Source organism: Mesorhizobium sp. M0854 (genome assembly GCF_040319815.1).
GTDB lineage: Bacteria > Pseudomonadota > Alphaproteobacteria > Rhizobiales > Rhizobiaceae > Mesorhizobium.
On record NZ_JAMYOL010000005.1, the window covers coordinates 164547 to 221101 of the forward strand.

Sequence of the window (56555 nt, forward strand, 5' to 3'; positions counted from 1 at the left end):
CGACGCACGCACCGATCGACTTGATCGTCATCATGCTCGGCGCCAACGATATGAAGCCGTGGATTCATGGTAATCCGGTCGCGGCCAAGCAAGGCATGCAACGCCTGATCGATATCGTGCGCGGTCACGATTACCCGTTCGATTGGCCGGCGCCGCAGATCCTGATCGTCGCGCCGCCCGTAGTCAGCCGCACGGAAAACGCCGAGTTCAAGGAAATGTTCGCCGGCGGCGATGACGCGTCAAAGCGGCTGGCGCCGCAATATTCCGCCCTTGCCGACGAGGCCGGCTGCGGCTTCTTCGATGCCGGCACGGTAGCCAAAACCACGCCGCTCGACGGCGTCCACCTGGACGCAGAAAACACGCGGAACGTCGGGCAAGCGCTGGCGCCGCTCGTGCGCCTCATGTTGGAATTGTGAAGGAGAAAGCCGTGGCTGAGAACTACGACGTCATCATCATCGGCTCCGGCCCCGGCGGCTATGTCACTGCAGTGCGTTCGGCCCAGCTTGGCTTCAAGACGGCGATCGTCGAGCGCGAGCACTTGGGCGGCATCTGCCTCAACTGGGGCTGCATTCCGACCAAAGCGCTTCTGCGCTCCGCCGAGATCATGCACTATTCGGATCATCTGAAGGACTACGGCCTGAAGATCGATGGCAAGGTCAGCGTCGACACAGCCGCCGTCGTCGATCGCTCGCGAAAGGTCTCGCTGCGGCTCAACGGCGGCGTCGGCTTCCTGATGAAAAAGAACAAGGTTGACGTCATCTGGGGCGAAGCCAAGCTGACCAAACCTGGCGAGATCGTCGTGTCGAAATCGTCGAAGAAGCCGATGGAGCCGCAGCCGCCGGCGCCCAAGGGCGTCAAGGGCGAGGGCACCTACAGCGCCAAGCACATCATTCTGGCGACCGGAGCGAGGCCGCGCGCATTGCCCGGCATCGAGCCGGACGGCAAGTTGATCTGGACCTATTTCGAGGCCATGGTGCCGAAAGAGATGCCGAAATCGCTGCTGGTGATGGGCTCGGGCGCCATCGGCATCGAGTTCGCCTCGTTCTACCGCACCATGGGCGCCGAGGTGACGGTGGTCGAACTGCTGCCGGCTGTGATGCCGGTCGAGGACGCCGAGGTCTCGAAATTCGCGCAGAAGCAGTTCGAGAAGCAGGGCATGAAGATCATTCTAGAAGCCAAGGTGACCAAGGTCGAGCAGGGCACTAACTCGGTCACGGCGCATGTCGAGATGAAGGACGGCAAGGTCGAGAAGATCACCGCCGATCGTATGATCTCGGCCGTCGGCGTACAGGGTAACATCGAAAACCTCGGCCTCGAGACGCTCGGCGTGAAGACGGACCGCGGTTGCGTCGTCGTCGACGGCTACGGCAAGACAAATGTGCCGGGCGTCTACGCCATCGGCGACGTTGCCGGACCGCCGATGCTCGCCCACAAGGCCGAGCATGAGGGCGTGGTCTGTGTGGAAAAGATCGCCAATTTCCCCGGCGTGCATGCCATCGACAAGCTGAAGATCCCGGGCTGCACCTATTGCAATCCGCAAGTCGCCTCGGTCGGACTGACGGAAGCCAAAGCGAAAGCCGATGGCAAGGACATCCGCGTCGGCCGCTTCCAGTTCGCCGCAAACGGCAAGGCGATTGCGCTGGGCGAAGACCAAGGCTTCGTCAAGACCATTTTCGACAAGAAGACCGGCCAGTTGCTGGGTGCCCACATGGTCGGCGCAGAAGTAACCGAACTGATCCAGGGCTTCGTCGTGGCGATGAATCTGGAGACCACCGAGGAAGAGCTGATGCACACGATCTTCCCGCACCCGACGCTGTCGGAGATGATGAAGGAGAGTGTACTCGACGCCTATGGCCGCGCACTGAATGCATGATAAATTAGTTGGGCGAGTCTCACACGGAAGACACAGAGGAACTCGACGGCAGAGCAATTCGTTTCGCAGGCATCATCCATCATACAAGGAGAGGGCATATGGAAATGAACGGCGTGGGCTGGGTTGCAGCCATCATCATCGGCGGCCTGGCGGGATGGCTCGCCGAGATGGTCATGAAGAGCAATACCGGCATCCTCATGAACATCGTTCTCGGCATTGTCGGCGCAATAGTGTTGAATGCCATCTTGCAGGCCCTGAACATCGGCATCTTCGGCGTCGGCTGGATAGCCTATCTGATCACCGGCTTCATCGGTGCCTGCATTCTGATTGCGGTCGGACGACTGGTGCGCCGCTAACCTCTGTCGGCACTTGCTATGCGAAAAAGGCCACCGCGGCATGCGTGATCGCGGCCTTTTTCTTTTCTCCGAAAAGTCCTAGATGACGTGGGTAGAGCGAGCGCTGGACAAGCGCTTGCCAATGAGCCGGGTTTCACATGGTCACCGTCCTCGACACGATTGCCAATGCGCCGCGCCTGCGGCATCCCGAAAAGGCGCACAAGCCGGACCAGGACGTACTGCGCAAGCCTGACTGGATCCGCGTCAAGGCGCCGATGTCGAAAGGCTATGCCGAGACGCGCGAAATCGTGAAGTCTCACAAACTGGTGACGGTTTGCGAAGAGGCGGGCTGCCCCAATATCGGCGAGTGCTGGGAGAAGAAGCACGCCACCTTCATGATCATGGGCGAGATCTGCACGCGGGCCTGCGCCTTTTGCAATGTCGCCACCGGCATCCCGACCGCACTCGATCCCGACGAGCCGGCGCGTGTCGCGCATGCGGTCAAGCAGATGGGCTTGAGCCATGTCGTCATCACTTCCGTCGATCGCGACGATCTCGCCGACGGCGGGGCCCAGCATTTTGCCGATGTCATCCGCGCGATCAGGGCAGCGACCCCATCGACTACGATCGAAATCCTGACGCCCGACTTCCTGCGCAAGGACGGTGCGCTGGAGATCGTCGTGGCGGCCAAGCCGGACGTTTTCAACCATAATCTCGAGACCGTTCCGTCGAACTATCTGACTGTTCGGCCGGGTGCGCGCTATTTCCACTCGATCAGGCTCTTGCAGCGGGTCAAAGAACTCGACCCCTCGATCTTCACCAAGTCCGGCATCATGGTCGGCCTTGGCGAGGAGCGGAACGAAATCCTGCAGCTGATGGACGATTTGCGTTCGGCCAATGTCGACTTCATGACCATCGGCCAATATCTGCAGCCGTCGAAGAAGCACCATCCGGTGATCCGCTTCGTCACGCCGGAGGAATTCAAGTCCTTTGAGACGATCGGCAGAACCAAGGGCTTCCTGCTGGTAGCGTCGAGCCCGCTGACGCGCTCGTCGCACCATGCCGGGGACGACTTTGCCAGGTTGCGCGCGGCGCGCGAAGCGTTTCTCAAAAAGTCCGCCTAACACTGGTTTTATGCCACAATTCGAAGCCCATCGCCGCGTTGCGCATACGCCGGAGCAGATGTTCGCTCTGGTCGCCGATGTCGAATCCTATCCGCAATTCCTGCCGCTTTGCGAGGCACTGACGGTTCGCTCACGCAAGGAACGCGACGGGCGCACCTTGCTCATCGCCGACATGAGCATCGGCTACAAGGCGATCCGCGAGACCTTTACCACGCAGGTGCTGCTGAAGCCGGACGAGAACGCCATAGATGTCAAATACATCGACGGCCCTTTCAAATATCTGAGCAATGTCTGGCGCTTCGACCCGGCGGACGGCGCTGGTTGCAACGTCTGCTTCTTTATCGACTACGAGTTCAAGAGCCGCATTTTGGGTGCGTTGATGGGAACCATGTTCGACCGCGCCTTCCGCATGTTCTCCGAGGCGTTCGAGAAACGGGCCGAAATCATCTACGGCGCGCCATCGACGGCCTGATCCGCAGCGAGCGCGCGCAGACCCAGTTCAAGCGCATGACGGACCGTCTCCCTGCGGATGTAATCGCGGCCCTTGTCGGCGAACAGCTGGCATTCGCTGACTACCGGCCGGCCAGCCACGGCAACGCCGAACCAGACCAGGCCGACAGGTTTTTCCGCCGAGCCGCCGTCCGGACCGGCGATGCCGGTCACCGCCAGGGCGAGCCCGGCCGGCGAATGCGCCAAGGCTCCGGCCGCCATCTCCACCGCAGTCTCGCGCGAGACCGCGCCGTGCGCCTCGAGCGTAGCGGCCGAGACGCCGAGCATCTCGGTCTTGGCCTGGTTGGAATAGGTGATGAAGCCGCGATCGACCACCGCGGAAGAGCCGGCGATGTCGGTCAGCGCGGCGATGATCATGCCGCCGGTGCAGCTCTCCGCCGTCGCCAGCATCATGCCGCGCTGCTGGCAGGCCTTAAGCAGGGCATCTGCGAGACCGCTATTGCTCATTCAGGGACATCCCCTGGAAACACAACGCTGGCAGTCGCGATGGCCGCTATGCCTTCCTCACGGCCGACGAAGCCGAGCTTCTCATTGGTTGTCGCCTTGATCGAGATGCGATCGCGCGAAATTCGCAGCATTGCCGAAAGCGCTTCGGTCATGGCCTCGCGATGCGGGCCGACGCGCGGCGCCTCGCAGATCAGGGTGATATCGGCGTTGGCGATGCGTCCGCCGCGCGCGCGCACCAGCTTCACCGCGTGTTCGACGAAGATGCGTGAAGCGGCCCCTTTCCACTGCGGGTCGGAGGGCGGGAAATGCGTGCCGATGTCACCGGCGCCGCAGGTGGCGAGCAGGGCGTCGGTCAAGGCGTGGAGACCGACATCGGCATCCGAATGGCCGGACAACTTCCTATCGTGTGGAATGGCGACGCCGCACAGGGTGACATGGTCGCCGGGCACGAACGCATGGACGTCATAGCCATTGCCGGTTCGGATGTCGGGAAAACGCGGGGCGCTGGAAAGCCGCTGATCCGCCATTGCAATATCCCGTGCCCAGGTCAGTTTGACGTTGTCCGGCGAGCCGGGAACGATCTTCACCGGAATATGCGCCCATTCGGCGATTGCCGCATCGTCGGTGAAATCCGCTTTGCCCAGATGATGAGCCTTTTCGTGCGCAGCCAGGATCGGCCAGAACGGAAAGCCTTGCGGTGTCTGTGCGGCATGAAGCCCGGCCCTGGACACGGTTTCGCCGATCATGCCTTCGGCCGTTTCGCGCTTGAGCGTATCGGCAACCGGCAAGGCAGGCAGTGCCCCCTGGCGCTCGCCAATGGCGGCGATCGTGCGGTCTATCAGTTCCGCATCGACAAACGGCCGGGCCGCATCATGGATCAAGACCCGGCCCGGCGCATTGCTTCTCAACGCCAGCAGTCCAAGGCGGACGGACTCCTGCCGTGACGTACCGCCGGTCACCGCGACGACACGGTCGGCGTTCGCACCGGCCGCACGGCGGAAAAGCGCGCCGTCGTCGGCATGGATAGCAACGACGACAGGTCCAATCTTCGGATGCGTCAGAAAGGCGCCGAGCGTGCGTGCGATAACGGCGCCGCCGCCGATTTGCTGGTACTGCTTCGGCCCCTTGGCCTGTCCGGCGCGCGCGCCGCGGCCGGCAGCAACGATGACCACGGCGACCTTGTCGTCCGCAGCTTGCTTTTCGCTCGCATCTCTCATGCCGAGACGCTTAACGCATGATCCCGAAAAGTGGTATCGCTTTTGGAAGACCCAGGATTGATGCGGTGCGGCGATCCCTATTTTTCCCAAATGCGCCTTAATGTCACGACATTGCGCGTTGCACATTGCCGCCGTTCTGGCTAGAGAATGTGCAGCAACCGAAGGTGCTTGGTTTTTGTGCATGCCTGATGTGACCAAATTGGCTTCGCCGCTGGATGTGGGTGGCGTGAGAATCCGCAATCGCGTATTTCTCGCGCCCATGTCGGGCATCACCGACGAACCGTTCCGGCAACGCGCCCATGCGCATGGCGCCGGGCTGGTCGTATCGGAAATGGTGGCGAGCGGCGAGCTTGCAAAGGGCAGGGCTGGTTCCGGCCTGCGCATCCGTCATTCCGGGCTGCCTGTCCACATGGTCCAGCTTGCCGGCCGTGAGGCGGCGCACATGGCCGAGGGCGCGCGAATCGCAGCCGGCGAAGGCGCCGACATCGTCGACATCAACATGGGCTGTCCGGCCAAAAAGGTGACGGGCGGCTATGCCGGTTCGGCACTGATGCGAGATCTCGACCACGCGCTGTCGCTGATCGAAGCGGTAGTCGGCGCGGTCGACGTGCCGGTCACGGTCAAAACGCGGCTCGGCTGGGACGAAGGCGCGCTCAACGCGCCGATGCTGGCGCGACGCGCCGAGCAGGCCGGGGTGATGATGGTGACGGTGCATGGCCGCACACGTTGCCAGTTCTATCAGGGCACGGCCGACTGGCGTGCCATCGCACGCGTCAAGCAGGCCGTCTCGATCCCTGTGGTTGCCAATGGCGATGTCGGCTCGCCGGCAGAGGCTGCGTCGATCCTTGACCAATCCGGCGCCGACGCGGTGATGATCGGCCGTGCGCACTATGGCGCGCCGTGGACCGCCGGCAGCATTGTAGCGGCCGCGCTGGCCGAGCCAGTATCCGGCATGCCGGAAAGCCCGCAAGCGCTGACCGATTACGTCATTGCCCATTACGAAGACATGCTGACGCTCTATGGCGTGGAAAGCGGATTGCGCCAGGCGCGCAAGCATCTCGGCTGGTATCTCGACCGCCACGCCGCCACAAGCGACGACCGGCGCAAGGCCATACTCACGTCTTTCGAGCCTGGGCGCGTCATTTCCTTGCTGCGCGACGTATTTTCAAGCGCTCCCGAAGCAGCGAACCTGCGGAGTGCGGCATGAACGCCACCGTCACACAGAGCACGGATATGGCGGACGCCGCGCATATTGTGCTCAACACCATTCGTCGGCCGGTGATCATGGTCGATCCGCAAGGCTTCATCACCTTCGCCAATGCCGATGCCGAGGATTTTTTCCGTTCGAGCGCCACGATGCTCGCACGCAACACGTTGCACAAGCTCATTCCTTTCGGCAGTCCGCTGTTGACGCTTGTCGACCAGGTGCGCGAGCGCCGGGCGCCAGTCAACGAATACCGGGTGGACGTGTCGTCGCCGCGGCTCGGCATCGAGAAGGTGGTCGATCTCTACGTCGCGCCTGTGACGGAATTTCCAGGCTCCGTCGTGGTAATGTTCCAGGAACGCTCAATGGCCGACAAGATCGACCGGCAGATGACGCATCGCGGTGCGGCGCGCTCGGTCACCGGCCTTGCCGCGATGCTTGCCCATGAGATCAAGAACCCGCTATCCGGCATTCGTGGTGCCGCGCAGCTGCTTGAACTGTCGGCGTCCGACGAGGATCGCGCACTGACCAGGCTGATCACCGACGAGACCGACCGCATTGTCTCGCTGGTCGACCGCATGGAGGTGTTTTCGGACGAGCGGCCGATCGACCGCTACCCTGTCAACATCCATGTCGTGCTCGACCATGTCAAGGCAATCGCCAAGAACGGTTTTGCCAAGAGGATCAAGATATTAGAGGATTATGATCCATCATTGCCTCCGGTCTTTGCCAATCGCGACCAGCTCATCCAGGTGTTTCTCAATCTGGTAAAAAATGCCGCCGAGGCGATCGGCAGCGATCCGCAGGGCGAGATCATGCTGTCGACCGCCTTCCGTCCGGGCATCCGTGTTTCCGTACCCGGGACTCAGGACCGCGTATCGCTGCCGTTGGAATTCTGCGTGCGCGACAACGGTTCGGGTGTTTCCGAGGATATCCTGCCGATCCTGTTCGATCCCTTCATCACCACCAAGCCGAACGGCTCCGGTCTCGGTCTGGCGCTGGTCGCAAAGATCGTCGGCGAGCATGGCGGCATCATTGAATGCGAATCGACGCCGCGCGGGACCACCTTCCGCATCCTGATGCCGGCGTGGAAAGAAACCCAGTTTGGCACCGACGACGACGGTGAAGGAGACCGCAAATGACCGTTCGCGGCAATATTCTCGTCGCTGACGACGATGCGGCCATCCGCACGGTCCTCAACCAGGCGCTTTCGCGCGTCGGCCACGACGTGCGCGTCACCTCCAATGCCTCGACGCTGTGGCGCTGGGTGGCGGCGGGCGAGGGCGATCTGGTCATCACCGACGTTGTCATGCCTGACGAGAACGCCTTCGACATGCTGCCGCGCATCAAGAAGGCGCGACCGGAACTGCCGGTCATCGTCATGAGTGCGCAGAACACGTTCATGACAGCAATTCGTGCCTCCGAAACCGGGGCCTACGAGTATCTGCCGAAACCGTTCGACCTGACCGAGTTGCTCAACATCGTCAACCGCGCTCTTTCCGAGCCGCGGCGGCCGAAGATCGATACGCGGGCCGACGAGCCGCCTGAAACGATGCCGCTGGTCGGCCGCTCGGCGGCCATGCAGGACATCTACCGCATGCTGGCGCGCATGATGCAGACCGACCTGACGGTGATGATCTCGGGCGAATCGGGTACCGGCAAGGAACTGGTGGCGCGCGCGCTGCATGAATATGGCCGTCGTCGTGGTGGCCCCTTCGTCGCCATCAACATGGCGGCGATCCCACGCGACCTGATCGAATCGGAACTATTCGGGCACGAGAAGGGCGCCTTTACTGGCGCACAGAACCGCTCCACTGGCCGTTTCGAGCAGGCCGAAGGCGGCACGCTCTTCCTCGACGAGATCGGCGACATGCCGATGGAAGCGCAGACGCGGCTGCTGCGTGTGCTGCAGCAGGGCGAATACACCACGGTCGGCGGCCGCACGCCGATCAAGACCGACGTGCGCATCGTGGCTGCCACCAACAAGGACCTGCGCACGCTGATCAATCAGGGGCTTTTCCGCGAGGACCTGTTCTACCGCTTGAACGTTGTGCCGCTCAGGCTGCCGGCGCTGCGCGAGCGCTCGGAGGACATTCCGGACCTCGTCCGCCACTTCTTCAAGCTCGGCGTCAGTGAAGGCTTGCAGACCAAGCGCATTTCCACCGGCGGCATCGAGCTGATGAAGCGCTACCCATGGCCCGGTAATGTGCGCGAACTCGAAAATCTCATCCGCAGGCTGGCCGCACTGTATTCGCAGGACGAGATCTCCGCGGAGATCATCGAGGCGGAGTTGAAGACCGGCGAAAGGCCTGTCGTTCCAGGTGGCGGCAACCTCATTCCCGACGACCTTTCCATCGGCCAGGCGGTGGAGCATTTCCTGCAACGCTATTTTGCCTCGTTTGCCGGCGACTTGCCCCCGGCCGGGCTCTATCAGCGAATCCTCTCCGAGGTCGAATATCCGCTGGTCCTCGCCTCGATGACCGCAACGCGCGGTAACCAGATCAAGGCTGCGGAATTGCTGGGGCTCAACCGCAACACGCTGCGCAAGAAGATTCGCGAACTCGGCGTCAACGTCTACAAGTCGTCCAGGCAGGTCTAGACGAATCCCTTTAAGAGCGCTTTCCAGGGGATCGATTGCCGAAAGATTTCCGTCTCGGCCACACTTGTTGCATAATCGCCACAATGCGTTGCATACATCCGACGCAATCACTGGCTCTAGACGGCGACATGGCCCTGCACGCACCGACACTGAGCAAATCGCTTTTCAGCAATACCGGCGCGCGAGACGGTCGCCGGCTGCTTGCGCTGCCGGGCGTGATCGCCGTTGCCGGTGCGCTGGTGACGGCGGCGATCTCCTTCGCCATTCTGGTCGGCGCGACGCCGATCACGCCCGACGCGAGGACGACGCTGGCGCTGATTGCGCTTAATGCGGCGTTCGTCCTGTTTCTGATCTTGCTGGTCGGCCGCGAGGTGCATCGCATCCTGATGGCACGCCGGCACGGCAAGGCTGCGTCGCGCCTGCATGTGCGCATTGTGGCGATGTTTGCGCTGGTCGCCGCCATCCCCGCGATCATGGTGGCGATCATCGCGTCGATCACGCTCGACATCGGCCTCGACCGCTGGTTCGAGATCCGCACCAAGACGATCGTCAATTCGTCGTTGTCGATCGCCGACGCCTATGTGCAGGAAAACGCGCGAAATCTTCAGGGCACGACGTTGTCGATGGCTTACGACCTCGACGCTTCGCGCACGCTCTACGGTCTCGATCGCACCGGGTTCCTCGATCTCATGAACAAGGAGGCGGTGGGACGCTCGCTGGCGCACGCAGCACTCATCAAGCCCGATGGTTCCTTCGTTATGAGCGCCAAGACCGACGCGGACTTTGCCATGCCGGAGCCGCCTGAGGGCGCCGTGGCAAGCGCTGCCGACGGCAAGCCGGTGCTGATAGAGCCGCGCACCCGCAACATCATGGGTGCGATCGTCAAGCTGCGTGAGATCGACGGGCTCTATCTCTACACCATCCGCCTCGTCGATCCCGAGGTGATCAAGGCACGGCAGATCGTCAAATCCAACACCGCCGAATATCGCGGTCTCGAAGACAATCGCCGCACCTCGCAAGTGGCTTTCGCGCTTCCCTATCTGTCGCTGACGCTGATCATCATCCTGTCTGCCATCTGGACCGGCATTGCGGTGGCCGACCGCCTGGTGCGGCCGATTCGTCAGCTCATCGGCGCGGCCGATGAGGTCGCCACCGGCAATCTCGACGTAGCCGTGCCTGTCCGCCCCTCCGACGGTGACGTCGCCTCGCTCGGCGACACCTTCAACAAGATGCTGATGGAGCTGAAATCGCAGCGCAACGAGATCCTGTCGGCCAAGGATTTGATCGACGAGCGGCGGCGCTTTTCGGAGGCGGTGCTTGCCGGCGTCACCGCCGGGGTCATCGGCGTCGATCCATATGGCATCGTCACCATCGTCAACCGTTCGGCCGAAACGATGCTGGCCATATCCGCCACGGCAGCGCTAGGGCAGAACCTTTCCGCCGTGCTGCCGCATGTCGGCCGCGTCTTCGAGATCGGCCGCAAATCGGGCAAGCCGGTCTATCGCGAACAGGTCACCTTCTATCGTGCCGGCACCGAACGGACCTTCAACGTGCAGATCACGATTGAAGCCGGCGACGACGGTTCGGAGGATAAATCCTACGTCGTGACAGTCGACGACATTACCGATTTGGTCCAGGCACAGCGTTCCTCTGCATGGGCCGACGTGGCGCGGCGCATAGCCCACGAGATCAAGAACCCGCTGACGCCGATCCAGCTTTCGGCCGAGCGCATCAAGCGCCGTTACGGCAAGGTCATCACCGAGGACCGTGAGGTTTTCGATCAATGCACCGACACCATCATCCGGCAAGTGGAGGACATCGGCCGCATGGTCGACGAGTTCTCGGCGTTCGCCCGCATGCCGAAACCGGAAATGAAGGCCATCGATCTGCGCGATTCGTTGCGCGAAGCCTCGTTCCTGGTCGAAGTGAGCCGGGCCGACATCACCTTCGAGCGCGTCTTCGGCAATGAGCCGCTCAAAGGCACGTTCGACAGCCGGCTGATGGCGCAGGCTTTCGGCAACGTCATCAAGAATGCTGCCGAAGCCATCGACGGACTTGATGCAGAGGATCGTCCGCACGGCATAATCCGGATTCAAGCCGGGCGTCAGAATGGCGCGATTCGAATCGACGTCATCGACAACGGCAGGGGCTTGCCGCGCGAGAACCGGCAGCGCTTGCTCGAGCCTTACATGACGACACGCGAGAAAGGCACCGGGCTTGGCCTCGCTATCGTCAAGAAGATCGTGGAGGACCATGGCGGGCGACTCGAATTGCACGATGCACCAGCGGACTTCCACGATGGGCGGGGTGCAATGATCAGCATCATCCTGCCGGTTGCCGCCACCGTTCCGGTACGCGGCGAGGGCAAGACGGAACACGAAAAAGAAACTGAAAAGGTCGGTAATGGCGTCTGATATTCTCATCGTCGATGACGAGGAAGACATCCGCGAACTCGTCGCCGGTATCCTGAGCGACGAAGGTCACGAAACACGCACGGCGTTTGATGCCGACAGCGCGCTGGCGGCGGTCGCCGACCGGGCACCCAGGCTGATCTTCCTCGACATCTGGCTGCAGGGCTCGCGGCTCGATGGCCTCGCCTTGCTGGACGAGATCAAGACGATGCACCCGAACCTGCCGGTGGTGATGATCTCGGGCCACGGCAACATCGAAACGGCAGTCTCGGCCATCCGCCGCGGCGCCTATGATTTCATCGAAAAGCCATTCAAGGCCGACAGGCTGATCCTCATTGCCGAACGGGCGCTCGAAACCTCCAAATTGAGACGCGAGGTTTCGGATCTCAAGCTGCGCAGCGGCGAGACTTTCGACCTCATCGGCATGTCGTCGGCAATGAGCCAATTGCGCCAGACCATCGAGCGCGTCGCGCCGACCAACAGCCGCGTCATGATTATCGGCCCCTCCGGCTCGGGCAAGGAACTGGCCGCGCGCGCCATCCACGCACTGTCGGCGCGCAAGAGTGCACCGTTTGTGACGCTGAGCGCCGCCAACATCACGCCTGAGCGTATGGAGATCGAGTTGTTCGGCACCGAATCGAACGGCGTCGAACGCAAGGTCGGCGCGCTGGAGGAAGCCCATCGCGGCATTCTCTACATCGATGAAGTGGCCGACATGCCGCGCGAGACGCAAAACAAGATCCTGCGCGTGCTGGTCGAACAGCAGTTCGAGCGGGTAGGGGGCACCAAGCGGGTCAAGGTCGACGTGCGCATCGTCTCGTCGACCTCGCAGAACCTGGAAGCCATGATCGCCGACGGCCGTTTCCGTGAGGACCTTTATCATCGCCTGGCCGTGGTTCCGGTCATGGTGCCGGGACTGGCCGAGCGTCGCGAGGACATTCCTTATCTGGTCGACAATTTCATGAAGCAGATCGCTCGCCAGGCCGGCATCAAGCCGCGCCGCATCGGCGACGACGCGCTGGCGGTGCTGCAGGCGCATAACTGGCCGGGCAACGTTCGCCAGTTGCGCAACAATGTCGAGCGGCTGATGATCCTGGCGCGCGGCGACGATGTCGATGCGCCGATCACCGCCGATCTCCTGCCTGCCGAGATCGGCGACGTCATGCCGCGCACTCCAAACAAATCCGATCAGCACATAATGGCGCTGCCGCTGCGGGAAGCGCGCGAACAATTCGAGAAGGACTATCTGATCGCCCAGATCAACCGTTTTGGCGGCAATATCTCGAAGACGGCAGAGTTTATCGGCATGGAACGCTCTGCATTGCACCGCAAGCTGAAGTCGCTGGGCGTCTGACAGCCAAACCAGTCGTGGCCCACGCAATTATCGGTTACGGCGATGTTGGAATCGCATAAGAAAGCTGGACTTCTCTCAGGGATTAGCCATGCCGCGCATTGCGTATGTGAACGGGCGCTACGTCGCTCACGCCGAAGCTTCCGTGCATATCGAGGACCGTGGCTATCAATTCGCCGACGGCGTCTACGAGGTCTGCGAGGTGGCACGAGGCTTCATCGTCGACATGCCGCGCCATCTCGCCCGATTGAACCGCTCGCTCACCGAACTCTCGATCGATTGGCCGGTCACGCGCAGCGTGCTGCCGCTCGTCATGCGCGAGGTGGTGCGCCGCAACCGTGTCGTCGACGGCCTGGTCTATGTCCAGGTGACACGCGGTGTCGCCAGCCGCGAGTTTTTCTTCCCGCCGGCGGGCACGAAGCCGTCGCTGGTGGTGACCGCCAGAAAAGCCGATCCTGCAGCTGCCGCGAAGCGGGCCGAGAGCGGGATCCGGATCATCACGGTGCCGGAGAACCGGTGGGATCGGGTCGATATCAAGTCGGTCGGCCTGTTGCCGAACGTGCTGGCCAAGCAGAAAGCCAAGGAAGCCGGCGCTCAGGAGGCCTGGTTCGTCGATGTCGACGGCACCGTCAAGGAAGGTGGATCGTCGAACGCCTGGATCATCACCGGGGACGGCGTGCTGGTGACGCGGCCGGCCGAGCACGGCATCCTGCGCGGCATCACCCGTACGACGCTGTTCGACGTGGCCGCCAAGCTCGGCCTGAAGATCGAGGAGCGCGGTTTTTCGGTGGCCGAAGCCAAGGCCGCGCGCGAGGTTTTCATCAGCTCCGCGACCACGATTGCCATGCCGGTGGTGGCGATCGATGGCGCTCCCGTCGCCAACGGCCACCCGGGCTCGATAACAGTTTCATTACGGCAGGCCTTTTTTGACGTTGCGGAAAAAAGTCCAGCCTGATAACCGCACAGATGGAATGAACATCAATATATCTCGTTCTGCTTGTCGTTACTGACGGCAAGATGGTGTTTGCGTGCTTGACATGTGCCGGCTAATTTGGCGCATTGGCCTGCAAACCGAAGGGGATCGGCGAAAGACAAGAACAATGGCGGAACGATCGCAAAATCTTCAGGACCTGTTCCTGAATTCAGTTCGCAAGAGCAAAAATCCACTCACCATCTTTCTCATCAACGGCGTGAAGCTGACCGGCGTGGTCACTTCGTTCGACAATTTCTGCGTTCTGCTGCGTCGCGACGGCCATTCCCAGCTTGTCTACAAGCACGCTATTTCCACGATCATGCCGAGCCAGCCGGTTCAGATGTTCGATGGTGAGGAAAGCCAGGGCGCCTGATTGGCACGTGAGAAAGACGCGGACCGCCGCGTTCGCGGAAAACCAGCACATCAGACCGGGACAGAGGCCAACGGCCCGACCCGGGCGGTGGTAATCGTGCCGGTGCTTACCCGGCAGCCGCGTGGCGACGACGACACCAACCGCCCCCGCCTGACCCGTTCCGCCGAGGCTCGTCGCGACGAGGCCGTCGGCCTCGCCAGCGCCATCGACCTCGACCTGGTCCACACGGCGGTGGTGACCGTCAACGATCCACGCCCGGCGACCTTGCTCGGCAGCGGCAAGGTGGCGGAGTTCGCTGAGATCGTCAAAGAGGGCCACGCGGAAGTGGTCATTGTCGATCATCCGCTGACCCCGGTACAGCAGCGCAACCTCGAAAAAGAGTTGAACGCCAAGGTGCTCGACCGCACCGGGCTGATCCTGGAGATTTTCGGCGAGCGCGCCCGCACCAAGGAAGGCACGCTGCAGGTCGATCTTGCCCATCTCAACTACCAGAAAGGCCGCCTTGTGCGGAGCTGGACCCACCTCGAGCGCCAGCGTGGCGGCGCCGGCTTTCTCGGCGGCCCTGGCGAGACCCAGATCGAGTCGGATCGGCGTGTGCTGCAGGACAAGATCACCAAGCTGAAGCACGAGCTCGAAACTGTGCGCCGCACCCGCGACCTGCACCGCGCCAAGCGCAAGAAGGTGCCATTTCCGGTAGTGGCAATCGTCGGCTACACCAATGCCGGCAAGTCGACTCTGTTCAACCGGCTGACCGGAGCAGGGGTGCTGGCCGAAGACATGCTGTTTGCCACGCTCGACCCGACGCTGCGCCGCGTGCGTCTGCCGCACGGCACGCCGATCATCCTTTCCGATACGGTCGGCTTCATTTCCGACCTGCCAACGCATCTGGTCGCGGCCTTCAGGGCGACGCTGGAGGAAGTGGTCGAGGCAGACCTCGTCATTCATCTGCGCGACATCTCCGATCCCGATACGGTCGCGCAGGCCGAAGATGTCGAGCGCATCCTTGCCGATCTCGGCGTCGATGCCCGCGATAGCAAGCGCGTCATCGAAGTATGGAACAAGATCGACCGGCTCGACGAGGGCAACCGGGCGCGGCTGCTTGCCGATGGTGCTGACGGCAAGAAGGCACCGCCGATCGCCATATCGGCGGTAACCAGCGAGGGCATCGATGCGCTGAAGGCGATCATCGAGACGATGATGTCGGGCGAACTGGAGACCTTCACCGTCACACTCAAGGCCGACCAACTCGGCGTCGTCGACTGGCTTTACCGCAACGGCGACATCATCTCGCGCGACGACAATGAGGATGGCAGCGTAACCGTCGCGCTTAAAGCTACACACAGCGCTCGGCAGGAGATCGAAAGCCGATTGCGCCGTCAAAACAACGGGTAGAGGCGGTTACTTCGCGCTTTTTGCCTGCTGCCAGAGCGCTTCCATCTCGTCCAGTGTCGCCTCTTCCAGGCTGTTTCCCGACGCTTGCAGCGTCCGCTCGACATAGTGGAAGCGCGACCGGAATTTTTCGTTGGTGCCGCTGAGTGCCGCTTCGGAATCAATTTTGAGGTGCCGGCCGAGATTGACGACCGCAAACAGCATGTCGCCGAACTCGTCCTTGATCGGCGCAGTGTCGCCTTTGGCCAGCGCCTCGCGTAGTTCGCCGATCTCCTCCTCGATCTTGTCGAGGATCGGCGCCGCCTCGCTCCAGTCGAAGCCGACGCGGGCGGCCTTTTCCTGCAGCTTGAGCGCCCGGGTCAGCGCGGGCAGGGCGACCGGCACGCTGTCGAGAAAGCCCTTGCCATGGTCTTCCGGGTCGAGCCCACGGGCGAGGCGCGCACTGCGCTTCTCCGCCTTTTCCTCTGCCTTGATCTTTTCCCACATGCCCTTGGCCATGCCGGCGCTGCGCGCCTTGTCGTCGCCGAAGACATGGGGGTGGCGGCGGATCATTTTTGTGGTGATGGCCAGGACCACATCGCCGAATGAAAATTCGCCGGCCTCCTCGGCCATTTGCGCGTGGTAGACCACTTGCAGCAGGAGATCGCCGAGTTCATCCCGCAGATCGTCCAGATCGCCACGCGCAATGGCGTCCGCCACTTCGTAGGCTTCCTCGATCGTGTACGGCGCGATTGTCGAAAAGTCCTGCTCGATATCCCACGGGCAGCCGGTTTCCGGCGCCCGCAGCGCTGCCATGATCTCGATCAGTCGGGAAATGTCTTTCGAGGGTTTCATCTGGGAAACGCTATCCTGTACACGGCTGTGCGGCCAACGGCTTCAGCCGGTGAGGGCGCCTTGTCCACAGACGGGCCGCCAGACCATGATACGAAAGTGGAAGCCGGTTTCCGGAAGATCCTAGTTAGCAAAAGCATCAGTCGAGCACGGAGACTATCGCCTTGGCGAGCGCATCCATGCCGTCCTCGGGCAGGCCGGCAACGTTGATGCGGCTGTCGCCGACCATATAGATGGCATGCTCGGCGCGCAGCCGCTCGACTTGCGCTTCCGACAGGCCAAGCCGGGAAAACATGCCGCGATGGCTGGCGACGAAATCGAAACGGTCGGAGTTGGACTGCCGCCGCAGCGCCTCGGCGAACTGGACGCGCAGCCGCAGCATGCGCAGCCGCATCTCTTCAAGCTCTGCCTCCCAGTCGGAACGCAATGCGGGGTCTTCAAGCACGATCCGCACCGCCGCCGCGCCGTGGTCCGGCGGCATCGAATACATGGCGCGCGCCGCCGACAGCATCTGGCCCATCGCCAAATCCGCCTGCGCGCCACCTTTCGCCATGATCAGCGCTGCACCGACTCGGTCGCGATAGACGGCAAAGTTCTTCGAGCAGCTGGAGGCAACGACCATTTCCGGAACTTTTGCCGCCAGAAGACGCAAGCCGGCGGCATCCGCATCAAGTCCCTCGCCAAAGCCCTGATAGGCGATGTCGACAAAGGGCAGCAGGCCGCGCTCAACGACAAGATCGGCAATGGCAGCCCATTGCGAGATGTCTAGATTGGCGCCTGTCGGGTTATGGCAGCAGCCATGCAACAATACGACGTCGCCAGGATTCGCGGTTCTCAATGCATTCAGCATGTCGTCGAAGCGAACCGCACCAGAAGCAGCGTCGAAATAGGGATATTCGCGTGTCTGCAGGCCAGCGGCGCGCATCACCGGCATGTGGTTCGGCCAGGTCGGATCCGACAGCCAGACCATCGCGTCGGTGCGGGTCCTTTTCAGCAGCTCTGCTACCAGCCGCAGCGCGCCGGAGCCGCCTGGCGCCTGCGCCGCACGAATGCGCGTCATGTCGGCGGCTGGGCCGAACACCAACCTGGCCATCGCCGCGTTGAAGGCGGTATCGCCGGCAAGGCCGAGATAGGTCTTGGTATCCTGGCCCTGCAGCAGCCGCTTTTCGGCTTCGCGCACCGCGCGCATCACCGGCGTCTTGCCGTCGCGATCCTTATAGACGCCGACCCCAAGATCGACCTTGTCGGGACGCGGGTCGGCGCGATAGAGGCCGATCAAGGCCAGGATCTTGTCGGCAGGCGCGGGCTGGAGATTTTCGAACATCGATAAGGTTCCGTTGGCGGCGGAGTGATACGCAAACCGGCCGTGCTTTGCCAGCAGTTTCATATGCGCCAACTCGGCGCCGGTTTGCCTCGAAGGCGGCCGATACTATCTGGCGGGCGACAGCGGGCCCGATATCTCCCAGGACGAGAACGCGGCGAGCCGTAAGAAAATTTCGGGGAGAGCGGGATTAACATCCCGACCTGCTCCGTAAACAGGACATGAAACGGCCGATGCCACGCTTCGATATTCTGGGACAGCTCGGTTCGCTGCGCCGCTATGCACGCTCGCTGACGCGCGACAGCGCCGATGCAGAGGATCTGGTGCATGATGCGCTGGTGCGTGCCTATGAGCGACGCGGCAGCTTCCGCTCCGGCGGAAATCTTCGCGTATGGCTGCTGTCGATCGTCCATAATGCATTCATCGACGGTCTGCGGTCCCGCAAATCCGAAGCAATGCGCATCGAACAGGCCGGCTATCTCGCCGAGGCGAATGTCCCGGCGCCGCAGGAACATTCGGTCCGTCTGGCGCAGGTGCGCGAAGCGTTTTTCGAATTGCCGGAGGAGCAGCGTTCGGCGTTGCATCTCGTCGCCATCGAGGGGCTTAGCTACAGCCAGGCCGCTGAGGTGAGTGGCGTGCCGCTTGGCACGCTGATGTCGCGCATCGGCAGGGCGCGTGCGGCCCTGCGCGAGATGGAGGACGCGGTGCCGGCACGCGCGAAAGGCCATCTGAAGATCGTCGGAGGTGGATCATGAACCAACTGCGCGATCCCGTCACCGACACTGATCTCGACGCCTATGTCGACGATCAGCTGGACGTGGCTCGTCGCATCGAGGTCGAGGCGTTCCTTTCGGCCCGCCCGGACGCGGCCGCGCGGGTGATGTCCGACTTACGGATGCGTGACGAATTGCGCGTGGCGCTTGCCGGATCGAAAGGCATGGCGCGGCCCGCGACGGCCGATGCTGCACGGCGGCTGGAGCGGGGATTGGCGCGCGGCCGCGTCCTTGGTGCTTTGCAGCGAGCTGCGGCAGTCGCTGTCTTCGTCGCTGCCGGCTGGCTTGCGAACGGGCTCATCGGACCGATATCGGTGACGGAAGTCGTCGCTTCGACCCATCCGCCGGCCTATGTGGAGGACGCGGTCCGGGCGCACCGCACGACGCTCGTGCGTGAGGCGATGTCGTCGCAACCCGAAGCACCCGGCTACAATGCCGACGAAATCCGCGCCGCGACGGCGATCGTGATGCCATCGCTGCCAGCGGACTGGACGGTCCGTGACGTGCAGATCTATCCATCGCAATTCGGACCGAGCATCGAGATGGCTGTCGAGACGAAAGAGATGGGGCTGGTCTCGTTGTTCGCGATCAGGCCCGGAACATTCGACGTCGTCAAGCCGACCGTCGTTCCCTCGGGCGAAGTTTCCTCGGCTTATTTCCAGATCGGCGAGGTCGCCTACGCGGTCGTCGGACGCAGCGATGTCGGCGGTCTCGATCGCACGGCCGAAGCGCTCGCCAAAACGCTTTACTGATCGACCTGCAAGAAGGAGAACCACATGAACAATCTCGGATATATCGGGGCCGGAGCCCGAGCCGGGGCCGTCTACGATGAAGGCCTGCGCCGGCACATGCTGCGCGTCTATAACTATATGGGCCTTGGCCTCGTCGTTACGGGCGTGATCGCGTTCGTGGTGGCTTCCACGCCCGCCCTTTACGTGCCGATCTTCTCCACACCGCTGAAATGGGTGGTGATGCTAGCCCCGCTGGCCTTTGTGCTCTTGTTCTCGTTTCGGATGCAGGGGATGTCGGCAGCCGGCGCCCAGGCGATGTTCTGGGCATTCTGCGCGGTCATGGGCCTGTCGCTGGCTTCCGTGTTCCTGGTCTTTACCGGCACCAGCATCGCACGCACCTTCTTCATCGCCGCCACCATGTTCGGCGCGACCAGCCTTTACGGGTACACGACCAAACGCGACCTGACGCAGTTTTCGTCGTTCCTGATCATGGGCCTGATAGGCGTGGTGATCGCCAGCATCGTCAATATCTTCCTGGGCTCGACCGCGCTCCAATTCGCGATCTCTGTGATCGGCATCGCCGTCTTCATCGGCCTCACCGCCTGGGATACCCAGACGATCAAGGAGCAGTACGCGGAAAACTTCGGCGCGGAATCACAGCAGAAACTCGCTGTCTTCGGTGCATTCTCGCTCTATCTGAACTTCATCAACATCTTCCAACTGCTGTTGAACTTCACCGGCGAGCGCGAATAGCCGGCGTTGAACCAAGACCGGAGTTGGACATCATGGACAGAAATGATCAGCAAGCGATCGGACAGCTCTTCGAGAAGTTGGCAAGCGCCGAGCGCCAGGCGCCGCCGCGCGATGCCGAAGCAGAGCGCTTCATCCAGGACCAGATCACCCAGCAGCCTGGGGCGCCATATTACATGGCCCAGACGATCGTGGTGCAGGAGCAGGCCCTGAACGCAGCTCAGGCGCGCATAGAAGAACTGGAGGAGCAGGCGCGGCAGCCGGCCGGCGGTGGACCGCTCAGCGGCTTCTTCGGCCGCAGCGACGGCAGGCGCTTAGGCTCGGTTCCGCGGGTAGGGCGCACCGCCTCCGTTGCAACTGAAGCGCCGCAGGACAGGCCACAGCGGGCAGGCGGCGGTTTTCTTGCCGGCGCCGCGCAGACCGCGATGGGCGTGGCGGGCGGCGTGCTGCTCGGCAACGCGATCGCCGGCGTGTTTGGCGGCAGCGAAGCGAAGGCAGCTGAACAGCCGTCGCCGCAGCCGGACGAAGCCGATCAGGCAGGCGATTCCAGCTCCGATAATGGCGGTGACTTCGGTGATATGGAGTTCTGACGAGCGACCCAGTCTGCCTGTGCTGGCGCTGGTGACGATTGCGGGTCAGCATAGGCGAGGTGGCGAGGGCAACATCCGGGAAGCGAGCCCTCGCCGGCGGCTAATAGCCCAGGCGCTTCAGTTCAGCCTTGACCGCCGCGATCGTCTTGAAGCGGAAGTGCTTCGTTGTGCCGTCGCGCCAATGACAGTCGCATGTGGCGTCGAACTTCCGGCTCGCTTTCAATTGAGTCAGCGCCTTCTGGCCTGGCTTGGGGTCATCGAAGATGCGAACTTCGTAGAGCGTCCCTTCGACATCGTAGTGCATCTGAGCCCAGGAAAGTACCACGATCAGTTCCTTTGCCGGATCGTGGTCGGCGTTGGCGAGGCCCAGCGCTATGTCCGGTGTGTCGCCCTCTTGTTCACCGAGCGTGACCTGGATTGCACGATACCTGTTGTCAGCTAGCCGTTGCAGCGCGACGAGCGGGCGTTCTGGATAGTCCTCAGCGGTCTGGTAATCGACAAAGAGTGTCTGGAGACCGTTCCAGGTCACGGCTGTGGTGTGCGGATCAGCATTGTCGGCGAACCCGACAACACGTTTGGCGAAAGCCAGGTCGTTCTCGCCTGGCTCACGATCAAAGTCCTGCGCTCGCGCGCCAGTGAGCGCGCAGGCGAGGGTGAGGGCAAGACTTGCAAGCAGCGGGAGTGTGTTCATGATTCCCAACCCTAGCATGCCCGTTGCCCCACAGCGCTGTTGCGAATGTCTAACAGTGACCGGCCTGATCTCGCCGCCAACGGATGCTATAGGCGTAGTCGCATAAGGCGTAGTCGCATAAGATAGATTATGGAACTGGCATGGCCGAGAAGCTAGCACCTCGCGAGATCCAACTCGGGAACCCAGGCCGTAAAAACTTAGTCTTTCACGCTGATTCGTAAGGGATTTCGATCGTCATGCCGTCATAAGCAGGCTCGACGTTGGCCGGCGTCTCGGCCATTACCGTAGCGTAGTCGAGTGGCACATGCATATGCGTCAGCACCGCGTTCTTCGGCGCCAGTCTTTCGATCCAGCCAAGCGCCTGGCCAAGCGACAGATGGCTCGGATGGACGGTGTATTGCAGCGCGTCGATGACCAGCATGTCCAGCCCGCGCAAACGCTTGGCGGTCGCCTCCGGAAAGTCGCTGACATCAGGGCAATAGGCCAGCCCGCCGATGCGGAAACCCAGCGAGGTGATGTCGCCATGGAGCTGCAGCAGCGGTTCGAGGGTGAGGGCGCCGCCCTCGCCTGCGATCACCACCGGCCTGTGGTGGTCGATGATATGGGCGTTGACGATCGGCGGATACGAACTGCCTTTCGGTGTTTCGAAACAGTAGCGGAACGCCTCGCGTAGGCGCAGCATGGTAGCCTGATCCGCATGGATGTCGATCCGGTGGCGCTGCTCGAGCACGAAGCCGCGCAAATCGTCGATGCCGTGGATATGGTCGGCATGCGGATGTGTATAGACCACCGCATCGATGCGCTTGACCGATGCCAGCAGCATCTGCTCGCGGAAATCCGGGCCGGTGTCGACGACGACCGTGGTCCGGGCGCCATTCGCCGCGATCCGCTCGACAAGCGCTGCGGTGCGCGTGCGCCGGTTCCGGGGATTTGCGGGATCGCAATTGCCCCAGTCGCCTGTGATGCGTGGCGTGCCCGGCGATGAGCCGCAGCCGAGGACGGTAAGACGTAACCGGTCGCTCATGCGTCAGGCGCCCGGCGCGCTCGGGCGCGGCATTTTCCTGAACAGCCGGAAGAAATTATCCGTGGTGATATTAGCGATCTCGGCCTCGCTGAAGCCGATCGTCTCGGCCAGCACCTTGGCTGTATGCGCGACATAGGCGGGCTCATTACGCTTGCCGCGAAACGGGATCGGCGCAAGGTATGGCGCGTCGGTTTCGACCAGCAGACGGTCGCGCGGCACATCGGCGGCGACGGCGCGCAGCTCGGCGGAGTTCTTGAAGGTCAGGATACCGGAAAACGAGACGTAGCCGCCGAGCGCCACGCCGATCTCGGCCAGCCGACGCCCCGACGAAAAACAGTGCAGGATGAAGGGGAAGGCGCCCTTCCCCGTTTCTTCTTCGAGGATATCAGCCATGTCGTCGTCGGCGTCGCGCGAATGGATGACCAGCGGCAGACCGGTCACGCGCGCCGCGGCGATGTGGGTGCGAAAGCCCTGCGCCTGTGCGTCGCGCGGCGCATGATCGTAGAAATAGTCGAGCCCGGCCTCGCCGATCGCCACCACTTTGCGATGAGCAGAGAGCCGCACCAGATCATCGACAGTGACATCAAGCTCTTCGGCCGCATTGTGCGGATGGGTGCCGACCGAGCAATAGACCTCATCGAAAGTCTCGGCAATCTCAAGCACTTGGTTAAATCGCCTCACCCTCGTCGAGATCGTCACCATTCGGCCGATGCCGGCCGTAAGGGCGCGGGCGACGATGGCCGCCCGCTCTTCGGCGAAATCCGGAAAGTCGAGATGGCAGTGACTGTCGACCAGCATCAGGCGCTTGTATCCGTTTGCTCGACATAGCGTGGAAATACCGGTTCCGGCGCCGGCAGCGGCTTACCGGATACCAGCGAATGGCCTTCCGCGACATGCTCGAAATTACGGCTGCCGGCCGGCACCGCCAAAAGGTCTAGCAGCTTTGCCGCCGACTGCGGAATGAAGGGCTGGCACAGCAACCCGACACGCCGGATCACCTCAGCGGTCGTCCACAGTACCGTTTCCATGCGCGCCGGATCGGTCTTCTTCAGTGCCCATGGCTCCTGCCCGGCGAAATAGCGGTTGGCTTCGGCCACCACGCCAAAGATCGCCGCCAGAGCAAAGTGGATGCCCTGGTCGGCCATCGTCCTGCGCGCCGTGACAAGGGCGGTATCTGCCTGATCGAGGATCGCTTTGTCGGCATTGCTCAATTCGCCGCGCTTAGGCACCACGCCGCCGCAGTTCTTGGCGATCATGGACAGCGAGCGCTGCGCCAGATTGCCGAGATCGTTGGCGAGGTCGGCATTGGTGCGGTTGACGATTGCATCATGGCTGTAGCTGCCGTCCTGGCCGAACGGCACTTCGCGCATGAAGAAATAGCGCACTTGGTCGAGGCCGTAGTGCTCGATCATCGCGAACGGGTCGACGACATTGCCGACCGACTTCGACATCTTCTCGCCACGGTTGAACAGAAAACCATGCGCAAACACGCGCTTCGGCAATTCGATGCCGGCCGACATCAGGAATGCCGGCCAGTAGACCGCGTGGAAGCGGATGATATCCTTGCCGATGACGTGGACGTTCGCCGGCCAGAAAGACCATCTCTCATTGGTCGGATCCGGATAACCGGCGGCGGTGATGTAATTGGTTAGGGCATCGACCCAGACATACATCACATGCTTCTCATCGCCGGGCACCGGCACGCCCCATTTGAATGTGGTGCGCGAGATCGACAGATCCTTCAGGCCGGATTTGACAAAGCTGATGATTTCATTGCGCCGCTCCGCCGGTCCGACGAACTCGGGGCTGTTCTCATAGAGCGCGAGCAGTCTGTCCTGATAGGCGGAAAGGCGGAAGAAATAGCTCTCTTCCTCGGTCCATTCGACAGGCGAGCCGAGCGGTTCGCGGCGCACGCCGTCGTCACCGACCTTGGTTTCGGCCTCGTCGAAATAGGCTTCCTGCCGCACCGAATACCAGCCACTGTAGCGGTCGAGGTAGATGTCGCCATTCTCAGCCATGCGCGTCCAGATCGCCTGGCAGGCCTTGTAATGACGCTCTTCGGTGGTGCGGATGAAAACGTCGTTCGAGCAACCGGTCGCTTCGAGCATCGAGCGGAAGATCGCCGAGTTGCGATCGGCAAGCGCTTTCGGCGTCAGGCCTTCGGCGTCCGCCGTCTGCTGCATCTTCAAACCGTGCTCGTCGGTTCCCGAGACGAAGAAGACGTCCTTGCCATCGAGCCGCTGGAAGCGGGCCAGCGTGTCGCTGGCGATGACATTGTAGGCATGGCCGATATGCGGCTTGCCGTTCGGATAGAAAATCGGCGTCGTGACGTAGTATTTTTCGCGTGCCATGGATGAGCCGTCATGAATGTCTGAATGAAAGATGTCGCGGTGAGATATCGCATCGAAACGGCAATTGCCATCCGACGCCAATGTGGTGGCTTCGAAGTTCCTGCGATTGATTGGGAATCAATACTCAGGGGCTTCAAAAGCCACGCCAGCGGCCGTCACATTCGCATTGCAGAATTCAGGCGGTCGATCATGGTCAGGGCGTGCTGCTTTTTGTCGAGGTTGTAGGTCTCGGTTTCAGATATAGCGTTCAAAGCCGCGTGCCAAGTATCCGACAGCGTTTTGGCTCGCGCGAGATCGCCGACGAGCGCGGCCTGGCTGGCGCCGGCCGACAGCAGATCAAGCGCACGGCGATTGAATATCTCGAACGGGATCGCCTGGTCGCGGCCGGCGACCGCCTCGGCAAGACGGTAGGCCGCCGCGACATCTAACTTCTTGGACATCACCAGAGCGTCGAGGGTGGCGGCGATTTCGAGCCCGCCATACTGCGTCAACAGGATCGCATTGCGCGCGCTGCCCCCTGACCGCTCCGCCAGCGCCGCGCGCGCCGCAGGATCCTCCGGTGGAGGCGGCTCGATGCCCTCCAGAACCGTCATCAAGCTCTCGGCATCGAGCGGCGCCAACCGCACCATCTGGCAGCGCGACCTGATCGTCGGCAGCAGACTGCCCGGCGCATGGACGATGAGGATGAATAAGGTGCGCGCGGGTGGCTCTTCAAGATTCTTCAGCAAGGCATTGGCAGCATTGGTGTTCATGTCGTCGGCGGGATCGACGATAACCACCCGGTAGCTGCCGTCGTGCGAGGTCAGCGACAGAAAACGGCTGACCTTGCGGATTTCGTCGACCGTGACCACTGTCTTGAAGCTCTTGGTCTTGTCGTTCGCCGGGCGTGTAAGATGCAGCACCGAAGGATGCGCGCCGGTGGCGATCTGTCGAAACAGCGACGAAGCCGGATCTGGAACGGCAAGGCTTTCCGGCGCCTGCTCGAAGGCCGGGTGCTTCAACAGATGATGCGCCAGGTGAAAGGCCAGCGTCGCCTTGCCGATGCCAACCGGTCCGGCAAAGATCAGTGCGTGCGGCAGCTTTCCCGAGCGGTAGGCGGTGGCGAGCATGTTGGCCGCCTGCAGGTGACCGACAAGACGCGGCGTCTCGGATGGCTCGGGCACCCCGTCCAGCGTGTCGTGCTGTTCGGGCGCGATGCGTTCGAAAATCATGCTGGCGCCGCCTGCTTTCTTTGCGCCGGCATCATCCTCTCGAGAGCCGCGAAGACCGCGGCGGTAACAACATCCTCCACCGCATCTAGGTCGGCTGAGGCATCGACGACAACGCAGCGTTCGGGTTCAGCTGAGGCGATCGCGAGAAACGCCTCGCGCCGGCGTTGGTGGATGGCCAATGTTTCTTTCTCGAAGCGGTCCGGTCCGTCACTGCTGCCCCGCCGGGCGGTAGCGCGCCTTAGGCCCTCGGCGGGGTCGATGTCGAAGATCAGTGTCATGTCCGGCACCATGCCGTTGATGGCGACCTTCTCCAATGCGTCCATGAATGCCGGGTCGAGGCCGCCGGTGACGCCCTGGTAGACGCGCGAGGAATCCATGAAACGATCGCAAAGTACGACCGAACCGCGCTCGACTGCCGGCCGGATGACCTGTTCGACATGGTCGGAACGCGCAGCGGCGAAAAGCAGAGCTTCCATCTTGGGGCCGAACGGCTCGGCTGCGCCTGAAAGCAGGACATGCCTGACCGCCTCCGCGCCCGGCGAGCCACCCGGCTCACGTGTCACCAGCACATCGTATTTCTTGGCGCGCATCTTCTTTGCCAGCCGCTCGATCTGCGTCGACTTGCCTGCTCCTTCGCCGCCTTCAAAAGTGATGAAAAATCCGCGCGCCAAAGCCTTTGTCCATACTTCGGGGACCGTATAGTCCCGGCGGAAAAAAAGGTCCACCGCGACGGTGCTAACGCAGCCAGCCGACGGCCAGTTCCTTGGCGGCGTCGAGCGCGCGCTGCGGAAGCGAACCGACACCGATCGACTCGGCGGCAAACAGCGGCGTCTCCTGGCTCAGCGTATCGCCGATCCAGACGCGCAGCGTACCCACCGGCTGCCCCTCCTCCACCGGCGCTGCCACCGGTCCGTCATAGACGATCCTGGCGGTGAGCTTGTCGCGGTTGGTGATCGGCAGGAAGATCTGCACCGGTCCTTTTGCCTTTAACGCGACACCGGACTTGGCACCGCCAAAGACCTGGGCTTCGCCAACCACTTCGTCCTTGGCGAATACTTCAGTCTTCTCGAAGGAGCGAACGCCCCAGTCGAGCAGCTTTCGCGCTTCCTCAGCCCGCTCACGGTCGTTTGCCAGACCGCTCATCGCCGCGATCACCCTTGTGCCGTTGTGGCTGACCGAGCCGACAATGCCGAACCCGGATTGCTCGCTGGCACCGACCGCGAGCCCGTCGGCGCCTATGTCCATGGCCAGTAGCGGATTGCGGTTCCTCTGGGAAATCTTGTTCCAGGTAAAATCCTTCTGGCCGTAATAGCGGTAGAGATCCGGGTAGTTGCGCCAGATATGCAGCGCCAGAAGCGCGAGTTCGCGAACGCTCGTTTGCTGCCCATCGGCCGGCAGACCGGTGGAATTGACGAAAGTCGATTTCTGCAAGCCGATCTGGCGGGCACGCCCGGTCATCTGCGCCGCGAAATTTGCTTCGGACCCGGCCATCCCTTCAGCGATGACGATACAGCCGTCATTGGCCGCCTGCACGGTCACGCCCTGGATCAGGTCTTCCAGCCGGATCGTCGACTTGAGCTTGGCGAACATGGTCGATGTCCCCGAAGGAGCGCCGCCTTTGCGCCAGGCGTTCTCGCTCACCACGAAGGTGTCATCGAGCGTCATGCGCCCTGATTTGATGGCGTCGAAAGCCACTTCCATCGTCATCAGCTTGGCCAGCGAGGCCGGAGGGATCAACCTGTCGGCGTCCTTGGAAAACAGCACGGTTCCGGTTTCGGCATCGATCATGAAGGCCTGGGCGGCCTTGGTCTCGAAAAGCTGAGCTGAGGCCTGCGCAAGCGAGAGCAGCAGCAGGCCGAGCGCCACAAGCCCGGTGAAAGGGTGAAAAGATTTCATCAGGTTCGACCAATGAGCCGGCGCTTTTGCAAGTTGGCAGAAGCTATCAGGCTTTTGCCTGGCGGATCAATCGCGCGCGAAAAAACCAGGCAGCCCCAAGCTCAGTTGCGTACAGCAAGCGCATCCGGCGCACCATGCGACCACGCTGCCTGCAGCATCTCGTCCAGGCTGCCACGACCGTCGGCAAAGAGGTTGACCGAGTACCAGTCCTTGCCTTCAAGTTCCGAGCGCTGGATTTCGGTCTTGCCGAAGCTGGAAAGCTGGGCCGCCACACGCTCCGCTTCGGCGGCATTCTCGAATGAACCCGCCGCGACATAGGCGGTGGGCGACCCGGCTGGAGGGGCTTGCCGCTTCCACGGTTGAAGAAGCTCGGCGGACGACATGCCGGTGCGATCCAGCCCGGCAAACGCGTTAGAGGCGCGCTGCACGCGCTCGTCGGCGTAAGACAGCGACGCCATGGTGAACGGCGATTGCGCCGGCAGGTTGATCTCCGGACGCTCCGGCACGATCGGGCCGAAATCGGGCAGTACAATGTCTCCCGAAGCAGATGCTTGCACCGCCATGACAGGCCGTGCATCGGATCCCTGCCCGGAATTCGTCAGCTGACCGGGGAACGGCAAGGCAGCAGCGCTCACCGGCAGGCTTGGCGACGGCCCATTCATCGCGACCATGACGCCGCTGGGCAGAGCGTCCGACGGATCCGGCGCCCTGTTGCCTGGACGATACGAAGCCACCAGATACTGCCCGTCATTGCCTTCGAGCGGCGCACGGCCGACATATTCAACCTTCACCTCGGCCGTACCGACATTGGCATAATCGAGCATTTCAGCAGCGCGCTTCGACACATCGATGATGCGTCCATCATGATAGGGCCCGCGGTCGTTGACGCGCACGATCACCGAGCTGCCGGTCTTCATGTTGGTGACCCGCGCATAGCTCGGCAGCGGCATGGTCGGATGCGCCGCCGTCAGATCTGCCATGTCGTAGACTTCGCCGTTGGCCGTCAACCGGCCGTGGAAGGCCTCACCGTACCAGGATGCGAGGCCAACCTTGGCGTAACGTTTGTCTTCCTTCGGATAATACCACTTGCCGCGCACCTGATAGGGCTTGCCGAGCTGGTCGCGTCCGCGAGACGTCTTGAACATGACGCGCGGGCTGGCTTTCACGCCGTATTCGGCTTCGGAAAAATATTCCTTGGAGCGAGGTTTCTTGTTGACCATCGCCTTTTGCTGCGGCCCGGCACATGCTGCAAGAAAGGCTGCCGACAAGGCCAACAGCGCGAAAGCGGAAGCGCGACGAAGACGCGGGCGCGCCGTGGTCTGCATATTTTGATTGTCCCCTATAGCATCGACGAAGGCACCGCAGCATGAACGTCAGCGATGCCAAAGCACCCACTCCAGAAACGCCGGCGACGCCCTACCCCAATCCTTTTTGTGCGCAGGAATTGTTTATCACCGTATTAACCGATTGTGGTCGGAACCGGGCGAGATTGTGGCACGGACCGCTTCGCTGATCGGTATGAAAATCATCGCTTATCGATCAGAAACGCTCGTTGGTGGCGCACTTTGCCCCTGGCTTGGCGTATCTGCGAGCGCAGATTCAGGGACCGAAGATCACAAGTTCGGTGAACGTCAGATCTCCAGGTGCGGGTGGTCTGGGACCTTTGAAGTATTTCAGCCCCTTGTTGGGGCGGTACCATCCCACCAAACCTGGAATCGGCTCCTTGGCGTCGACAAAGCAAACCAGGATTCCGCTTCGCAAGAGAAAGCGCCCCATCGCGCCGGCGCAGCGGCTCAAATCCGCAAGCGAGCGGCAATAGATGACCTGATGGCACTGGATAACACCGTGCAACATTCGGCGCGGCATCAATACCAGGGGGAACGCTGCTCCGTCGCAAATGCAGATCAACGACAGGCAGCCCAGCGCGGCGTGTTCCGAGAGTATGTATCTCTCACTCTCGGGCAGCATCGCCAATTCCGGAAGATCGGGACGCACTTCGACCACGCGACATGACCGCTGCGCCGAACTCAAAGCCGGCAAGAAGGTAAATTGTCCGCTGGAGAAGAGCCGAAAGCCGAGCGCCCGGTTGGCTTTCAATGTCGCTTGTGCAGGCGAAATGTTCGTGTAGGTCACGTCCTTCCGCTTGAGAACCGCCGCAACCAACATGGCGCCATAGGGACGGAAATCTGCATCGACTGACCAGCTTGAAAGATTGCAGCGAATTTCCTCGCTCTCCGACCCCTGATAGCGAGCATAAAGGGTGAGCACAACACCGACGATCCGACCGGCATGCTCCAAAGCAAAGCCATATTGTGGGAACTCGGCAACCACAGGCCGCTGCGACAAGCGGGTCAGAGCGTGTATCCAGTAACTCCGGTTACGCGCCGGAAAGCCCCTGCACAGGCAATCAACCACTCCCTCCCCGTCGGTTTCGCGGATTGGTCTACAGCGAAGACCGGGCGGGAGAGCGCCAAGTACGGCCAAAATCAACTCCAGAATACGATTTACTTACATGTGCCTAATGCGCTCCACATATCAGCGCTCAACGATTAATAGTCCGTGCGGGTTTTAAAAACGATTTTCCACACTCAGCACAAACACAGCTCGCCATGACGCTGCTCACCGCCCTAGATCGCGCCGAAAGGTGCGGCCGCCACGGTTGACTTGGCGTTGAATGCGGCTTTACAGGAATGGAGCGCGAACCGGTCGGGGAACGTCCTGGTGCCAATCCGGTACCGACAGCTCGAACCCGCTCCTCTCGCGATATCCTAAGTGATTGAAAAATCACCTTGGAGGGATGGCCGAGCGGTTTAAGGCACCGGTCTTGAAAACCGGCGTGGGTGCAAGCCCACCGTGGGTTCGAATCCCACTCCCTCCGCCATATCCGTCTTCAATCCTGCAGGCATGATGTCGAGTTTTCCGCTCGTCGGATTCTTTGACTGCCTGGGTTTAACAGGCCGGCCCGCTTCGGGGAGAACCGCCGCTCTGCCCCATGCAGCGCACCACCTCTCGCGTCGCTGAGATGCGACAGGTGCTGATCGTGGCAACGATACCAAAGTACCGGTGACACCATTGCGTAATCAACAACCTGCCACAAAGCGAAGACTGTCGCCCGCCGCGCAGCCGCGCTTCGTCGGGTTGCTTTCTCCGCGCGAATATGGTGCTTCTCCCGCCTATGAATAAACTATTTTCTGCGGTCCTCGCATGGATGATACTGGCTTGGCCGGCCAGCGCGATGGACAGCGCATTGCGCGCCGGCCTGCTGAAACTCGACCCGCAAACCCGGCTGGAGCAGCGATGCGACGCCGAAATTCTCGACCGGATTACCCGCGACGACCACAAATACAAAGCCGATCGTGTCGTCGCCTACGCTTTTGCGACGCCCGAAATGGGCGCCGATGCGATCAAGAGCCCGGGTGCTGCGTTTCGCAGCAAGGGACAGTGGTACCGGCTGAAATTCAAATGCGAAACAGCGCCGGACCATATGGAAGTCCTGCAGCTCCGCTACCGGATCGGTGATGAAATTCCGGAAAGCGACTGGCCCAAATACAATCTCTATAACTAGGCATTCACGACCTGTGGCCGCATTTTGTCGGTGTTCGGGCCGATCGTCGCAAACTCTGTATATTGCCGCAATAACGGGCGGTTTGCCGACCTTGTTCCAACCAGTCCCTTGACGCGCAGGAACCATACACGTTAGGCCCTCCAGGCATTCGACGCGAACGGTCGGCCAACCAGCAAGGGACTTCCAGTCGATGGAAATTTTCACTGCCGCGGGCTTCTCTGCCCTGCTCCAGGTCATCGCCATCGACCTCGTGCTTGCAGGCGATAACGCCATCGTCATCGGCTTGGCCGCGGCGGGCTTGCCGGTCGAGCAGCGCAAGAGAGCGATTCTCATCGGCGTGGTGGCGGCGACGGTGCTGCGTATCGGTTTTGCTGCGATCACCGTCACCCTGTTACAGATTGTCGGCCTGCTGCTGGCCGGCGGCATCTTGCTGCTGTGGGTGTGCTGGAAAATGTATCGCGAGCTGCGCACGTCGTATGCCGACGAGGTGGAGGCGACCGAAGCGCTGTCCAATTCCGATATCAACAGCGATGATATGGTGGCCGGCAAGGCGCGCAAGAAGACCTTGGGTCAGGCGGCATTGCAGATCGTCATCGCCGACGTGTCGATGTCGCTCGACAACGTACTGGCGGTCGCCGGCGCGGCGCGCGATCACTTCCAGGTGCTGGTGATAGGCCTCGTCCTGTCGATCGCGCTGATGGGCCTTGCCGCGAGCTTCATCGCCAAGCTGCTGCACCGCCATCGCTGGATCGCCTATATCGGCCTTTTGATCATCTTTTATGTCGCACTCGATATGATCTACCGGGGCGCGGTGGAAGTCTTGCCGCATGTCAGCAGTGCGGTGAGCTGACACGCCGACTCGAATTCTCATCGGCCGGCCTTTCAGCTTCGGCGAGCCTTCGGCGACGCTGGCGGTTGCGTTTCGCCGCAGCCGCTGCCCATACCAATGCCGCGACAAGTGTGATACTGCGCCGCCAATCCTGAAAATCCGGAAAAGCTTAGATGTCCGCCCCTCGCGTCAGTTTCGTCAGCCTTGGATGCCCGAAAGCCCTTGTGGATTCCGAGCGCATTATCACCCGCCTGCGCGCCGAAGGCTACGAGATCGCCCGCAAGCACGACGGCGCCGACCTGGTCGTCGTCAACACCTGTGGCTTCCTCGATTCGGCTCGCGACGAATCGCTCAACGCCATCGGCTCCGCACTTTCGGAGAATGGCAAAGTTATCGTCACCGGCTGCCTCGGCGCCGAGCCGGACGTCATCCGTGAAAGACATCCGAACGTCCTCGCCATCACCGGACCACAAGCTTATGAAAGCGTGATGGCGGCGGTGCATGAGGCTGCCCCCCCGAGCCATGATCCCCACATCGACCTTTTGCCGCCGCAAGGGGTCAAGCTCACGCCGCGCCACTATGCGTATCTCAAGATTTCGGAAGGCTGCAACAACCGCTGCACCTTCTGCATCATCCCGGCGCTGCGTGGCGACCTGGTATCGCGGCCGGCCGCCGACGTGTTGCGCGAAGCCGAGAAGCTGGCCAAGGCCGGGGTCAAGGAGATCCTCGTCATCTCGCAGGATACCAGCGCCTACGGCATCGACATCAAATACCAGACCAGCATGTTCGGCGATCGCGAAGTGCGGGCGAAATTCCTCGATCTATCGGAAGAACTGGGTAAGCTCGGTGTCTGGGTGCGCATGCACTATGTCTATCCCTACCCGCATGTCGCGGACGTCATTCCACTGATGGCCGAGGGCAAGATTCTTCCCTATCTCGATATCCCATTCCAGCACGCCTCGCCGCAGGTGCTGAAGAACATGCGCCGGCCCGCTCATGGCGAAAAGACGCTCGAGCGCATTCGCGGCTGGCGCGACGTCTGCCCGGACCTTGCCATCCGCTCCACCTTCATCGTCGGCTTCCCCGGCGAGACGGACGACGATTTCGAGATGCTGCTCGACTGGCTGGACGAGGCCAAGATCGACCGCGCCGGCTGTTTCAAATACGAGCCGGTCAGAGGCGCCCGCTCCAACGAGCTCGGCCTCGAGCAAGTGCCGCAGGAGATCAAGGAAGCCCGCTGGCACCGCTTCATGCAGCGCCAACAGAAGATTTCGGCAACGCAGCTAACCAAGAAAATTGGCAAGCGCCTGCCGGTCCTGATCGACGAGGCGCATGGCAATTCGGCCAAGGGCCGGACCAAATACGACGCGCCCGAAATCGACGGCTCGGTCCATATCCAGTCGCGGCGGCCACTGCGCGCCGGCGACATCGTCACGGTCAAGATCGAGCGCGCCGACGCTTACGACCTTTACGGCTCAGCAGTCTGATATTCCGTCCAAAATGAAAAAGGGCGCCACGTGGCGCCCTTTCGTTCGATATGTTTCCGACCGCCTACTGCGGCAGCTTGTCGTCGACGCCCTTCACGTAGAAATTCATGCCGAGCAACGTGGCGTCGTCGGCGACCTCGCCCTCCTTCAGCCAAGGTGTGCCGTCCTGCTTGGCGATCGGCCCGGTGAAGGGGTTCCAGCCGTCGGCGATCTTCTTGGTGGTGGCTTCGGCCATCGCCTTGACGTCGTCGGGCATGTTGGTGAACGGCGCCAGCTTGACGGCGCCGTCCTTAATGCCGAGCCAGACATTGTCTGGCTTCCAGGTGCCGTCGAGCGCCGCCTGGACCCGGCTGATGTAGTAGGGACCCCACTCGTCGGTCAGCGCGGTCAGCTGCGCGTGCGGCGCGAACTTGATCATGTCGGAGGACTGCCCGAAGCCGTGCAGCTTGCGCTCCTCCGCCACCTGCAAGGCAGCGGTCGAGTCGGTGTGCTGGACGACGATATCGGCGCCCTGGTCGAACAATGCCTTGGCAGCATCGGCCTCCTTGCCCGGATCGAACCAGGAGTTCACCCACACGATCTTCGCCTTGAAGTTCGGGTTGATCGACTGTGCGCCGAGCATAAAGGAATTTATGCCCATCACCACTTCCGGGATCGGGAAGGAAACGATGTAGCCGGCGACGCCCGACTTCGATTGCTTGGCGGCGATCTGGCCAAGCACGTAGCGGCCTTCGTAGAAACGCGCATTGTAGATGCCGAGATTTTCGGCCGTCTTGTAGCCGGTGGCGTGCTCGAACATCACCTTGGGGAATTTCTTGGCGATCTTCACTTCCGGGTCCATGAAGCCGAAGGACGTGCCGAAAATGATCTTGCATCCCTCGCGCGCCAGGCGCTCGAAGGCGCGGTCGGCATCGGGGCCTTCGGAGACGTTTTCGAGATAGGCGGTCTCGACTTTGTCGCCGAGTGCCTTTTCCACCTCGAGGCGGCCTTGGTCGTGCTGGTAGGAGTAGCCGAAATCGCCGATCGGGCCGGTGTAGACCCAGCACGCCTTCAGCTTGTCCGCCGCCTCGGCTGATGCCGCCAGCGACAATGCGGCCGTCGCCGCCATCAGGGCAATAAGCAGTTTTTTCATTGTGTTACCTCTCTGAGTTAAGCCTTGGAGCTTCCGTCTTTTTGTTGTCAACGATCCGGAACGAATGGCTGGCCCAAGGAGGCCGGCGTGTTCATCATCGTCAAACGCTTGTTGCGCGAGATTAGAACGAGAACCACGACGGTTGCCAGATAGGGCAGCGAAGAAAGCAGTTGCGAGGGAAACGATTTTAAGAACGCAATTAACTTGTAGAGCAACCAGGGCGCATCGACGAAGTCCTGCAGATTTATGGCTTGGACGTGAAGCTGGCCAACCCAGATCGCGCCGAAAATATAGGCGCCGGCCAGCACCCGCCATGGCCGCCAGGAGGCGAAGACGACCAGAGCCAGCGCGATCCAGCCGCGGCCGGCGGTCATGTTCTCCACCCATTGCGGTGTGTAGACCAGCGATAGGTGACCGCCGGCGAGGCCGGCACAAGCGCCGCCGAAAATCACTGAGAGATAGCGGTAGCGGATGACATGGATGCCAAGCGCATGGGCGGATGCATGGCTGTCGCCGATCGAGCGCAGCGTGAGCCCGGTGCGGGTCTTGAACAGGAACCACATGACGGCGGCGGTCAGCGCGATCGAGATGTAGAAGATTGGATCCTGGCCGAACAGCAGCCTGCCAACGACCGGGATTGCGGTCAGGCCGGGAATATCGAGGTTTGGCAGCCTTTCGCCGGGCTGGCCGACAAAATTCGTTCCCATCATGCCGGAAAGGCCGAGGCCGAGCAGTGTCAGCGACAGGCCGGTGGCCACCTGATTGGTGGCCAGCGACAGCGTCATGACGGCGAACAGCAGCGAGAACACTGCTCCCATGGTGATTGCCGCCAATAGCCCTATCCAAGGCGAGCCGGTGAGATAGCCGGCGCCGAAACCACCGACGGCACCCATGATCATCATTCCTTCGACGCCGAGATTGAGCACACCCGAACGTTCGACCACTAGTTCGCCGATCGCCGCGATCAGCAGCGGCGTCGCCGCCGTAGCGATGGTCAAGAGGATGTTGACGGTGATGTCCATCAGCGGGCTTCCTCCAGCTTCGGCCCTGCCTCAAGCTTCGGCGCGGAAAAGCCGGTCAGGCGAATGCGGTAATGGATGAGCGTGTCGCAGCCGAGCACGAAGAACAAAAGCATGCCCTGGAACACGCGCGCCACCTTGTCGGAGATGCCGAGCGCGCTTTGCACTGCCTCGCCGCCCAGATAGGTCAGCGCCAGCACAAGGCCTGCGGCGACGATGCCGAGCGGATTGAGCCGGCCGAGAAATGCCACGATGATAGCGGTAAATCCGTAGCCGGGCGAGATCACCGGCTGCAATTGTCCGATGGCTCCCGAGACCTCCGAAATCCCTGCAAGTCCGGCCAGTGCGCCCGACAGCAGGAAGGCGAAGAAGACCATGCGGTTAAGGCCAAACCCGGCGAAGCGCCCTGCCCTCGGGCTTGAGCCGAGCACGCGGACCTCGAAGCCTTTCAGCATACGACTCATCAGGATCCAGATCAGTATCGCCGCGATCAGCGCGAAGACAAATCCCCAGTTTGCCCGGCCGGATTCCGGGAGGAGTTCCGGCAGTATCGCCGAATCGTTGAACTGGATGGTCTGCGGGAAACCATGACCCTGCGGATCGCGCCACGGCCCGCGTACGAGCCAATCGAGGAAGAGCTGGGCGACATAGACCAGCATCAGGCTGGTCAGGATCTCGTTGGTGTTGAAGCGCGTCTTCAGCAGTGCCGGGATTGCAGCATAGGCGGCCCCACCGACCATGCCGAGCAGAAGCATCAGCGGCAGCACCAATGGGCCTTCGAACTGCGGAAACAGCACGGGGATGATCGAGCCGACAATGCCGCCCAGGATGAACTGGCCTTCGGCGCCGATGTTCCAGATGTTGGCCTTGTAGCAGACTGACAGTCCGACCGCGATCAGGATCAGGGGGGCGGCCTTGATCGCCAGCTCATGCAATTGCCAGACCTGGCTGATCGGTTCGATGAAGTAGATGCGGAACGCGGTCAACGGGTTGACGCCGAGCAGCGCGAACATGATGGCACCGGCAATGATCGTCAAAACGAAAGCGATGAAAGGCGAGAGTGCCGAAAACAGCATCGAGCGCTGCGGGCGTTTTACAAGTTCGAGGCGCATCAGGCCGTCTCCAGCTTATGTTCGGCATGACCGGGTTCGGCGCCGCCCATCAGCAGCCCGATTTTCTCGAATGTCGCTTCAGCTATCGGCAGCGGCTTCGACAGTTCGCCATTGTGCATGACCGTGATCGCATCGGAAATCTCGAACAGCTCGTCGAGGTCCTGGCTGATCACCAGCACCGCCGAGCCGCTGCGCGCCAGTTCGATCAGGGCCTGGCGGATGTGGGCCGCCGCACCCGCGTCGACCCCCCAGGTCGGCTGATTGACCACCAAGACGCTGGGCCGGCGGTCGAGTTCGCGGCCAACGATGAATTTCTGCAGATTGCCGCCCGAAAGAGCCGCAGCCTCCGGATCCGGCGCGCTCTTGCGCACGTCCATTGCCTTTATGATGCGCTGGGCAGCGGTATAGATCGCATCGCCCTTGACCATTCCACCGGCGCCGACAAACATCTTGCCATCGGTGGCGTGGCGCGACAGAAGCAGGTTCTCCGAAAGCTTCATGCGCGGTGCTGCGCCATGGCCGAGCCGCTCTTCCGGGACGAAGGCAGCGCCCATCAGACGCCTGCCGGTGATGGTGAGGCCGCCGGCATCCTTGCCGCGGATGCGGACCGAGCCGGCATCCGCCTGCAGCACCTCGCCGGAAACGGATTCGAAGAATTCGCCCTGGCCGTTGCCGGCGACACCGGCAATGCCGATCACCTCGCCGGCGCGGACTTCAAGATTGATGTTCCTGAGCGGGATCGAGAACGGGGTCGCCGGCTTGCGGGTGAGTTCGCGGATTTGAAGCAGCACCGGCGCGGTCTCGATACCCTCGGCCGGCGCCCGCACCACGGCCAGCACCTCGTTGCCGACCATCATCCGCGCCAACGAAGACGCGGTTTCCTGGCGCGGATTGCAATGGCCGACCACCTTGCCGTGACGCAGCACGGTGGCGCGGTCGCAGATCCGTTTGACCTCTTCCAGCCGGTGCGAAATGTAGAGGATGGACTTTCCTTCCGAACGCAGCCGTTCGAGCGTCTCGAACAACTTATCGGCCTCCTGCGGCGTCAGCACCGAAGTTGGTTCGTCGAGGATGATAAGTTGCGGCGTCTGCAGCAGGCAGCGGATGATTTCGATGCGCTGACGCTCGCCGACCGACAGATCACCGACCAGCGATAGCGGATCGAGAGGCAGGCCGTAACTGTAGGAGAGCGCCCTCGCCTTGGCCGCGATCGTACTGATCGGCGAGCCGTCATCCAGCGACAGCGCGATGTTCTCCGCCGCCGTCAGCGCTTCGAACAGGGAAAAATGCTGGAAAACCATGCCGATGCCGAGCTTTTTTGCGGTCCCGGGGCTGGTGATCCTGACCGCCTGGCCATTCCAGAAAATCTCGCCGGAATTCGGTTCCAGCGATCCAAACAGCATTTTCACCAAGGTCGACTTGCCGGCGCCGTTCTCGCCAAGCAACGCATGGATCTCGCCCTTGGCGATGTTGAGATCGACATGGTCGCACGCCGTCAACGTGCCGAATATCTTTGTGAGGCCGCGAACCTCAAGCAGGTTTGCGCCGTCCTGATCTGCACTCACGGTGCCTCCATCTGGTTTGCCAGACATGTTCTGTGTTCCCGCAAGCATCGTATGCGCGGGCTGCTCTCTACGGTAAGCGCCTCACGACTTGAAAGAGCTTCAAGAATTTCAGCGGAAACTCAAGCGGTAAAAAGCAGTTCGCAAGAACGGCGGCGTCGGCGGCCCGAAACGGCGGGCACCTAAGGGATAAGTATTGTTGTCCCGGTGGTCCGGCGCCCTTCGAGATCGGAATGCGCTTTGCCGGCCTCGCTGAGCGCGTAACGCTGGTTGATCTTGATCTTGACGGCGCCGCTGAGCACCACGTCGAACAAGGCGGCGGCGGAAGCCTCGAGGTCCTCGCGCCTGGCATTATAGACGAACAGCGTCGGCCGCGTTGCGAACAGCGAGCCCTTCTGCGCCAGCAACGAGATGCTGAAGGGCGGAATCGGCCCAGACGATTGACCGAAGCTGACGAAAGTGCCGAGCGGCCGCAGGCAATCGAGCGAGGCTGGAAATGTGTCGTTGCCGACTGAATCGTAGACAACGTCGCATTTCTTGCCACCGGTGATAGCGGCAACGCCGGCCACGAAATCCTGTTCGCGATAGTTGATCACGTGGTCGAAGCCATGCGCCTCGGCGAGCTCGATCTTGTCGGTGGAACTCGCCGTGCCGATCACTGTCGCGCCAAGATGCTTGGCCCATTGGCCGAGGATCAGCCCGACACCGCCGGCCGCCGCATGAAACAGGATCGTGTCGCCGGCTTTCACCTTGAATGTACGGCGCAACAGATATTCGGCGGTCATGCCCTTTAGCATCATGGCTGCGGCCTGTTCGTCACTGATGCCGTCCGGCACCTTCACCACGCGGTCGGCGGCGATCACGCGCTGCCCGGCATAGGCGCCGGTCGTCACGGCGTAGGCGATGCGATCGCCGGGTTTGAGCCAGTCGACATCCGAGCCGACATCCAAGACCACGCCGGCCGCCTCGCCGCCGGGGATCAGCGGAAATCCGCCCTGCGGCGGATAAAGGCCAGAGCGATAATAGACGTCGATGAAATTGAGACCGATCGCGGTATGCTTGACCAGGATCTGTCCCGAGCCCGGCTGCCCGGGATCGGCATCCTCATAGGTCAGGACCTCCGGGCCGCCATGGGCATGGATGCGGATCGCTTTGGACATTTTCTGGCTCTCTTGGGATCAGGCATTCTTATCCGGCTTGGCGCCGAGATTTGTGAAGAACTGCATGATAGCGCCGATGCAAGCGAGGTAAAGCCCGGTGACCGTAATCCCGATCTTGATGAAATCGCTGACCTGCTCGCCCAGCACGCCGATCTGGTCGTAGAAGGAGGCAAGTGCGGCCTGCGCCAGCGCCAGCGCGCCGAAAGCGCACCAAAGCAGCGTCATGCCGAGATTGATTGGCCGCAGCCGCTTCACCCGCACCGGATGGATGAAATTGATCGGCACGAAGGTGAGAATGCCGGCCACCACGACCACGGCGAAAGAAACCCATTGTCCGGGCTCGATGACGAACAGCGTGAACACCACCATGTTCCAGACGACCGGAAAGCCCTTGAAGAAATTCTCCTTCGTCTTCATGCCGGTATCGGCATAGTAGATTGCGCTCGACACCACGATGATTGCCGCCGACAGGAACGACAGGCGCTCGCCCATGAAGCCGCGCTGATAGAGCGCGAAGGCCGGAATCAACACGTAGGTCACGTAGTCGATGATGTTGTCGAGCAGTTCGCCCGACCAAGTCGGCAGGATTTCCTTGACATCGAGCTTCCTGGCGATCGGCCCGTCGATGCCGTCGACGAAGAGCGCCAGCCCCAGCCACCAGAACATCGCCGTCCAGCGCTGCTCGCTTGCTGCCACCAGCGACAGAAACGCCAGGAATGAGCCCGACGCGGTCAAGAGATGGACCGAGAACGCCCGCGCCTGAGGCCATGTGACTTTCTTCTTCGGCCGCGGAATCCGGTCGGCGATTTTCCTGGCCGTCGTCTTCTTGCTCACGGGCCCCGCCAGTCCAGCTTGCAGATTTCGGCCGAACGGCCAGCAAAGTTCCAGTTGCGGCCAAAGGCCCGCATTTTGCTCTTGTCGGATTTGGCGACGATGATTTCCGGCGCAATCCAGTATTCCGAATTGCTGATGACCGTATCCTTGTCGCGATCCTTGCTGGTGATTGGCGTCACCGCACCATCGATGATCTTCGGTATCTGAAAGATGCGTGTTTTCTCACGCGTCTCGTAGGTGATCGGCACCTGCTCGGCACCGAGGAACTGTCCGACCAGGATGGAGAGCAGCGATGTGGTTCCACCGGCCTTGCCGGTGAATATCTTCGTCAGTCCCTTCATAGCGTAAACCGAGGCGCGCTTGTCGATGAACAGGCCCGCCGTCCAGTTGCCGCGGCTCATATAACCGGGGATTTCCATGACCAGCCCAAGATTGAGGCCGGACAGGTCGACCTCGCCGAAATGGCCGGCATCGATCCGGAACCCCGCCCAGGTTTGGCAATAGCCTTCCGTAGGCGGATGATTGCCGAGCGACAGAACGCAAGGGCAAAAAACCGTGCAATTGCAGGAAAGGATGAGCTCTCCCTTCATTGCCCAGTTTTGATCTGTCATCGAATTCTCCCCCCTCATGCCGAGACTACTAGTAGCGCGGCTGCCCAGACAAGCAGTATCGCACCGCCCAACCGCGTCGGCAGATTGCCTGCCGTCTGTTTTTCGACCAGGCTGAACAAGCCGATCAGCGCCATCCAGAACACGTTCATCACACCGACGGCAAACATTACCAGCATCAGCGCCCAGCAGCATCCAAGGCACCACAGGCCCTGCCCCATACCGAGCCGGAAAATGCGAATGGGCCTGGCGCTCCAGTTGGCGAACAGGACCGAGAACGGATTTCTGCACTTCTCCAGACAGGCTTCCTTCAGCCAGCTGAACTGATAGAGACCAGCGATCGACAGCGCGGCTGCTCCGGCAATTCCAAGCAGCGGATCGAGCATCTGCCCGGATGACACGAATGCATGGACTGCGAGCGTCAGGGCAGCGAATATTGCCGAGGCGGCAAGCCAGACACTCAAATATCCAGCGATAAGGATCAGCGGATGGGCAACGGGTTCCCCCTTGATCCTGGCGGTATCTGCGATCTCGCAATAGGTGCGGATCATCGGCGCCGCGGAGGGCAGCATGGTCGCGATGGCCATCAACAGCCACATCGCGGTGAGTGCCCCGCCTTGCGCGCCTACGCTTGCGCGAAGCGGCGCCGGCGCAAGGCAAAGGGCGAAGAAACGCGCAAGGAAATCCGGCAGCGGCAGTTGCGGCAGGTTCCCCAGCATCGTGTCGCCGGGTGCATCGGTGCCCGGGAGCCGGCTTACGGCACCACGAACTGCCATTGCGCCGAGAAGGAGCCAGGCAAGGGCGATGCCCATGCCGGCAACGACGCTCACCGTCAGTCGAGGGCTGCGCGCAACGCTCGCCATCGCGCGGCCGGTGCCGTCGAGGTGGCTGAAATCGTCTTGTTGGCCGGTCATGGCAACCGAATGGGCCGAATCGCCGCGTTGATCAAGCCGCATCACCTGACCTATATGGACCAGCAGGTCGGACGGGCCTCACTTCGCAATCCGGAAGCCGAATTTGAACCATCGGGAAACAGCACGGATACTGGTCGCCGGCAGCGGCCCTGCGGGGCTGATCGCGGCGCTTGGCTTTGCCGAGGCGGGCTTTCCCGTGACGCTCGTCGGACCCGATGCAGCCGGCCCCGACGGCCGGACGACAGCCTTGATGAACCCTGCCCTGAAGATGTTCGAACGGCTAGGGATCTTCGACGGAATCAGGCCGCACGCAGCGCCGCTCAAGGTGATGCGTATCGTTGACGCAACCAACCGGCTGATCCGCAGCCCGACAGTGACCTTTCGCGCCAGCGAGATCAACGAAGAGCAATTCGGGCTGAACTTGCCCAACAGCGTTCTCAACCGCACGCTAGCCGAGGCTGTCGCGCATTCGGGCATCGAATGGCGAAAGTCGATGGTGGAGGCATGGCGCCTCGATGCCGACCATGCCCATGCCGTTCTCGCCGACGGCAGCGAGGTTGAGGCATCGTTGGCAGTTGCCGCCGATGGCCGTCAGTCGCAGGCCCGCGAGGCAGCCGGCATCCGCACCTCGATCCGATCCTATCCGCAGGCGGCGTTGGTGCTCAATTTCGGTCACCGCAGCGACCATGCCTTCACTTCGACCGAATTCCACACCGAGACCGGTCCGTTCACACAGGTTCCCCTGCCCGGCAACCGGTCCAGCCTTGTCTGGGTGCTCGAACCCGATATCGCCAAGGACCTTGCAGCACTCGACGACGCCGAGCTTTCGACGCGGGTCGAACAGCGAATGCAATCGATGTTGGGCCGCGTGTCGGTTGAGCCCGGCCGGCAGGTCTACCCACTTTCAGCGGTGAGCCCGTGGCGGTTTGCGCATCGCCGCGTGGCACTTGTCGGTGAAGCCGCCCACGTGTTTCCCCCAATTGGCGCGCAAGGCCTCAATCTCGGCATCCGGGACATCGACGACCTGATTGGTGCCGCAAGCAGAAACCGCTCGGACCCGGGCGCCGCCAAGGCGCTTGCAGCCTATGATTTCAAGCGGCGGCCGGACATTCTGGCGCGCAGCAGCGCGGTCAACCTGCTCAACATGTCGCTGCTTTCCGACATGCTGCCGGCCCAGCTGGTGCGCAGCGCTGGCCTGGGCGCGCTTGAGGGGTTTGCGCCGTTACGGGCGTTTTTCATGCGCGAGGGTCTTCGACCCGGCAGCGGTTTTGCGGCGTTTTTTGGCGGATTTCGAAAACCGGCTGAGCGATAGCGATCTTGGCCACCGCCCTTGATCCGCATCTCGCGATGCTCAACCCGGCATCAAGGGGATCGGGATTGAATTGACGCCGCGTCTGCGCCAAATAATGACGATGTCGACCTTAAGGTCTGGGCCAATCTTTGCCGGACCGGTGCGTAAGAATCTAAAGTCCTGGAGCGTTCCTTGCGTGTTCCGAGATGCGTGGCGTTCAAGAAGTTCAAGTGGTGAGTGCGATGAAGACAGCCAAATTCTCGATCGGACAGGTGGTTCGGCACCGGCTGTTTCCGTTCCGCGGCGTCATTTTCGACGTCGATCCGCAATTCGCCAATACTGACGAATGGTACGAGGCGATCCCCGCTGACGTGCGGCCGCGCAAGGACCAGCCTTTCTATCATCTGCTCGCCGAGAATTCCGAAACGGAATACATCGCCTATGTGTCCGAGCAGAATTTACTCGAGGACCGGTCGGGCGAACCGGTCCGGCATCCGCAGATTGGTGAAATGTTCGACAAGAAGCCGGACGGGCGCTACGAGCCGAAGCACCAATTGAGACATTGACTTAGCCGGGATCTGGCTGGGCTGGGACTGGTTTGAGACTTGGCTGAACGCGACAAACGGCCGGTCCAAACGAAAAAAGCGGGGTATGAGCCCCCGCTTTTTTGTTGGTTCGAAAACCCGTCGATCAGTTGGCGGCCTTCGCCTTTTCCTGCTCTTCCTTGAGCTTCTTGGCAAAGTCCTGATTGTTCTTGGCGACGAACTCCTGGAGCTTCTTCTGCCGGTCCTCGATGTCCGACTGCTGCAGCGGCGGGCCGTCGAAGGCGCCGCTGAAGCCGGTCAGCGCAATCTTGATCGGGTTCGGCTGGTTCTGGAAATTGACCGAGGTGAGCGTCAGCGCCGATCCCTTCTTGAAGGATGCGACAAGCTGATCGCTCAGCGGCACTTCCGCCACGCAGCGATCCGGAAAACAAATCACATAGTCGAGCTTCTGCGCCTTGCCGCCGTCGATCTGGAGGCCGATGCCGGGAGGAACGAGACGGCCGGTCGGAACCGTCACCTGGAACACCTTGCGGTTCACCTTGCCCTTCAATTCGATCAGGCTGACGCCGGTGATGAGCTGGCCGTTGCCGGCGGTGGTGATGTTCTGGACATTGCAGATGTCGACGTCTTCCTGCTTGGTGCAGGCCTTGAACCAGCCTTGCGGAATCTGCTGTTGCTGCTGCGCGGAAGCAGCGGGAATCCCGGCGCCCAGAATGCCGACCACGCCAGCGGCCATGACCGACAGGCGGTACGCGTTGCTGTTCAGGCTCGTCATGTCGTGCATTCCTCTCAAATGATCCCGGAACCGGCTTTTTTCATGCCGTGTGGTCCAGCTACCTGTTGCCGAAATGAGGCAACAGAATGACTTCGGACGGCGTGTTACACTGCAAGCGGTGCCGAATCCAGCCCGGGTCTCGCGAATCTTGGCCGAAGGATAGGCTCAAGGGGTTGGCCGGTGCACGACCGGCTCATGTATGCTGCGCATCGAATCGGGAAGGAGACGGTCATGGGCCGCGTTGTCGTTTGGCTGATCGCCGCAATGTTGTTTGTCGGCCTTTCCCTGCAGCCGGCCCTGTCGGAACCGAAGCACGCGCTTGCCATGCAGGGCGAGCCGGCGCTGCCGGCCGACTATAAGCATTTCAACTACGTCAACCCCGACGCGCCGAAAGGCGGCAGCATTACCTATTGCGTGGTCGGCAGCTTCGACAATCTCAATCCGTTCATCCTGAGAAGCCTGCGCACCACCGCGCGCGGCATGATGGATCAAGCCTTTGGCAATCTTGTCTTCGAGCCGTTGATGCAGCGCAACTACGACGAGGCCTTCAGTCTCTACGGCCTGCTCGCCGATACCGCCGACATGGATCCCGAGCGCAAGAGCATCGAATTCCACCTCGATCCCAACGCCAAATGGTCGGACGGCGAGCCGGTGACGCCGGAAGACGTGTTGTTTACCTATGACGTCTTCACCGAGAAGGGCCGCCCACCTTACAGCCAGCGAATGAAAGCGATTGCCAAGCTCGAAAAGACCGGCGACCGCAGTGTGCGCTTCACCTTCAACGACAAGGCCGACCGCGAATTTCCTTTGATCATTGCGCTGACGCCGATCATCCCGAAACACGCCTTCAACAAGGACACCTTCGACAGGACGACGCTAAAGCCGGTGATCGGCAGCGGGCCTTACACGGTGGCGCAAGTCGTGCCCGGTCAGCGCATCGTGTTCAAGCACAATCCGGACTATTGGGGCAAGGACGTGCCGTCCAAGCGCGGCTTCGACAATTACGACCAGATCACCATCGAATATTTCCTCAACGCCAACGCCAAACAGGAAGCGTTCAAGAAAGGCATCTGCGCCATTGACGACGACAGCGACCCGGTCAAACGCGAGCGCGATCTCGATTTTCCGGCCTTCCACAGGGGCGAGGTCATCGCCGAAACTTTCGATACCGGCATTCCGCCGGTGGTCAACGGTTTCCTGTTCAACACGCGGCTGCCGAAATTTTCCAATCCGGTCGTGCGGCGCGCGCTCGGCATGCTCTACGATTTCGAATGGGCCAACAAGAATCTGTTCGGCGGCAAATACACGCGCACGATGAGCTTTTGGCAGAATTCCGAGCTGTCCGCGCTCGGCCACCCGGCCAGCGAAAAGGAAAAGGCCCTGCTGGCCCCCTACCCCGGCCGCGTGCCCGCAGATGTCATGGACGGCACCTACAGGCCGCCCGTTACCGACGGCTCCGGCCAGGATCGCAAGGTGCTGAAGGCGGCATTCGAGCTGCTGAAGAGCGCGGGCTATACGGTGCAGGACGGCGCAATGCTCGATCCCGAGGGAAAGCCGTTCGGTTTCGAGATCCTGACCGCCTCGCAGGACGAAGAGCGACTTGCCGCTATCTATCAGCGCACCCTTGAGAAGCTCGGCATCGATGTCGGCATCCGCAGCCTCGACGGTGATCAGATCCAGTCGCGCAAGCAGCGTTTCGATTTCGAGGTGCTGGTCGGCTCGACCGGTTTCAACAACTCGCTGTCGCCCGGTATCGAGCAAACCGGGCGGTGGGGATCCGCTGCTGCCAAGGCCGAAGGCTCGTTCAACCTGGCGGGTGTCGCCGACCCCGCAGTGGATGCGGCGATCGAGGCGATGCTGAGAGCTCGTTCGAAGGAGGACTATGTAGCGGCCGTCCGCGTTCTCGACCGGCTGCTGATCTCCGGCAATTACATGGTGCCGACGCAGCACAACAACCAGCAATGGCTCGCTTATTGGAACTATCTGGAACATCCGCAAAAGACGCCCATATACGGTTATCAGTTGCCGACCTGGTGGCGCAAACCGAAGTGACCTCTTCACAACAGGAGATCAAGATGAACGACGAGAGCTCGATTACCGTCGATGTGGTCTCCGACGTCGTGTGTCCCTGGTGCTTTATCGGCCAGAAACGGCTCGACAAGGCGATTGCCGCCGTCGATATCGACGTTCACATACGCTGGCGGCCCTTCCAACTCGACCCAACAATCCCGCTCGAAGGCAAGAACCGCCGCGACTATATGGTGGCGAAATTCGGCAGCGAGCAACGCATCCGCGAAATCCATGCCCGGATCGAACCGCTGGGCGAGGCTGAAGGCATCTCCTTCGCATTCGACGCCATCAAGGTCGCGCCCAATACGCTGGATGCGCACCGTCTCATTCGCTGGGCCGGCACGGCCGGCGAGGCCATTCAGAACCGGCTGGTGCGCCGGCTGTTCCAGCTGAATTTCGAGGAAGGCGCCAATCTCGGCGATCATGCCGTGCTGATCGAAGCCGCCCGCGAGGCCGGCATGGATGCGTCCGTGGTCGAAACGCTTCTGCCGACCGACGCCGATGTAGAGGCCGTGCGCACCGAAATCGCCACCGCTTCGCGCATGGGCATATCGGGTGTGCCGTGCTTTCTGCTTGAAGGCAAATATGCGGTGATGGGTGCCCAGGACGCCGATACGCTCGCCGATGCACTCCGCCAGGTCGCCGCGGCCAAGGCACGCGGCGAACTGGAAACAGCGAACTGAGTCGGACTATTTCACGGTCACCTTGGCCTTGCTGACGAAAAAGCCATGGCCATGCTTGCCGGTGCAGGTCAATCCCTTGGTGGATGACTGGCAGGAAAATGGCCCCTTGCTCCACCTGTTGCCGTAGGCCAGCCTGGTGACGCCGCCGCAGCAGCCTTGCTCGCCCGGATTCTTGATCAGCGTCGCCGGGCCTTTCGGGCCGAGGATGATCGTGACGTAGCTGGGCTCGACGCGCGAACAACTCAGTTCCGGTCCGCCATCCTGCGGCTCGTAGGTGCTGGTGCCGCCCTTCGGCGTGTAGATGCAGCCAATATTGCCGGACGGCGTGTTGAACTCGATCTGTCCCTCGGCGTTTGCGGGAACGGCCTGGCTGCCGGCATATGTTTGCGGCAGCCAGGCGAACGTTGCGAGCATCGCCGCAAACAATGTCCGTGCAAGCATGAAGAACTTCCCCCCGGTTCAAACCTGGATGCGTCCGGCAGGTTCGATCCGCAGCGCATCATTGTCAAACGCAGTTTTGTTCGTACTCTAATAAAGCACGGTCTAATGGATGTTGGTCCGCATCCTGGACAGTGCCAGCGAAGTCATTGCTTGGCAGATTACGGGTTCCTGACATTGCGACTTCAACCACGAATCATACGGTCACTTTCTGGTCGCCGACGAGGTCGGAGCTGGCCGTGAAGGCGGTTCAGGCTGTGAAGATCGGCCGCTGGAAGGCGCTTCTATGTTCACAAAGCTGTGTGAAGACCTTCCCTTGGGGAAGATCTCTACTTGCTCGGGCGCAGGCAAGTAACTATTTGAAATTGCGTTGGTATTCCGCCCCTCGAAACGTGACGGCACAGCGCCGTGATTATTCATTCTGTTGCTCCACTGCAACGGCCGGCAAGCTAAGCCACCTGCGACTGGTGAAAAGCTAATGGAAAATGATCAATTGGTGTTACTGTCCGTAACAAAAGAAAAATCGTTTGGGCGGGATAGTGATTCGGGTCGATAGACCAACGCGACATTCAATATCGGAAAAATGGCTCCGCGGTGCCGCAAGGCCGTCGCCCCTGACGCCCGTATCGTCGATGCGCAGCTTCTGGGGACTGATGCGGGCCTACTGGTTCTCGGACCGGTGGGTGGAAGCCTGGACGCTCACCTTGGTAATAGGCTTGCTGACAGGGCTCTCCAGCAAAGCCGACGTCTGGTTTACCGTGGCGGCGGCTGAACTATATACCTCAATCGCTTTTTTTCACGACGCCGCGAATACCACGCCGCTCAAAACGCTGCTGACCAATGCCGGCCTGCTCGTGCTGCTGGTTGTGCTCAAGGACATGGGCATTACCAGTACATGCAAGTTTGTATCGGCGACATTGCATCGCAAATGGCGCGGCTGGCTAGATAGCCGCTTCAATGCGGCGCTACTCGACCCCAACCATTCACACTACCACGCCCAGCATGGCTCGTCCGGCACGGCAGCGCCCGACAACATCGACCAGCGCGTGCAGGAATCGATCAAGGACATGACAGGCGGCGCTATTGGGCTTGCCATGGGCGTATTCAGTGTCTTTACCTCGCTCTACTTTGTCGGTGGAGCTTTGTTGGCAAATTCTGTGGAGGTAAAAGGACTCGAGTTCCTCGGCAGCTACGGGAGTGTCGTGCTTGCTCTGCTGGCGGTCGCTCTCTACGTGCCGTTCAACACCTGGATCGCAGTCAAAATCGGCGGAATGCTGGAGTGGCTCAACATCAGGATGCAGAAGGCTGAAGGCAGCTATCGGGGCGAACTGATCACGTTATTGCGCCGCAGCTTTCATGTGGCGGCCTCGCAAGGCGAAGTCGTGCAGAAGACGATACATAGCCGGCTCTATCTCGACATCGATAGGACTTGGTCGAAGTTCAACATCGTCAACACCATCTATTCGGGATTCGAATCGGTCTATAACTTTGTCGGTGCCAAAATTGTCGCCTTCGGGCCTGGCCTTGTGCCGTTTATCCATAACGGCCTCGACCTCAAGGGTTACATAACAGGTTCCGAGCAGGTCAACGCGCTGATCAGCAAATGTTCGTGGTTCATCCATGTCATGCCAAGTCTTGCCACCTTGCGCGCCAACAGCTTGCGCGTCATTGAATTGGCGCAGGCGATCGAAAACGTCCAGCACCCGCAGGAATTCTATCAGCAGACCGGCCGCTCCGACTTCCGCTACGACCGCCAGAACCCGGTCTTCGGCCTGACCATCCAGAAGCTTGAACTGGCGCATCAGGGTGAGGATGCAACGCCCTTCCTGAGTGCCGCGAACTTGCGCTTCCGGCGTGGCGAGTGGACGTTCCTCAAGGGCGAATCCGGCTGTGGCAAGACCTCGCTGGTCAAGGCGATCAACGGCCTGTGGCCTTATGGCCGCGGCACCATCGTCTTCCCGGAAGGGGTCAAGAGTTTCTACGCCGCCCAGGAGGTGAAGCTGCAGCAGGTCTCGCTGAAGCAACTGGTCTGCCTGCCAGGTTCCGAGCATGATTACGTCGACATCCAGGTCGCCTCCGCCCTGCACAAGGCCGGTCTCGGCGACTTCATCGAGCATCTGGCCGATGAGAGCCGTGAAGGAAAGATCTGGGATCAGGTTCTCTCGGGTGGGCAGAAGCAGAAGCTGGTTGTCGCCCGCATCGTGCTGCAGCAGCCGGGATTGCTGTTCCTCGATGAAGCCACCGGCGCGCTCGACCCCGATGGACGGATCGCCTTCCACCAGGCGATCAAGGACAATTGCCCTGATGCAACCGTGATCTCGATCATGCATGAGGCGACGCCGCCGAGATCGCGCGCGGGCACCGAATTCTACCACAGCGTGGTTGCGATCGCCGACGGCGTCGCCACCAAGAAGCCGCTGGTTCCGAGCTTGCCGGTAGAGCTCACCACCATCCTCACGCAGCCGACGCGGCCGGCCGAGGACAAGTGGCTGCGCTTTCCCCGCCGGCTGAAGCAGAGATAGCTGCGGCACCATTGCCAGCGTCCAGCCAGCCAGCCACGTAGCCCGATCACAGTCTCGCGATCCAGTCGGTTTGCCGCCGTTTTAACCCGCTCTCGCGATTGACTCGGCAAGGCGCGCTCCTATGTTGCGCCGGCTTGCAGAATCTCAACTCGAACCCGCGAGCAGAAAGGTCACCGCGCCATGCCTGGCGACAGTCACAGTCGAACGCAACCGCCGTCCGCTTGACGTGACCTGACAGGCTCACGTCCTGCCGGACGGCAAGGAGTGAGCCATGAACGAGTTTTCCCCTGTCGCGGGCGGCGATGCCATCGCCATCGCTCGCGTACTTGCCAACGAACACGTCGCCGACATCGTCGAGGCCTTGAACCAGGAGCCCCGCGAGACGGCATCGGAGCTGCTTTGCGAAGTGCCGTTCGGGCGGCTGGTGGAGATCTTCGACCAGCCTGAACTCGACGGCGCATCCGAACTGGTCGAGGCGCTGCCCCGCATCAAGGCAGGCAGACTGCTTGCCGCCATGTCGGTCGATCGCGCCGCCGACATACTGCGCGATCTGAACGAGCCGGCTCGTTCCGAACTGCTTGGTGGCCTGGCGCCACCGCTGCGCGCGACGCTGCTTGCCATTCTCGGCTATCCCGAAGGCAGCGCCGCCTCGCTCATGACGACCGAATATGTCAGCGTGCCGCCGGACTGGAGCGTGGCCCGCACGCTGGATTATATCCGCAAGGTGGAGCGGACGCGCGAAACCGTCTACGCGATCTACATCGTCGATCCGCAAACGCATGTCCTGTTGCGCTCGACCAGCCTGCGTCGACTGATCGCTGGCGGGCCCGACGAGCTGATCATGGCAATCGCGCCGGATCGTGCGCCTATCACCGTTTCACCGCTGACCGATAGTGAAAAGGTTGCTCAGTTGATCTCGAAATATGATCTGCTCGCCGTTCCGGTCGTGGACAACGGCAAACTGCTCGGCATCGTTACCATCGACGATATTATCGACACGATGATCGACGAAACGACGGAGGATGTGCATCGTTTCGGCGGCATGGAGGCTCTCGACGAGCCCTATATGAAGATGGGCTTTCTGGCGATGATCCAGAAACGCGCCGGCTGGCTGTGCGCGCTGTTTATCAGCGAGATGCTGACCGCCAACGCGATGCAAAGTTACGAGGGCGAGCTGGAAAAGGCGATCGTGCTGACGCTATTTATTCCATTGATCATGAGCTCCGGCGGCAATTCCGGCTCGCAGGCGACCTCGCTGGTCATCCGGGCGCTAGCGCTGCGCGAGATCGGCCTTGGCGACTGGTGGCGGGTGGCATTGCGCGAGCTGCCCACCGGCCTGGTGCTTGGCTCGATTCTTGGCGTGGTGGGCGTCTGCCGCATCGCGCTCTGGCAGTATCTCGGCTTCTACGACTACGGCCCGCACTGGCCGCTGATCGCAATGACGATCGGCGCCACGCTGGTTGGTATCGTCACCTTCGGCTCGCTGTCTGGATCGATGCTGCCCTTCGCCCTGAAGCGCATCGGCTTCGACCCGGCCAGCGCATCGGCTCCGTTCGTCGCCACGCTGGTCGACGTCACCGGCTTGGTGATTTATTTTTCGGTTGCGCTGGTGATCCTGCGCGGAACGCTGCTGTAAGAAAACGCACGCACTTCCATCGCGGCAATTTCGTTGCCGCGATGGGTTGTTATCGCGTCAGACGCGCTCACCATCTCTCACCCGGTAAGTCGGCTTGTACATGGTGACGAGTTCTTCCGCGGCGGTCGGATGCACCGCCATGGTGCGATCGAAATCATCCTTGGTCAGGCCGGCCTTCAGCGGTATGCCGAGAAGCTGCGCCATTTCGCCGGCATCCGGCCCGAGAATGTGGGCGCCGAGGACCTTTTTCGAGGCGCCGTCGACGACCAGCTTCATCAGCATCTTTTCGTCGCGGCCGGAAAGTGTGTGCCGCATCGGCCGGAAGGTGGCGCGGTAGATTTCAACATCCGAAAAGCGCTTTACCGCCTCATCCTCCGACAGGCCGACCGTACCGATCTCGGGCTGCGAAAAGACGGCGGTAGCGATCGTGTCATGGTCGGGCGCCGTCGGCTTGTCCTTGAAGGCGGTCTCGACGAAGCACATCGCCTCGTGGATTGCCACCGGCGTCAATTGCACGCGATGCGTGACGTCACCGATTGCCCAGATGTTGTCGATGTTGGTGCGGGAGTATTCGTCGACGTGGATTGCCCCGGTTTTGGTCATCTCGATGCCGACGCCTTCCAGGCCCATGTTCTCGGTATTGGGAATGCGGCCGATGGCGAGCATGACCTGGTCGACCGTCAGCACCGTGCCGCCGGTGACAAGCGCGTCGAGCCGGCCGTCAGGCCGCTTCCTGACCCACTCGGACACGGCGTGGCAGAGGATTTTTATCCCCTTCTTTTCCATCGTTTCGTGCAGCACACGTCTGAGGTCCATGTCGAAACGGCTGAGGATCTCCTTGCCGCGGTAGACCAGCGTCGTGTCGACGCCGAGGCCGTGAAAGATGTTGGCGAATTCGACGGCGATATAGCCGCCGCCCTCGATCATGATTGCCTTCGGCAGTTCCTTGAGGTCGAAGGCCTCGTTGGAAAAGATGCAGTGCTCATGGCCGGGCAATGCCGGATGCGGCGCCGGTCGCCCGCCGGTAGCGATCAGGATCTGGTCGGCGGTAACGGTGCGATCCTCACCAAGAAGATGCACCACATGCCGATCGACCAGGATGGCGCGCGAATGAAAGACCTCGCCGCCGGCGCCCTGCACGTTCTTCTTGTAGATGGCCTCCAGCCTGCTGATTTCGCGGTCCTTGTTGGCGACCAGCGTCTGCCAGTCGAAACGCGCCTCAGGCACCGTCCAGCCATAACCGGCGGCGTCGGCGAAATGCTCGGGGAATTGCGAGGCGTAGACATAGAGCTTCTTCGGCACGCAGCCACGGATCACGCATGTGCCGCCATAGCGGTATTCCTCGGCAATGCCGACACGCTTGCCGAGTGCGGCCGCGACGCGCGCCGCCCTCACCCCGCCGGAGCCGCCGCCGATGACGAAAAGATCGTAGTCGTAACCGGCCATGCCTGAACTCCTTGCCCCTCAAACCCCGAGACAGGTAGGCTGCCGACTATCAAAAGAAAAGCCCGGATTTGCCGGGCTTTTGGTCCAGTGGCGTTCAGGCGGCTCGGAAGTCCGCAATCAATTCGGTGTAGCTTCCGCGGGAGCTGCGCCATCGGCCGGAGCGGTACCGTCGGCAGGTGCAGCCGGCGCCTTGGCATTCGCCGCTGCACCCAGGGTCTCGCCGACCTGCTGGGCGAGATCGCGAGCCAGGCCGTTCTGCCAGATCTCGGCAGCCTTCACCAGTTCGCGCGTCACGATCGGGCCGTTGTCGAGCAGCTTCTTGCCGGAATCGGAATTGTAGAAGGCGGCGATTTCATTGAGTTCCTTTTCCGAGAACACCTTTGCATAGGCGAGCGCCGCTTCCTTTTCCAGGTCGGCGCGGCGCGATGCCAAGGCCATCGCCTTCTCGTTGATCGTCTTGGCGATCAGTTCCTGCATGTCCGGGTTCTTCTGGATCATCTGCTGCTCCAGTGCCGCGGCTGCTTGCGGCAGGATGCTGTCGAACGTATCCGTCGCATGGATCGCCGCGACGGCGGCGCGCGCCGCCTTCAAATGCGCATCGGTGACGTCCTGCGAAAACGCAGGCGACGAAAACGCGAAAACGGCCGAGGCCGCCAGAATGGCAAAAAAGCGGCCAACCCGGTTATGCAACATCATGATCGGTAAAACTCCCTGATTTTCGGGCGGCATGGACGGTTTGAATGCCGTCGCCGCCGGCTATGATGGCCGTTGATGCCAGCCCGATGAAAAGACCATGCTCGACCACGCCCGGAATGGCGTGGAGAGCATTCGAAAGCGCTCTTGTATCCGGAATGCGGCCAAAAGATGCATCGAGGATAAAATGGCCGCCGTCTGTAACAAATGGCTGGCTCCCCGTCATCCTCAATGTAACAGGGCCGGAAAGGCCAAGGTTTGCAGCCGCCGCGCCGACCGCAATTTCGGTGGCGCGCAGGCCAAACCGGTTGACTTCGATGGGCAGCGGAAAACGGCCGATCATCTCGACCATCTTGGAGCTGTCGGCGATGACGATCATGCGGGCGGAGGCCGCCGCGACGATCTTTTCGCGCAGCAGCGCACCGCCGCCGCCCTTGACCAACGTCAGCGCCGGATCGATCTCGTCGGCGCCGTCGATGGTGAGGTCGAGCTCGGGGGTTTGCTCGAGGGTGGACAGCGGCACACCAAGCTCGGTGCAAAGGACGGCGGTGCGCTCCGAGGTCGGCACGCCGATGACAGTCAGGCCGGTGGCGACCTTGTCTGCGAGCAGCCGCACGAACTCGTCCGCCGTCGTGCCGGTGCCGATGCCGAGCCGCATGCCATCCGTGACATGGGCAAGCGCTGCCCGCGCGGCCTCAACCTTCAATTGCCTCGCATCCATGCTGGGTCCCGAGATTTGTTTCGGCGCTCGTAGCATTTTTGCCGGGCTGGTCAAAGGACCTTGCCCGCGGTGGATAAGCCGTCTTGCCTGAACGGGCCGCAGCGGTTATCGCCTGCCGGCAATCAAATCGTCACAGGACAGGCCATGACCCGACCGATCATCGTGTTCGACCTCGACGGGACGCTGATCGACACGGCGCCGGACCTGCTCGACAGTCTCAACCACAGCCTTGCCGCCAGCCAGCTCGCGGCCGTCGACGAAGCCGGCTTCAAGCGCTTCGTCGGCCATGGCGGCCGGGTGATGATCGAGCGTGCTCACGCAGCGCAGCACAGGTCGCTGGCAGTGGAGGAGCACGACCGCCTGCTCAAGCTGTTTCTGGACCATTACACCGTTAACATCCCCGGCAAATCGCGCCCCTACCCTGGCGTCCCCGAGGCGATCGCACGGTTCGAGGCAGCCGGTTACCTGCTGGCCATCTGCACTAATAAATACGAGGCCAATTCGGTGGCGCTGATCGAGGCGCTCGGTATGACCGGGCATTTCGCGGCGATCTGCGGTCAGGATAGTTTTCCGTTCCGCAAGCCCGACCCGCGCCATCTCACGCAGACCATCGCGCGCGCCGGTGGCGACCCGCACCGTGCACTGATGGTCGGTGATTCGCAGACCGACATCGACACGGCGAAAGCCGCCGGGATTCCGGTGGTGGCAGTCGATTTCGGCTACACAGACCGCCATGTGCGAGAGTTCGAGCCGTCGGCGGTAATCTCGCATTTCGATTCGCTGACGCTCGATCTGGCACAAAGACTGATGGCCGCGGCAGAGGGCTGAAAGCCGGTCATCGGGCGGACCGCCAAATGCCGACCGACAAGTGGTTGACTTAGCTGGCCGGCCTCCCTTATATCGCGGCGCGCTTGGCCCTCGGGCAACGAGCGGGCGATTAGCTCAGCGGGAGAGCACACCCTTCACACGGGTGGGGTCGCAGGTTCAATCCCTGCATCGCCCACCATCTGCTTTCCTGAATCAATTCCAAGCCGGAGCGGCTAGCAGCTGCAGGTCGCCCCCTCGCCGCCAAAATTCTTTTGGGCGAAATTCAAAGCGCTGCTGTAGCTCGTATAGCTCTGGAACTGGCAAACGTTGGAGCCGGCCCGCACCTTCATCTGCTCGATATCCCAGAACGAAACCTCGATGCGGTCGTCGGCGCAATAGACCGTATAGCGTTCAGGTTCCAGCGCCTCGGCTTTCTGGACAGGCATCGAAATGGCCGGAATGGAAAATATGAAAAGTACAAATATGATGGCATGATGCATTTGCATGTAGCCCCCCCGAATGACCGCCGGCACTATTATGGCCGCGATGTTGAGGCGACGCATCATGATTTTAAGCGACCTGCCTTTCTTTCGGCGGCCATAAATCAGGTACGGCCGGCGCCTCCTTGTAGCGCAACGCTCCGCGATCCCGGAACAAACCTGCATGGAAACGAGTTTCTGCTCATCGAAATGTGAGGGAAAGCCATGTCCAGACTTGTTTTGGCGGCCGCC

At 61.6% G+C, this 56555-nt stretch carries 55 protein-coding genes and 2 tRNA genes (2 of these 57 cut by a window edge); 30 read left to right on the forward strand and 27 right to left on the reverse strand.

All coding sequences use genetic code 11. The annotated features are described in order from the left end of the window. The 5 genes from NKH99_RS11400 to NKH99_RS11420 form a co-directional block, all read left to right on the forward strand. Window positions 1–416, forward strand: the 3' portion of a protein-coding gene (locus tag NKH99_RS11400; RefSeq protein ID WP_023675083.1) for an SGNH/GDSL hydrolase family protein. The gene continues 223 nt to the left of window position 1, outside the view; 416 of the gene's 639 nt are visible here — the last part of the coding sequence; its start codon lies beyond the left edge, outside the window; the stop codon is at window positions 414–416. Between the two features lie 11 nt (window positions 417–427). Then, window positions 428–1873 carry a dihydrolipoyl dehydrogenase gene (gene lpdA, locus NKH99_RS11405; protein ID WP_352471838.1) on the forward strand — a complete coding sequence of 482 codons (1446 nt, stop codon included), beginning with the start codon at window positions 428–430 and terminating at the stop codon, window positions 1871–1873. A 98-nt stretch (window positions 1874–1971) separates the two neighbouring features. Next, window positions 1972–2229, forward strand: coding sequence for a GlsB/YeaQ/YmgE family stress response membrane protein (locus NKH99_RS11410; protein WP_023675081.1), 258 nt, complete (start codon window positions 1972–1974; stop codon window positions 2227–2229). 137 nt (window positions 2230–2366) lie between these two features. Beyond that, window positions 2367–3332: a lipoyl synthase gene (gene lipA, locus NKH99_RS11415; RefSeq protein WP_352448938.1), complete on the forward strand. Its 966-nt coding sequence runs from the start codon at window positions 2367–2369 to the stop codon at window positions 3330–3332. Between the two features lie 10 nt (window positions 3333–3342). After that, complete coding sequence (locus tag NKH99_RS11420) at window positions 3343–3804, forward strand: type II toxin-antitoxin system RatA family toxin (protein ID WP_352471840.1); 462 nt, start codon at window positions 3343–3345, stop codon at window positions 3802–3804. On the opposite strand, the gene NKH99_RS11425 is transcribed toward NKH99_RS11420, so the two are convergent. Both NKH99_RS11425 and NKH99_RS11430 read right to left on the reverse strand, forming a co-directional pair. Further along, complete coding sequence (locus NKH99_RS11425; RefSeq protein WP_352833569.1) at window positions 3780–4289, reverse strand: CinA family protein; 510 nt, start codon at window positions 4287–4289, stop codon at window positions 3780–3782. The genes NKH99_RS11420 and NKH99_RS11425 overlap by 25 nt on opposite strands. Further along, the gene (locus NKH99_RS11430) at window positions 4286–5506 is read right to left on the reverse strand and encodes a bifunctional 2-C-methyl-D-erythritol 4-phosphate cytidylyltransferase/2-C-methyl-D-erythritol 2,4-cyclodiphosphate synthase (protein WP_352502929.1); all 1221 of its coding nucleotides are present in this window, start codon (window positions 5504–5506) and stop codon (window positions 4286–4288) included. Before NKH99_RS11430 ends, NKH99_RS11425 begins: the two co-directional genes overlap by 4 nt. Window positions 5507–5687: 181 nt before the next feature. Between NKH99_RS11430 and dusB the strand changes: the two genes are divergently transcribed. The 8 genes from dusB to hflX all read left to right on the forward strand — a co-directional run bounded on the left by dusB (window position 5688) and on the right by hflX (window position 15809). Further along, entirely contained in the window at window positions 5688–6713 is a 1026-nt protein-coding gene (gene dusB, locus NKH99_RS11435) for a tRNA dihydrouridine synthase DusB (RefSeq protein ID WP_353014076.1), read from the forward strand. After that, window positions 6710–7852 (forward strand): two-component system sensor histidine kinase NtrB, encoded by a 1143-nt coding sequence (locus NKH99_RS11440; RefSeq protein WP_023675075.1) that lies wholly within the window; start codon window positions 6710–6712, stop codon window positions 7850–7852. Before dusB ends, NKH99_RS11440 begins: the two co-directional genes overlap by 4 nt. Further along, window positions 7849–9309 (forward strand): nitrogen regulation protein NR(I), encoded by a 1461-nt coding sequence (gene ntrC / locus NKH99_RS11445; protein ID WP_254817199.1) that lies wholly within the window; start codon window positions 7849–7851, stop codon window positions 9307–9309. Before NKH99_RS11440 ends, ntrC begins: the two co-directional genes overlap by 4 nt. A 128-nt stretch (window positions 9310–9437) precedes the next feature. Continuing rightward, the gene (locus NKH99_RS11450; protein WP_352502927.1) at window positions 9438–11723 is read left to right on the forward strand and encodes a sensor histidine kinase NtrY-like; all 2286 of its coding nucleotides are present in this window, start codon (window positions 9438–9440) and stop codon (window positions 11721–11723) included. Then, a complete protein-coding gene (ntrX, locus tag NKH99_RS11455; protein WP_352471845.1) occupies window positions 11713–13074 on the forward strand; it encodes a nitrogen assimilation response regulator NtrX in 1362 nt (453 codons plus the stop codon). Before NKH99_RS11450 ends, ntrX begins: the two co-directional genes overlap by 11 nt. 88 nt (window positions 13075–13162) lie before the next feature. Then, window positions 13163–14026: a D-amino-acid transaminase gene (locus tag NKH99_RS11460; RefSeq protein WP_352502926.1), complete on the forward strand. Its 864-nt coding sequence runs from the start codon at window positions 13163–13165 to the stop codon at window positions 14024–14026. A 145-nt stretch (window positions 14027–14171) separates the two neighbouring features. Further along, window positions 14172–14417 (forward strand): RNA chaperone Hfq, encoded by a 246-nt coding sequence (hfq, locus tag NKH99_RS11465; protein ID WP_006202172.1) that lies wholly within the window; start codon window positions 14172–14174, stop codon window positions 14415–14417. Next, entirely contained in the window at window positions 14418–15809 is a 1392-nt protein-coding gene (gene hflX, locus NKH99_RS11470) for a GTPase HflX (protein ID WP_353014079.1), read from the forward strand. It abuts the gene before it with no gap. A 6-nt stretch (window positions 15810–15815) separates the two neighbouring features. On the opposite strand, the gene mazG is transcribed toward hflX, so the two are convergent. Further along, window positions 15816–16640 carry a nucleoside triphosphate pyrophosphohydrolase gene (mazG, locus tag NKH99_RS11475; protein ID WP_352471848.1) on the reverse strand — a complete coding sequence of 275 codons (825 nt, stop codon included), beginning with the start codon at window positions 16638–16640 and terminating at the stop codon, window positions 15816–15818. 136 nt (window positions 16641–16776) lie between these two features. Further along, a complete protein-coding gene (locus NKH99_RS11480; protein ID WP_352928686.1) occupies window positions 16777–17961 on the reverse strand; it encodes an amino acid aminotransferase in 1185 nt (394 codons plus the stop codon). A gap of 218 nt (window positions 17962–18179) precedes the next feature. On the opposite strand from NKH99_RS11480, the gene NKH99_RS11485 reads away from it, so the two are divergent. The 4 genes from NKH99_RS11485 to NKH99_RS11500 are packed head-to-tail and all read left to right on the forward strand — an operon-like array spanning window position 18180 to window position 20802. Beyond that, window positions 18180–18713, forward strand: coding sequence for a sigma-70 family RNA polymerase sigma factor (locus NKH99_RS11485; protein ID WP_502896504.1), 534 nt, complete (start codon window positions 18180–18182; stop codon window positions 18711–18713). Beyond that, entirely contained in the window at window positions 18710–19483 is a 774-nt protein-coding gene (locus NKH99_RS11490) for an anti-sigma factor family protein (protein ID WP_353014082.1), read from the forward strand. The genes NKH99_RS11485 and NKH99_RS11490 overlap by 4 nt, the downstream gene beginning before the upstream one ends. 24 nt (window positions 19484–19507) lie before the next feature. Continuing rightward, complete coding sequence (locus tag NKH99_RS11495; protein WP_353014084.1) at window positions 19508–20215, forward strand: Bax inhibitor-1/YccA family protein; 708 nt, start codon at window positions 19508–19510, stop codon at window positions 20213–20215. Window positions 20216–20247: 32 nt separating this feature from the next. After that, window positions 20248–20802, forward strand: coding sequence for a DUF2076 domain-containing protein (locus NKH99_RS11500; RefSeq protein ID WP_353014086.1), 555 nt, complete (start codon window positions 20248–20250; stop codon window positions 20800–20802). Between the two features lie 100 nt (window positions 20803–20902). Here the strand turns inward: NKH99_RS11500 and NKH99_RS11505 are convergent, their stop codons facing one another. From NKH99_RS11505 to NKH99_RS11545, 9 genes are all read right to left on the reverse strand, one after another. Continuing rightward, complete coding sequence (locus NKH99_RS11505) at window positions 20903–21493, reverse strand: hypothetical protein (protein WP_353014088.1); 591 nt, start codon at window positions 21491–21493, stop codon at window positions 20903–20905. Between the two features lie 205 nt (window positions 21494–21698). Further along, window positions 21699–22517: an MBL fold metallo-hydrolase gene (locus tag NKH99_RS11510; protein WP_353014090.1), complete on the reverse strand. Its 819-nt coding sequence runs from the start codon at window positions 22515–22517 to the stop codon at window positions 21699–21701. A gap of 3 nt (window positions 22518–22520) precedes the next feature. Continuing rightward, window positions 22521–23315 (reverse strand): TatD family hydrolase, encoded by a 795-nt coding sequence (locus NKH99_RS11515; RefSeq protein WP_353014092.1) that lies wholly within the window; start codon window positions 23313–23315, stop codon window positions 22521–22523. Beyond that, window positions 23315–24901 (reverse strand): methionine--tRNA ligase, encoded by a 1587-nt coding sequence (gene metG, locus NKH99_RS11520; RefSeq protein WP_353014192.1) that lies wholly within the window; start codon window positions 24899–24901, stop codon window positions 23315–23317. Before metG ends, NKH99_RS11515 begins: the two co-directional genes overlap by 1 nt. Before the next feature lie 122 nt (window positions 24902–25023). Then, window positions 25024–26079, reverse strand: coding sequence for a DNA polymerase III subunit delta' (locus NKH99_RS11525; RefSeq protein WP_352542015.1), 1056 nt, complete (start codon window positions 26077–26079; stop codon window positions 25024–25026). After that, complete coding sequence (tmk, locus tag NKH99_RS11530; protein ID WP_352542016.1) at window positions 26076–26750, reverse strand: dTMP kinase; 675 nt, start codon at window positions 26748–26750, stop codon at window positions 26076–26078. The genes NKH99_RS11525 and tmk overlap by 4 nt, the downstream gene beginning before the upstream one ends. A gap of 64 nt (window positions 26751–26814) precedes the next feature. Further along, a complete protein-coding gene (locus tag NKH99_RS11535; RefSeq protein ID WP_352471861.1) occupies window positions 26815–27975 on the reverse strand; it encodes a D-alanyl-D-alanine carboxypeptidase family protein in 1161 nt (386 codons plus the stop codon). Window positions 27976–28076: 101 nt separating this feature from the next. Then, a complete protein-coding gene (locus NKH99_RS11540) occupies window positions 28077–29300 on the reverse strand; it encodes a septal ring lytic transglycosylase RlpA family protein (protein ID WP_352542017.1) in 1224 nt (407 codons plus the stop codon). Between the two features lie 274 nt (window positions 29301–29574). After that, window positions 29575–30306, reverse strand: coding sequence for a hypothetical protein (locus tag NKH99_RS11545; protein ID WP_352615785.1), 732 nt, complete (start codon window positions 30304–30306; stop codon window positions 29575–29577). 460 nt (window positions 30307–30766) lie between these two features. On the opposite strand from NKH99_RS11545, the gene NKH99_RS11550 reads away from it, so the two are divergent. The 4 genes from NKH99_RS11550 to rimO all read left to right on the forward strand — a co-directional run bounded on the left by NKH99_RS11550 (window position 30767) and on the right by rimO (window position 33856). Then, window positions 30767–30856, forward strand: a tRNA-Ser gene (locus tag NKH99_RS11550). 276 nt (window positions 30857–31132) lie between these two features. Beyond that, window positions 31133–31540 (forward strand): DUF930 domain-containing protein, encoded by a 408-nt coding sequence (locus tag NKH99_RS11555; protein ID WP_352471864.1) that lies wholly within the window; start codon window positions 31133–31135, stop codon window positions 31538–31540. Between the two features lie 190 nt (window positions 31541–31730). Continuing rightward, on the forward strand, window positions 31731–32390 hold the full coding sequence (locus tag NKH99_RS11560) for a TerC family protein (RefSeq protein ID WP_023675054.1): 660 nt from the start codon (window positions 31731–31733) through the stop codon (window positions 32388–32390). A 152-nt stretch (window positions 32391–32542) separates the two neighbouring features. Further along, window positions 32543–33856, forward strand: a complete 1314-nt coding sequence (gene rimO, locus NKH99_RS11565) for a 30S ribosomal protein S12 methylthiotransferase RimO (protein ID WP_352448918.1) — start codon at window positions 32543–32545, stop codon at window positions 33854–33856. A gap of 64 nt (window positions 33857–33920) precedes the next feature. Here the strand turns inward: rimO and NKH99_RS11570 are convergent, their stop codons facing one another. The 8 genes from NKH99_RS11570 to NKH99_RS11605 all read right to left on the reverse strand — a co-directional run bounded on the left by NKH99_RS11570 (window position 33921) and on the right by NKH99_RS11605 (window position 42197). Continuing rightward, window positions 33921–34988: a BMP family ABC transporter substrate-binding protein gene (locus tag NKH99_RS11570; RefSeq protein WP_352542018.1), complete on the reverse strand. Its 1068-nt coding sequence runs from the start codon at window positions 34986–34988 to the stop codon at window positions 33921–33923. A 47-nt stretch (window positions 34989–35035) separates the two neighbouring features. Continuing rightward, window positions 35036–36010 carry an ABC transporter permease gene (locus tag NKH99_RS11575; RefSeq protein ID WP_352448916.1) on the reverse strand — a complete coding sequence of 325 codons (975 nt, stop codon included), beginning with the start codon at window positions 36008–36010 and terminating at the stop codon, window positions 35036–35038. Beyond that, window positions 36010–37122 carry an ABC transporter permease gene (locus NKH99_RS11580; protein WP_352448966.1) on the reverse strand — a complete coding sequence of 371 codons (1113 nt, stop codon included), beginning with the start codon at window positions 37120–37122 and terminating at the stop codon, window positions 36010–36012. The genes NKH99_RS11575 and NKH99_RS11580 overlap by 1 nt, the downstream gene beginning before the upstream one ends. Continuing rightward, on the reverse strand, window positions 37119–38711 hold the full coding sequence (locus tag NKH99_RS11585) for an ABC transporter ATP-binding protein (protein ID WP_502900027.1): 1593 nt from the start codon (window positions 38709–38711) through the stop codon (window positions 37119–37121). Before NKH99_RS11585 ends, NKH99_RS11580 begins: the two co-directional genes overlap by 4 nt. A 152-nt stretch (window positions 38712–38863) precedes the next feature. Further along, window positions 38864–39841, reverse strand: a complete 978-nt coding sequence (locus NKH99_RS11590) for a quinone oxidoreductase family protein (RefSeq protein WP_353014097.1) — start codon at window positions 39839–39841, stop codon at window positions 38864–38866. Between the two features lie 18 nt (window positions 39842–39859). Next, a complete protein-coding gene (gene pcsA / locus NKH99_RS11595) occupies window positions 39860–40636 on the reverse strand; it encodes a phosphatidylcholine synthase (protein ID WP_502900034.1) in 777 nt (258 codons plus the stop codon). Window positions 40637–40671: 35 nt separating this feature from the next. Next, window positions 40672–41286 (reverse strand): DUF1326 domain-containing protein, encoded by a 615-nt coding sequence (locus tag NKH99_RS11600; protein ID WP_353014101.1) that lies wholly within the window; start codon window positions 41284–41286, stop codon window positions 40672–40674. 14 nt (window positions 41287–41300) lie between these two features. After that, window positions 41301–42197: a DUF2182 domain-containing protein gene (locus NKH99_RS11605; protein ID WP_353014103.1), complete on the reverse strand. Its 897-nt coding sequence runs from the start codon at window positions 42195–42197 to the stop codon at window positions 41301–41303. Window positions 42198–42300: 103 nt separating this feature from the next. Here NKH99_RS11605 and NKH99_RS11610 point away from each other — a divergent pair, with 103 nt between their 5' ends. After that, entirely contained in the window at window positions 42301–43509 is a 1209-nt protein-coding gene (locus NKH99_RS11610) for a UbiH/UbiF family hydroxylase (RefSeq protein WP_353014105.1), read from the forward strand. Window positions 43510–43730: 221 nt separating this feature from the next. Continuing rightward, complete coding sequence (gene hspQ, locus NKH99_RS11615) at window positions 43731–44054, forward strand: heat shock protein HspQ (RefSeq protein WP_023675043.1); 324 nt, start codon at window positions 43731–43733, stop codon at window positions 44052–44054. Between the two features lie 124 nt (window positions 44055–44178). Here the strand turns inward: hspQ and NKH99_RS11620 are convergent, their stop codons facing one another. Further along, the gene (locus tag NKH99_RS11620; RefSeq protein WP_352448908.1) at window positions 44179–44808 is read right to left on the reverse strand and encodes an invasion associated locus B family protein; all 630 of its coding nucleotides are present in this window, start codon (window positions 44806–44808) and stop codon (window positions 44179–44181) included. Between the two features lie 264 nt (window positions 44809–45072). On the opposite strand from NKH99_RS11620, the gene NKH99_RS11625 reads away from it, so the two are divergent. Then, complete coding sequence (locus NKH99_RS11625) at window positions 45073–46860, forward strand: extracellular solute-binding protein (RefSeq protein WP_502900035.1); 1788 nt, start codon at window positions 45073–45075, stop codon at window positions 46858–46860. 23 nt (window positions 46861–46883) lie between these two features. Next, window positions 46884–47561: a DsbA family oxidoreductase gene (locus NKH99_RS11630; protein ID WP_353014109.1), complete on the forward strand. Its 678-nt coding sequence runs from the start codon at window positions 46884–46886 to the stop codon at window positions 47559–47561. A gap of 6 nt (window positions 47562–47567) precedes the next feature. Here NKH99_RS11630 and NKH99_RS11635 read toward each other — a convergent pair whose 3' ends face one another. After that, window positions 47568–48002 (reverse strand): hypothetical protein, encoded by a 435-nt coding sequence (locus tag NKH99_RS11635; RefSeq protein WP_352448905.1) that lies wholly within the window; start codon window positions 48000–48002, stop codon window positions 47568–47570. Between the two features lie 629 nt (window positions 48003–48631). Here NKH99_RS11635 and NKH99_RS11640 point away from each other — a divergent pair. Then, window positions 48632–50521, forward strand: coding sequence for an ABC transporter ATP-binding protein/permease (locus NKH99_RS11640; RefSeq protein WP_353014111.1), 1890 nt, complete (start codon window positions 48632–48634; stop codon window positions 50519–50521). Window positions 50522–50792: 271 nt separating this feature from the next. Next, the gene (mgtE, locus tag NKH99_RS11645) at window positions 50793–52157 is read left to right on the forward strand and encodes a magnesium transporter (protein ID WP_353014113.1); all 1365 of its coding nucleotides are present in this window, start codon (window positions 50793–50795) and stop codon (window positions 52155–52157) included. A gap of 57 nt (window positions 52158–52214) precedes the next feature. Here the strand turns inward: mgtE and gor are convergent, their stop codons facing one another. The 3 genes from gor to rpiA form a co-directional block, all read right to left on the reverse strand. Further along, window positions 52215–53603 (reverse strand): glutathione-disulfide reductase, encoded by a 1389-nt coding sequence (gor, locus tag NKH99_RS11650; RefSeq protein WP_353014115.1) that lies wholly within the window; start codon window positions 53601–53603, stop codon window positions 52215–52217. 117 nt (window positions 53604–53720) lie between these two features. Next, on the reverse strand, window positions 53721–54299 hold the full coding sequence (locus tag NKH99_RS11655; RefSeq protein ID WP_353014117.1) for a DUF2059 domain-containing protein: 579 nt from the start codon (window positions 54297–54299) through the stop codon (window positions 53721–53723). After that, a complete protein-coding gene (gene rpiA / locus NKH99_RS11660) occupies window positions 54286–55017 on the reverse strand; it encodes a ribose-5-phosphate isomerase RpiA (protein ID WP_023675034.1) in 732 nt (243 codons plus the stop codon). Before rpiA ends, NKH99_RS11655 begins: the two co-directional genes overlap by 14 nt. A gap of 144 nt (window positions 55018–55161) precedes the next feature. On the opposite strand from rpiA, the gene NKH99_RS11665 reads away from it, so the two are divergent. Together NKH99_RS11665 and NKH99_RS11670 are read left to right on the forward strand one after the other, a co-directional pair. Then, complete coding sequence (locus NKH99_RS11665) at window positions 55162–55845, forward strand: phosphoglycolate phosphatase (protein ID WP_353014119.1); 684 nt, start codon at window positions 55162–55164, stop codon at window positions 55843–55845. Between the two features lie 103 nt (window positions 55846–55948). Further along, window positions 55949–56023 (forward strand) — tRNA-Val (locus tag NKH99_RS11670). Between the two features lie 34 nt (window positions 56024–56057). Here NKH99_RS11670 and NKH99_RS11675 read toward each other — a convergent pair. Further along, a complete protein-coding gene (locus NKH99_RS11675) occupies window positions 56058–56270 on the reverse strand; it encodes a hypothetical protein (RefSeq protein WP_023717618.1) in 213 nt (70 codons plus the stop codon). A 258-nt stretch (window positions 56271–56528) separates the two neighbouring features. Between NKH99_RS11675 and NKH99_RS11680 the strand changes: the two genes are divergently transcribed. Further along, window positions 56529–56555, forward strand: partial view of a PepSY domain-containing protein gene (locus NKH99_RS11680; RefSeq protein ID WP_023675031.1) — the start only. 225 nt of this gene lie beyond the right edge of the window; 27 of the gene's 252 nt are visible here — the first part of the coding sequence; the start codon lies at window positions 56529–56531; its stop codon lies beyond the right edge, outside the window.

Bases quoted from the DNA above. Each gene is read 5' to 3' on its own strand.
- NKH99_RS11525 (WP_352542015.1), bottom strand. From the start codon at position 26,079: ATGATTTTCGAACGCATCGCGCCCGAACAGCACGACACGCTGGACGGG.
- NKH99_RS11675 (WP_023717618.1), bottom strand. From the start codon at position 56,270: ATGCCTGTCCAGAAAGCCGAGGCGCTGGAACCTGAACGCTATACGGTC.
- NKH99_RS11440 (WP_023675075.1), top strand. From the start codon at position 6,710: ATGAACGCCACCGTCACACAGAGCACGGATATGGCGGACGCCGCGCAT.
- NKH99_RS11430 (WP_352502929.1), bottom strand. From the start codon at position 5,506: ATGAGAGATGCGAGCGAAAAGCAAGCTGCGGACGACAAGGTCGCCGTG.
- hspQ (WP_023675043.1), top strand. From the start codon at position 43,731: ATGAAGACAGCCAAATTCTCGATCGGACAGGTGGTTCGGCACCGGCTG.
- NKH99_RS11570 (WP_352542018.1), bottom strand. From the start codon at position 34,988: ATGAAAAAACTGCTTATTGCCCTGATGGCGGCGACGGCCGCATTGTCG.
- rpiA (WP_023675034.1), bottom strand. From the start codon at position 55,017: ATGGATGCGAGGCAATTGAAGGTTGAGGCCGCGCGGGCAGCGCTTGCC.
- hfq (WP_006202172.1), top strand. From the start codon at position 14,172: ATGGCGGAACGATCGCAAAATCTTCAGGACCTGTTCCTGAATTCAGTT.
- NKH99_RS11505 (WP_353014088.1), bottom strand. From the start codon at position 21,493: ATGAACACACTCCCGCTGCTTGCAAGTCTTGCCCTCACCCTCGCCTGC.
- NKH99_RS11510 (WP_353014090.1), bottom strand. From the start codon at position 22,517: ATGAGCGACCGGTTACGTCTTACCGTCCTCGGCTGCGGCTCATCGCCG.
- NKH99_RS11655 (WP_353014117.1), bottom strand. From the start codon at position 54,299: ATGATGTTGCATAACCGGGTTGGCCGCTTTTTTGCCATTCTGGCGGCC.
- NKH99_RS11425 (WP_352833569.1), bottom strand. From the start codon at position 4,289: ATGAGCAATAGCGGTCTCGCAGATGCCCTGCTTAAGGCCTGCCAGCAG.
- NKH99_RS11585 (WP_502900027.1), bottom strand. From the start codon at position 38,711: ATGTCTGGCAAACCAGATGGAGGCACCGTGAGTGCAGATCAGGACGGC.
- NKH99_RS11495 (WP_353014084.1), top strand. From the start codon at position 19,508: ATGAACAATCTCGGATATATCGGGGCCGGAGCCCGAGCCGGGGCCGTC.
- NKH99_RS11535 (WP_352471861.1), bottom strand. From the start codon at position 27,975: ATGAAATCTTTTCACCCTTTCACCGGGCTTGTGGCGCTCGGCCTGCTG.
- NKH99_RS11540 (WP_352542017.1), bottom strand. From the start codon at position 29,300: ATGCAGACCACGGCGCGCCCGCGTCTTCGTCGCGCTTCCGCTTTCGCG.
- NKH99_RS11515 (WP_353014092.1), bottom strand. From the start codon at position 23,315: ATGCTGGTCGACAGTCACTGCCATCTCGACTTTCCGGATTTCGCCGAA.
- gor (WP_353014115.1), bottom strand. From the start codon at position 53,603: ATGGCCGGTTACGACTACGATCTTTTCGTCATCGGCGGCGGCTCCGGC.
- NKH99_RS11450 (WP_352502927.1), top strand. From the start codon at position 9,438: ATGGCCCTGCACGCACCGACACTGAGCAAATCGCTTTTCAGCAATACC.
- lipA (WP_352448938.1), top strand. From the start codon at position 2,367: ATGGTCACCGTCCTCGACACGATTGCCAATGCGCCGCGCCTGCGGCAT.
- NKH99_RS11630 (WP_353014109.1), top strand. From the start codon at position 46,884: ATGAACGACGAGAGCTCGATTACCGTCGATGTGGTCTCCGACGTCGTG.
- NKH99_RS11600 (WP_353014101.1), bottom strand. From the start codon at position 41,286: ATGACAGATCAAAACTGGGCAATGAAGGGAGAGCTCATCCTTTCCTGC.
- NKH99_RS11640 (WP_353014111.1), top strand. From the start codon at position 48,632: ATGCGCAGCTTCTGGGGACTGATGCGGGCCTACTGGTTCTCGGACCGG.
- ntrX (WP_352471845.1), top strand. From the start codon at position 11,713: ATGGCGTCTGATATTCTCATCGTCGATGACGAGGAAGACATCCGCGAA.
- NKH99_RS11575 (WP_352448916.1), bottom strand. From the start codon at position 36,010: ATGGACATCACCGTCAACATCCTCTTGACCATCGCTACGGCGGCGACG.
- rimO (WP_352448918.1), top strand. From the start codon at position 32,543: ATGTCCGCCCCTCGCGTCAGTTTCGTCAGCCTTGGATGCCCGAAAGCC.
- dusB (WP_353014076.1), top strand. From the start codon at position 5,688: ATGCCTGATGTGACCAAATTGGCTTCGCCGCTGGATGTGGGTGGCGTG.
- mgtE (WP_353014113.1), top strand. From the start codon at position 50,793: ATGAACGAGTTTTCCCCTGTCGCGGGCGGCGATGCCATCGCCATCGCT.
- NKH99_RS11555 (WP_352471864.1), top strand. From the start codon at position 31,133: ATGGTGCTTCTCCCGCCTATGAATAAACTATTTTCTGCGGTCCTCGCA.
- NKH99_RS11620 (WP_352448908.1), bottom strand. From the start codon at position 44,808: ATGACGAGCCTGAACAGCAACGCGTACCGCCTGTCGGTCATGGCCGCT.
- NKH99_RS11460 (WP_352502926.1), top strand. From the start codon at position 13,163: ATGCCGCGCATTGCGTATGTGAACGGGCGCTACGTCGCTCACGCCGAA.
- NKH99_RS11485 (WP_502896504.1), top strand. From the start codon at position 18,180: ATGAAACGGCCGATGCCACGCTTCGATATTCTGGGACAGCTCGGTTCG.
- NKH99_RS11410 (WP_023675081.1), top strand. From the start codon at position 1,972: ATGGAAATGAACGGCGTGGGCTGGGTTGCAGCCATCATCATCGGCGGC.
- NKH99_RS11590 (WP_353014097.1), bottom strand. From the start codon at position 39,841: ATGTCCAAAGCGATCCGCATCCATGCCCATGGCGGCCCGGAGGTCCTG.
- NKH99_RS11665 (WP_353014119.1), top strand. From the start codon at position 55,162: ATGACCCGACCGATCATCGTGTTCGACCTCGACGGGACGCTGATCGAC.
- ntrC (WP_254817199.1), top strand. From the start codon at position 7,849: ATGACCGTTCGCGGCAATATTCTCGTCGCTGACGACGATGCGGCCATC.
- NKH99_RS11500 (WP_353014086.1), top strand. From the start codon at position 20,248: ATGGACAGAAATGATCAGCAAGCGATCGGACAGCTCTTCGAGAAGTTG.
- NKH99_RS11635 (WP_352448905.1), bottom strand. From the start codon at position 48,002: ATGCTTGCACGGACATTGTTTGCGGCGATGCTCGCAACGTTCGCCTGG.
- NKH99_RS11480 (WP_352928686.1), bottom strand. From the start codon at position 17,961: ATGTTCGAAAATCTCCAGCCCGCGCCTGCCGACAAGATCCTGGCCTTG.
- NKH99_RS11560 (WP_023675054.1), top strand. From the start codon at position 31,731: ATGGAAATTTTCACTGCCGCGGGCTTCTCTGCCCTGCTCCAGGTCATC.
- NKH99_RS11490 (WP_353014082.1), top strand. From the start codon at position 18,710: ATGAACCAACTGCGCGATCCCGTCACCGACACTGATCTCGACGCCTAT.
- NKH99_RS11605 (WP_353014103.1), bottom strand. From the start codon at position 42,197: ATGACCGGCCAACAAGACGATTTCAGCCACCTCGACGGCACCGGCCGC.
- mazG (WP_352471848.1), bottom strand. From the start codon at position 16,640: ATGAAACCCTCGAAAGACATTTCCCGACTGATCGAGATCATGGCAGCG.
- NKH99_RS11420 (WP_352471840.1), top strand. From the start codon at position 3,343: ATGCCACAATTCGAAGCCCATCGCCGCGTTGCGCATACGCCGGAGCAG.
- NKH99_RS11625 (WP_502900035.1), top strand. From the start codon at position 45,073: ATGTTGTTTGTCGGCCTTTCCCTGCAGCCGGCCCTGTCGGAACCGAAG.